This is a genomic window from Curtobacterium sp. LFS079, from assembly GCF_047977865.1.
Lineage (GTDB): Bacteria > Actinomycetota > Actinomycetes > Actinomycetales > Micrococcaceae > Arthrobacter.
In genome coordinates, this window is sequence record NZ_JBFPFO010000002.1 from 110721 (window position 1) to 166877 (window position 56157).

The 56157-nt window shown below is 66.8% G+C and carries 50 protein-coding genes and 1 tRNA gene (2 of these 51 running past the window's edge); 29 read left to right on the top strand and 22 right to left on the bottom strand.

All coding sequences use genetic code 11. The features are described from left to right. From ACNQPB_RS03875 to ACNQPB_RS03885, 3 genes are all read right to left on the bottom strand, one after another. Positions 1 to 241, bottom strand: partial view of a 5-oxoprolinase subunit B/C family protein gene (locus tag ACNQPB_RS03875; protein ID WP_498749275.1) — the 5' portion only. Its footprint begins 1388 nt before the window's first position; 241 of the gene's 1629 nt are visible here — the first part of the coding sequence; the start codon lies at positions 239 to 241; the stop codon falls past the left edge of the window. A 47-nt stretch (positions 242 to 288) separates the two neighbouring features. After that, positions 289 to 1623, bottom strand: a complete 1335-nt coding sequence (locus ACNQPB_RS03880; RefSeq protein ID WP_498749277.1) for an MFS transporter — start codon at positions 1621 to 1623, stop codon at positions 289 to 291. Positions 1624 to 1693: 70 nt separating this feature from the next. Continuing rightward, positions 1694 to 2452: a LamB/YcsF family protein gene (locus ACNQPB_RS03885; protein WP_498749279.1), complete on the bottom strand. Its 759-nt coding sequence runs from the start codon at positions 2450 to 2452 to the stop codon at positions 1694 to 1696. Positions 2453 to 2558: 106 nt separating this feature from the next. Between ACNQPB_RS03885 and ACNQPB_RS03890 the strand changes: the two genes are divergently transcribed. Both ACNQPB_RS03890 and ACNQPB_RS03895 read left to right on the top strand, forming a co-directional pair. Further along, entirely contained in the window at positions 2559 to 3227 is a 669-nt protein-coding gene (locus ACNQPB_RS03890; protein WP_498749281.1) for a GntR family transcriptional regulator, read from the top strand. Positions 3228 to 3322: 95 nt separating this feature from the next. Then, positions 3323 to 3787, top strand: a complete 465-nt coding sequence (locus ACNQPB_RS03895; protein ID WP_498749282.1) for an iron chaperone — start codon at positions 3323 to 3325, stop codon at positions 3785 to 3787. A 132-nt stretch (positions 3788 to 3919) separates the two neighbouring features. Here ACNQPB_RS03895 and ACNQPB_RS03900 read toward each other — a convergent pair whose 3' ends face one another. After that, complete coding sequence (locus ACNQPB_RS03900; RefSeq protein WP_498749284.1) at positions 3920 to 6820, bottom strand: NPCBM/NEW2 domain-containing protein; 2901 nt, start codon at positions 6818 to 6820, stop codon at positions 3920 to 3922. Between the two features lie 338 nt (positions 6821 to 7158). Here ACNQPB_RS03900 and ACNQPB_RS03905 point away from each other — a divergent pair, with 338 nt between their 5' ends. Both ACNQPB_RS03905 and ACNQPB_RS03910 read left to right on the top strand, forming a co-directional pair. Then, positions 7159 to 8847 carry a biotin carboxylase gene (locus ACNQPB_RS03905; protein ID WP_498749286.1) on the top strand — a complete coding sequence of 563 codons (1689 nt, stop codon included), beginning with the start codon at positions 7159 to 7161 and terminating at the stop codon, positions 8845 to 8847. 55 nt (positions 8848 to 8902) lie between these two features. Next, positions 8903 to 10093, top strand: a complete 1191-nt coding sequence (locus ACNQPB_RS03910) for a serine hydrolase domain-containing protein (protein ID WP_498749927.1) — start codon at positions 8903 to 8905, stop codon at positions 10091 to 10093. A 10-nt stretch (positions 10094 to 10103) separates the two neighbouring features. Here the strand turns inward: ACNQPB_RS03910 and ACNQPB_RS03915 are convergent, their stop codons facing one another. Continuing rightward, positions 10104 to 10862: a LysR family transcriptional regulator substrate-binding protein gene (locus ACNQPB_RS03915; protein ID WP_498749287.1), complete on the bottom strand. Its 759-nt coding sequence runs from the start codon at positions 10860 to 10862 to the stop codon at positions 10104 to 10106. Between the two features lie 445 nt (positions 10863 to 11307). Here ACNQPB_RS03915 and ACNQPB_RS03920 point away from each other — a divergent pair, with 445 nt between their 5' ends. Together ACNQPB_RS03920 and ACNQPB_RS03925 are read left to right on the top strand one after the other, a co-directional pair. Then, on the top strand, positions 11308 to 12807 hold the full coding sequence (locus ACNQPB_RS03920; RefSeq protein ID WP_498749289.1) for an amino acid permease: 1500 nt from the start codon (positions 11308 to 11310) through the stop codon (positions 12805 to 12807). A 145-nt stretch (positions 12808 to 12952) separates the two neighbouring features. Further along, complete coding sequence (locus ACNQPB_RS03925; RefSeq protein ID WP_498749291.1) at positions 12953 to 13804, top strand: SDR family NAD(P)-dependent oxidoreductase; 852 nt, start codon at positions 12953 to 12955, stop codon at positions 13802 to 13804. A gap of 4 nt (positions 13805 to 13808) precedes the next feature. Here the strand turns inward: ACNQPB_RS03925 and ACNQPB_RS03930 are convergent, their stop codons facing one another. The 5 genes from ACNQPB_RS03930 to ACNQPB_RS03950 are packed head-to-tail and all read right to left on the bottom strand — an operon-like array spanning position 13809 to position 20552. After that, the gene (locus ACNQPB_RS03930; protein ID WP_498749292.1) at positions 13809 to 15236 is read right to left on the bottom strand and encodes an NAD(P)/FAD-dependent oxidoreductase; all 1428 of its coding nucleotides are present in this window, start codon (positions 15234 to 15236) and stop codon (positions 13809 to 13811) included. A 46-nt stretch (positions 15237 to 15282) separates the two neighbouring features. Beyond that, positions 15283 to 16974 (bottom strand): dipeptide ABC transporter ATP-binding protein, encoded by a 1692-nt coding sequence (locus ACNQPB_RS03935; protein ID WP_498749294.1) that lies wholly within the window; start codon positions 16972 to 16974, stop codon positions 15283 to 15285. After that, the gene (locus ACNQPB_RS03940) at positions 16971 to 17828 is read right to left on the bottom strand and encodes an ABC transporter permease (RefSeq protein ID WP_498749295.1); all 858 of its coding nucleotides are present in this window, start codon (positions 17826 to 17828) and stop codon (positions 16971 to 16973) included. Before ACNQPB_RS03940 ends, ACNQPB_RS03935 begins: the two co-directional genes overlap by 4 nt. Continuing rightward, positions 17825 to 18898: an ABC transporter permease gene (locus ACNQPB_RS03945; protein ID WP_498749297.1), complete on the bottom strand. Its 1074-nt coding sequence runs from the start codon at positions 18896 to 18898 to the stop codon at positions 17825 to 17827. The genes ACNQPB_RS03940 and ACNQPB_RS03945 overlap by 4 nt, the downstream gene beginning before the upstream one ends. Before the next feature lies 1 nt (position 18899). Continuing rightward, the gene (locus ACNQPB_RS03950; RefSeq protein WP_498749299.1) at positions 18900 to 20552 is read right to left on the bottom strand and encodes an ABC transporter substrate-binding protein; all 1653 of its coding nucleotides are present in this window, start codon (positions 20550 to 20552) and stop codon (positions 18900 to 18902) included. A 251-nt stretch (positions 20553 to 20803) separates the two neighbouring features. Between ACNQPB_RS03950 and ACNQPB_RS03955 the strand changes: the two genes are divergently transcribed. The 3 genes from ACNQPB_RS03955 (at position 20804) to ACNQPB_RS03965 (ending at position 25296) form a co-directional block, all read left to right on the top strand. Continuing rightward, on the top strand, positions 20804 to 21481 hold the full coding sequence (locus ACNQPB_RS03955) for a TetR/AcrR family transcriptional regulator (RefSeq protein WP_498749301.1): 678 nt from the start codon (positions 20804 to 20806) through the stop codon (positions 21479 to 21481). A gap of 177 nt (positions 21482 to 21658) precedes the next feature. Beyond that, positions 21659 to 23362 carry an amidohydrolase gene (locus tag ACNQPB_RS03960; RefSeq protein WP_498749303.1) on the top strand — a complete coding sequence of 568 codons (1704 nt, stop codon included), beginning with the start codon at positions 21659 to 21661 and terminating at the stop codon, positions 23360 to 23362. Next, complete coding sequence (locus ACNQPB_RS03965) at positions 23359 to 25296, top strand: aminobutyraldehyde dehydrogenase (RefSeq protein WP_498749304.1); 1938 nt, start codon at positions 23359 to 23361, stop codon at positions 25294 to 25296. The genes ACNQPB_RS03960 and ACNQPB_RS03965 overlap by 4 nt, the downstream gene beginning before the upstream one ends. 286 nt (positions 25297 to 25582) lie before the next feature. Here the strand turns inward: ACNQPB_RS03965 and ACNQPB_RS03970 are convergent, their stop codons facing one another. The 4 genes from ACNQPB_RS03970 to ACNQPB_RS03985 are packed head-to-tail and all read right to left on the bottom strand — an operon-like array spanning position 25583 to position 28699. Next, positions 25583 to 26659 carry a sulfate/molybdate ABC transporter ATP-binding protein gene (locus ACNQPB_RS03970; RefSeq protein ID WP_498749305.1) on the bottom strand — a complete coding sequence of 359 codons (1077 nt, stop codon included), beginning with the start codon at positions 26657 to 26659 and terminating at the stop codon, positions 25583 to 25585. Beyond that, positions 26656 to 27462, bottom strand: a complete 807-nt coding sequence (locus ACNQPB_RS03975; RefSeq protein WP_498749929.1) for an ABC transporter permease — start codon at positions 27460 to 27462, stop codon at positions 26656 to 26658. The genes ACNQPB_RS03970 and ACNQPB_RS03975 overlap by 4 nt, the downstream gene beginning before the upstream one ends. Before the next feature lie 20 nt (positions 27463 to 27482). Continuing rightward, complete coding sequence (modA, locus tag ACNQPB_RS03980; RefSeq protein WP_498749307.1) at positions 27483 to 28292, bottom strand: molybdate ABC transporter substrate-binding protein; 810 nt, start codon at positions 28290 to 28292, stop codon at positions 27483 to 27485. After that, on the bottom strand, positions 28289 to 28699 hold the full coding sequence (locus tag ACNQPB_RS03985; RefSeq protein ID WP_498749309.1) for a TOBE domain-containing protein: 411 nt from the start codon (positions 28697 to 28699) through the stop codon (positions 28289 to 28291). The genes modA and ACNQPB_RS03985 overlap by 4 nt, the downstream gene beginning before the upstream one ends. A gap of 117 nt (positions 28700 to 28816) precedes the next feature. On the opposite strand from ACNQPB_RS03985, the gene ACNQPB_RS03990 reads away from it, so the two are divergent. Further along, positions 28817 to 29221, top strand: coding sequence for a DUF5997 family protein (locus tag ACNQPB_RS03990; protein WP_498749311.1), 405 nt, complete (start codon positions 28817 to 28819; stop codon positions 29219 to 29221). Between the two features lie 4 nt (positions 29222 to 29225). Here ACNQPB_RS03990 and ACNQPB_RS03995 read toward each other — a convergent pair whose 3' ends face one another. Continuing rightward, the gene (locus tag ACNQPB_RS03995) at positions 29226 to 30413 is read right to left on the bottom strand and encodes an ArsB/NhaD family transporter (protein ID WP_498749312.1); all 1188 of its coding nucleotides are present in this window, start codon (positions 30411 to 30413) and stop codon (positions 29226 to 29228) included. Between the two features lie 130 nt (positions 30414 to 30543). On the opposite strand from ACNQPB_RS03995, the gene ACNQPB_RS04000 reads away from it, so the two are divergent. Both ACNQPB_RS04000 and ACNQPB_RS04005 read left to right on the top strand, forming a co-directional pair. Continuing rightward, on the top strand, positions 30544 to 31125 hold the full coding sequence (locus tag ACNQPB_RS04000; protein ID WP_498749313.1) for a hypothetical protein: 582 nt from the start codon (positions 30544 to 30546) through the stop codon (positions 31123 to 31125). Between the two features lie 58 nt (positions 31126 to 31183). Next, positions 31184 to 32095 (top strand): NADP-dependent oxidoreductase, encoded by a 912-nt coding sequence (locus ACNQPB_RS04005; protein WP_498749314.1) that lies wholly within the window; start codon positions 31184 to 31186, stop codon positions 32093 to 32095. Positions 32096 to 32170: 75 nt separating this feature from the next. Here the strand turns inward: ACNQPB_RS04005 and ACNQPB_RS04010 are convergent, their stop codons facing one another. Beyond that, positions 32171 to 33487: a cytosine permease gene (locus ACNQPB_RS04010; RefSeq protein ID WP_498749315.1), complete on the bottom strand. Its 1317-nt coding sequence runs from the start codon at positions 33485 to 33487 to the stop codon at positions 32171 to 32173. Positions 33488 to 33592: 105 nt separating this feature from the next. Beyond that, positions 33593 to 34534 (bottom strand): oxamate carbamoyltransferase subunit AllH family protein, encoded by a 942-nt coding sequence (locus ACNQPB_RS04015; RefSeq protein WP_498749317.1) that lies wholly within the window; start codon positions 34532 to 34534, stop codon positions 33593 to 33595. A gap of 111 nt (positions 34535 to 34645) precedes the next feature. On the opposite strand from ACNQPB_RS04015, the gene ACNQPB_RS04020 reads away from it, so the two are divergent. Then, on the top strand, positions 34646 to 35575 hold the full coding sequence (locus ACNQPB_RS04020) for a carbamate kinase (RefSeq protein ID WP_498749319.1): 930 nt from the start codon (positions 34646 to 34648) through the stop codon (positions 35573 to 35575). A 120-nt stretch (positions 35576 to 35695) separates the two neighbouring features. Here ACNQPB_RS04020 and ACNQPB_RS04025 read toward each other — a convergent pair whose 3' ends face one another. Then, a complete protein-coding gene (locus ACNQPB_RS04025; protein WP_498749321.1) occupies positions 35696 to 37099 on the bottom strand; it encodes a flavin monoamine oxidase family protein in 1404 nt (467 codons plus the stop codon). Positions 37100 to 37262: 163 nt separating this feature from the next. On the opposite strand from ACNQPB_RS04025, the gene ACNQPB_RS04030 reads away from it, so the two are divergent. Beyond that, complete coding sequence (locus ACNQPB_RS04030) at positions 37263 to 37931, top strand: TetR/AcrR family transcriptional regulator (protein ID WP_498749322.1); 669 nt, start codon at positions 37263 to 37265, stop codon at positions 37929 to 37931. Positions 37932 to 38033: 102 nt separating this feature from the next. Here ACNQPB_RS04030 and ACNQPB_RS04035 read toward each other — a convergent pair. Continuing rightward, positions 38034 to 38116, bottom strand: a tRNA-Leu gene (locus ACNQPB_RS04035). A gap of 365 nt (positions 38117 to 38481) precedes the next feature. On the opposite strand from ACNQPB_RS04035, the gene ACNQPB_RS04040 reads away from it, so the two are divergent. The 7 genes from ACNQPB_RS04040 to pknB are packed head-to-tail and all read left to right on the top strand — an operon-like array spanning position 38482 to position 47875. Continuing rightward, positions 38482 to 39231, top strand: a complete 750-nt coding sequence (locus ACNQPB_RS04040) for an FHA domain-containing protein (RefSeq protein ID WP_498749323.1) — start codon at positions 38482 to 38484, stop codon at positions 39229 to 39231. After that, on the top strand, positions 39228 to 39707 hold the full coding sequence (locus ACNQPB_RS04045; protein WP_115788404.1) for an FHA domain-containing protein FhaB/FipA: 480 nt from the start codon (positions 39228 to 39230) through the stop codon (positions 39705 to 39707). The genes ACNQPB_RS04040 and ACNQPB_RS04045 overlap by 4 nt, the downstream gene beginning before the upstream one ends. A gap of 2 nt (positions 39708 to 39709) precedes the next feature. Then, positions 39710 to 41356: a protein phosphatase 2C domain-containing protein gene (locus tag ACNQPB_RS04050; protein ID WP_498749324.1), complete on the top strand. Its 1647-nt coding sequence runs from the start codon at positions 39710 to 39712 to the stop codon at positions 41354 to 41356. A 14-nt stretch (positions 41357 to 41370) separates the two neighbouring features. Further along, the gene (locus ACNQPB_RS04055) at positions 41371 to 42720 is read left to right on the top strand and encodes an FtsW/RodA/SpoVE family cell cycle protein (protein WP_498749930.1); all 1350 of its coding nucleotides are present in this window, start codon (positions 41371 to 41373) and stop codon (positions 42718 to 42720) included. A gap of 38 nt (positions 42721 to 42758) precedes the next feature. Then, positions 42759 to 44174 (top strand): peptidoglycan D,D-transpeptidase FtsI family protein, encoded by a 1416-nt coding sequence (locus tag ACNQPB_RS04060; protein WP_498749932.1) that lies wholly within the window; start codon positions 42759 to 42761, stop codon positions 44172 to 44174. After that, entirely contained in the window at positions 44171 to 45946 is a 1776-nt protein-coding gene (locus ACNQPB_RS04065; RefSeq protein ID WP_498749326.1) for a protein kinase domain-containing protein, read from the top strand. Before ACNQPB_RS04060 ends, ACNQPB_RS04065 begins: the two co-directional genes overlap by 4 nt. 6 nt (positions 45947 to 45952) lie before the next feature. Then, positions 45953 to 47875 carry a Stk1 family PASTA domain-containing Ser/Thr kinase gene (gene pknB / locus ACNQPB_RS04070; RefSeq protein ID WP_498749328.1) on the top strand — a complete coding sequence of 641 codons (1923 nt, stop codon included), beginning with the start codon at positions 45953 to 45955 and terminating at the stop codon, positions 47873 to 47875. A 52-nt stretch (positions 47876 to 47927) separates the two neighbouring features. On the opposite strand, the gene ACNQPB_RS04075 is transcribed toward pknB, so the two are convergent. Next, entirely contained in the window at positions 47928 to 48569 is a 642-nt protein-coding gene (locus ACNQPB_RS04075; protein ID WP_498749330.1) for an aminodeoxychorismate/anthranilate synthase component II, read from the bottom strand. Positions 48570 to 48754: 185 nt separating this feature from the next. On the opposite strand from ACNQPB_RS04075, the gene ACNQPB_RS04080 reads away from it, so the two are divergent. The 6 genes from ACNQPB_RS04080 to ACNQPB_RS04105 all read left to right on the top strand — a co-directional run bounded on the left by ACNQPB_RS04080 (position 48755) and on the right by ACNQPB_RS04105 (position 52029). Continuing rightward, positions 48755 to 49006 (top strand): cell division protein CrgA, encoded by a 252-nt coding sequence (locus tag ACNQPB_RS04080; RefSeq protein ID WP_498749332.1) that lies wholly within the window; start codon positions 48755 to 48757, stop codon positions 49004 to 49006. 55 nt (positions 49007 to 49061) lie between these two features. Beyond that, positions 49062 to 49571, top strand: a complete 510-nt coding sequence (locus tag ACNQPB_RS04085; RefSeq protein ID WP_498749333.1) for a methylated-DNA--[protein]-cysteine S-methyltransferase — start codon at positions 49062 to 49064, stop codon at positions 49569 to 49571. Further along, positions 49571 to 50074 carry an RNA polymerase sigma factor gene (locus tag ACNQPB_RS04090; RefSeq protein WP_498749335.1) on the top strand — a complete coding sequence of 168 codons (504 nt, stop codon included), beginning with the start codon at positions 49571 to 49573 and terminating at the stop codon, positions 50072 to 50074. Before ACNQPB_RS04085 ends, ACNQPB_RS04090 begins: the two co-directional genes overlap by 1 nt. After that, the gene (locus ACNQPB_RS04095) at positions 50071 to 50694 is read left to right on the top strand and encodes a methylated-DNA--[protein]-cysteine S-methyltransferase (protein WP_498749337.1); all 624 of its coding nucleotides are present in this window, start codon (positions 50071 to 50073) and stop codon (positions 50692 to 50694) included. The genes ACNQPB_RS04090 and ACNQPB_RS04095 overlap by 4 nt, the downstream gene beginning before the upstream one ends. Then, positions 50691 to 51371, top strand: a complete 681-nt coding sequence (locus tag ACNQPB_RS04100) for an alpha-ketoglutarate-dependent dioxygenase AlkB family protein (protein WP_498749339.1) — start codon at positions 50691 to 50693, stop codon at positions 51369 to 51371. Before ACNQPB_RS04095 ends, ACNQPB_RS04100 begins: the two co-directional genes overlap by 4 nt. Before the next feature lie 61 nt (positions 51372 to 51432). Continuing rightward, positions 51433 to 52029: a DNA-3-methyladenine glycosylase I gene (locus ACNQPB_RS04105; RefSeq protein ID WP_498749341.1), complete on the top strand. Its 597-nt coding sequence runs from the start codon at positions 51433 to 51435 to the stop codon at positions 52027 to 52029. Between the two features lie 862 nt (positions 52030 to 52891). Here the strand turns inward: ACNQPB_RS04105 and ACNQPB_RS04110 are convergent. Further along, complete coding sequence (locus ACNQPB_RS04110; protein WP_498749342.1) at positions 52892 to 53773, bottom strand: rhomboid family intramembrane serine protease; 882 nt, start codon at positions 53771 to 53773, stop codon at positions 52892 to 52894. Positions 53774 to 53795: 22 nt separating this feature from the next. Beyond that, complete coding sequence (locus ACNQPB_RS04115) at positions 53796 to 54338, bottom strand: peptidylprolyl isomerase (RefSeq protein ID WP_498749344.1); 543 nt, start codon at positions 54336 to 54338, stop codon at positions 53796 to 53798. Positions 54339 to 54491: 153 nt separating this feature from the next. Here ACNQPB_RS04115 and ACNQPB_RS04120 point away from each other — a divergent pair, with 153 nt between their 5' ends. Continuing rightward, entirely contained in the window at positions 54492 to 55439 is a 948-nt protein-coding gene (locus ACNQPB_RS04120) for a hypothetical protein (RefSeq protein WP_498749345.1), read from the top strand. Between the two features lie 118 nt (positions 55440 to 55557). After that, positions 55558 to 56157, top strand: the 5' portion of a protein-coding gene (locus ACNQPB_RS04125; RefSeq protein WP_498749347.1) for a glycosyltransferase family 2 protein. It continues 276 nt past the right edge of the window; 600 of the gene's 876 nt are visible here — the first part of the coding sequence; it begins with the start codon at positions 55558 to 55560; its stop codon lies off the right edge, out of view.

Here is a 56157-nt window from a genome sequence, read left to right on the forward strand (position 1 = left end):
CCCCGAGCTCCAGCTCGAGCAGCCGGGCGCCGATGGCGCGCGTGGCGGCGGCGGACTCGGCCACCACCATCACGGTCTCGGCGGCGGCCAGGACGTCCAGCTGCCCGGGCAGCGGGTTGGCGGACAGCAGCGACTGCAGCGCCAACACGTCCTGCATGTTGTCGAGCTCGGCGAGGACAGCGCGGGTCCCCAACGGCCGGACGGAGCGCACCATGTGGGCAGTCTGCATCCCGGTTTCCATCATCCGTTCCTTAATTCACTCGGCAATTCACGCGGCCCGGCAGGCCCTCAGGCCTGGGCGTCCTGCAGGAGCCGGATGTCCTCTTCCGGCTGCGGGTCGCGGCCCAGCAGCAGGCCCACGATCGTCACCACGGACGCTGCCAGCAGGTAGATCGCGATCAGCCACCAGCCGCCGGCGGCCGCACCGTAGAGCGAGGTGAAGATCAGCGGAGCGACGGCGCCGCCCACCACGCCTGCCAGGGTGTAGGCCAGGGAGCTGCCGGCGTAGCGGAGCCGGGCGGGGAACTGTTCGGTGATGTAGGCGGCCTGCGGGCCGTACATGAAGGCGTGCAGCGCCAGGCCGATCACCACGCCGATGGTCAGCATCACCACGGACTTGCCCTGGATCATCAGGAAGAACAGCGGGATGAACGCGGCCGTGGCTGCGGCCGTGATGCCGTAGACGAGGCGGCGGTTGAAGCGGTCCGTCGCGGCACCGGCCAGCGGGATGAGGAACAGCTGGAAGGCCGAGCCGATGAGGATGGCGGCCAGGACGTTTCCTGTGGTCATGCCCAGTTCCTTCGTGGCGTAGACGGCCACGAACACGGTGAAGAGTGCGTAGAGGACGTCCGGGCAGACGCGGGACAGGGCGGCGGAGATCAGGGCCTTGGGTTCAGTGGTGAAGACCTCCTTGATAGGAGCCTTGGGGCGGTCGCCGTGGGCCTGGATGGCTTTGAAGACCGGGGTTTCCTCAAGCTTCAGGCGGATCAGCAGGCCGAAGGCCACCAGAAACGCCGAGGAGAGGAAGGCCACGCGCCAGCCCCAGGAGAGGAAGTCCGCGTTGCTGAGGGTGGCGGCCAGGATCGCGAGGACGCCGTTGGCCAGCAGGTTGCCGGCGGGCGGGCCGATCTGCGCCGCGGAGGACCAGAAGCCGCGCTTGTTGGGGTCGCCGAATTCGCTGGACAGCAGCACCGCGCCGCCCCATTCGCCGCCGACGCCGATGCCCTGGGCCAGGCGCAGCAGCACCAGGATGGTGGGGGCGGCAACGCCGATCACCGAGTAGTCAGGCAGGGCGCCGATGAGGACGGTGGCCAGGCCGATGAGCACAAGGGTGAAGACCAGCACGTACTTGCGGCCGATCTTGTCACCGAGCCGGCCGAACACCACGCCGCCGATCGGGCGGGCCAGGTAGCCCACGGCGAAGGCCGAGAAGGAGAGCAGCAGGCCAGCGAACTCGTTGTTGCCGGGGAAGAAGATCTTGGGGAACACCAGGGCCGAGGCCACGGAGTAGATGGCGAAGTCGTAGTACTCGAGCGAGGTGCCGGTGAGGCTGGCGATGTACGCCTTGAGGGCGCCGGCCGGTGGCTTCCTTGTCACGGCCTTTGCCTTGCTATTGGTTGTCATTGTTTCCTCCGGGGGTGAGGGTGTTGCTGGGAGTTTGGGGGTCTGTGCGAACGGGTTCAGGCGAACGGGTTCAGGCGAAGGAGGCGATGCTGACGCCGGCGTCGCTGAGGGCGGACTTCACGGCGGTGGCCATGGCCACGGCGCCCGGTGAGTCACCATGCACGCAGATGCTTTCCGCGCGGACATTGAGGAGGGAGCCGTCGATCGCCTTGACCTTTTGCTCGGTGGCCATCCGGAGCACGTGTTCGGCGACTTCGGCGGGGTCGTGCAGCACCGCGCCCGGCCGGGTCCGGGAAACCAGGGTGCCATCCGGGTTGTAGGCGCGGTCCGCGAATGCTTCGCTCACCGCGCGCAGCCCGGCTTTTTCGGCCAGGCGCAGGACCTCCGAGCCGGGAAGTCCGAGGATCGGGAGGCTGGGGTCCACCGCCTTGACGGCGTCGACGATGGCCTGCGCCTGGGCGGTGTGCCGGACGATCGCGTTGTACAGGCCGCCGTGCGGCTTCACGTAGCGGACCCGGGCTCCGGCGGTGGCCGCCAGGGCTTGCAGCGCGCCGATCTGGTACACGACGTCGTCGGCCAGTTCCGTGGGATCGACGTCCAGGAAGCGGCGGCCGAAGCCCGCCAGGTCCCGGTAGCCGACATGCGCTCCGATGACGACGCCGGCCTGCGCCGCCTTGTGCGCGGTGGCGCGGATGACGCTGGGGTCGCCGGCGTGGAAACCGCAGGCCACGTTGGCGCTGGAGACGGACTCGAACATCGCGGAATCGTCGCCGAGGGTCCAGCGTCCGAAGGACTCCCCGACGTCGCTGTTCAGGTCGATGCTTGCCATTGTGATCCCTATCTCATTGGATGTGGTCCATCTAGGATGCACTACATCGTCGGATTGTTCAACGATTCTTCGATCCGAGTTTGCGACAATCAGGTAAATTCATGTCATGGCACCTACCCAGACCGGCAGCGCGCGCGTCCGCATCGCCGTGCCGTCCGTGGCCGAACGCGTGGCCGAGGAGCTGCGCTACCAGCTCGCCGAGGGCATGCTGCTGCCCGGAGCCCGGCTGACTGAAGCCACCATCGCGGAGGACCTGGGCGTCTCCCGGAACACGGTGCGCGAGGCCTTCGCCGAACTCGCCAGCGAACGGCTCGTGGTCCGCCAGCCCAACCGAGGGGTCTTCGTGGCCACGCTCGAAGCCGGGGACATCCACGATCTCTACACCGTGCGCAGGGCCATCGAGGTCAGTTCGATCCGCGGCGGCGGCAGCGCCGAGCGGGTAGCGGCCGTCCGTGCCGCCGTCGACGAGGGAAAGCGTGCGGCCGCCGCGGACGACAACGATGCCCTGGGCAGCGCCAACCAGCACTTCCACGGCGCCATCGTGGCCCTGGCCGAAAGCAAGCGGCTGGACACGATCATGAGGCACGTCCTGGCCGAGATGCGCCTGTACTTCCACAAGGCCACCTCGGACGCGCACTTCTACAGTGCCTGGCTTGAGGAGAACGAGGCCATCTGCGCAGCCCTCGAAGCCGGGGAGCTGGAACGGGCCGGCGAACTCCTGCTCGGCTACCTCAACCGTTCCGAAGAGCAGCAGCGCACGGTGCACGGGGAGTAGCCGCAGGGGCTTCGCGCATTCGAGCAGTTCCGGAGAAGCCGGCCGCATTACCCGGCCGTAGGGTTGGTTCATCAGCCCGCGCGAAAGGAACTGCAATGACGGAGACCAGCAAGAGCGCCAAGTCGTACGAGGGATTCACCGAAGACGAACGCGCCGCCATGAAGGAGCGCGCCCAGGAACTCAAAGCGGGCGCAAAGCGGCGCGGGTCCACCGCCAAGGCCGGCAAGGAGGACGGCGAGAGCGAGGTGCTCACCAAGATCGCAGAATTGCCGGAACCGGACCGCGCCATGGCGGAGCGCATCCACGCGATCGTGAAGGAAAGCGCCCCGGGACTCGAGCCGAAGACCTGGTACGGCATGCCCGCGTATGCCAGGGACGGCAAGGTGGTCTGCTTCTTCCAGGGCTCGGGCAAATTCAAGACCCGCTACTCGACGCTCGGTTTCAACGATCCCGCCCAGCTTGACGACGGCGAGATGTGGCCTGTCGCCTACGCCCTCGTGGAACTGAACTCCGAGGTCGAAGCCCGGATTGCGGAACTCGTGAAGAAAGCCGCCGGCTAAATAGCTCCAAGACGGGACGCTCCCTCCCGCTTGCTTTCACCTCAAGCCAGGTGGCACCGCGTGTCGGCCCGGGCTTCGGGCCAACACGCGGAAGCAAACGGGAGGGAGCGTCAACGCAACCCGGGTAAGGTCCTAACCCAGGCCCACCGGCAGGTTCCCGACGGCCACATCCATGATGTTCAGGCCTTCATCCACCAGCGCACTGCCCGCAGGGAGGGTGATGCTGGCGACCTTGAACGCGGCCGGGATGTCGATCTTCGTGGCGAACACCGAGGCCGGCTCATCGATGCGCAGCACGGTGGACGCGCCGCCGATGTACGCCTGGGTATGCCGCTGGTAATAGGCCGACTTCGCCAGCAGCATGCTCGTGTCCGTGGGCACACCGTCCTTCCAGTTCGGCAGGGTGATGGTGACCTTCTTGGACATGCCGTTGGTGAAGTGCACCGTGGCCACACCGGAGGACACCGCGCCGGTGGAGAAGCCGGTCACCAGCAGGGTGCGGCCCTGGCCCGAGATCGCCAGCTGCTGCCCGGCGGCCTTGAGTGTGTCCGGCGTCCCGACGGCGGTCCGGTGCCACACCGATTCGACGCCGAAGGCCGAGTACGGTTTTCCGCTCACCAGCCCCGCATCCGCAAGCGCCTCCTCGGAGAAAGTGCGGCGGTCCGCGGTGATGGCGCCGTTGCGCTGGTTCGCCGCGTTCGCCACCGAGGTCTGGTTCACCAGCGCTGCGAAGGGCAGGGGCGTGACGTCGACGCCGGGGCCCTGGTACGCGCCGATGTTCGGGGCTGCTGCAGCACCCGAAGCGGCGGTGGGGTTACCGAAGAAGTCCCTGCCGCCGTCGTCCGCGATCTCTGTGCCGGCGCCCAGCAGCGGCGAGCCCGAAGCAAGCTTGTACCCCGGGACGTCCAAGGTGGTCTGGCCGCTGCCGCCGGCGATCAGCTTGGGATCGCCAAGCACGGGCGAGGACTCACCGGCAGGCGGCACCAGTCCCCCGAAGTAGGCGTTGTTGGCATAGACCGCCGAGCCCGGCCGGAGCTCACCGCCCGCCGCGACGAAGATGTTGTTGCGGACTTCGCGCGGGCCCGTCATGTCGTCCAGGAAGCCGCGGGACGGGCAGTAGAAGGTGTTGTTGTAGATGTAGTGCTTGCCCGGCCCGGTGCTGGACCCGCCAATACGGCAGTCGTCCTGGGCCACGTTGTAGCGCAGCACCACGTTGGCCGCGGTGGATCCGCCGCCGCAGTTGGAGACGCAGTTGAGGTAGAAACCGCCGGCGTTCCCGTAGGAGTAGTTGTACTGGAAGAGGCAGGTGCCCACGATCTTCATGTCGCAGTCCCAGGCGGTGGAGTCGTAGACGGAAGTGGTGCTGTTGCCCACCACGTTGAACTGGAACACCGGGTTTTTCGAGTTGTACGGCCACATGCCGGCGAAGTTGCCGCCCTCATAGGGGTGGGCACCCTGGCCGAGGTTGAGGCCGCTGTTGTACTCGATGAGCGGGGCGTCGGAGTTGTGGATCACGATCGCGTCGCCGCCCACCTCGTACATCTTGTTCCGGGCCACGTACACCTTGGTGTTGTAGCGCTCCGTGGTGTCCGGTGCGGAGATCTTCACGCCGCCGCCGGCAGTGTCGTTGACCTCGTTGTCAGTGATGGTGATGCCGTCCACCGAGCCCTTGCCCCAGGTGCGCACCATGATCCCGGCGGATTGCGCAAAGCCGGCCCCGTTGGTGGCCTTGTTGCGCCAGCCGGCCACGTCTTCCACATGGTTACCGGTCACTACGATGCCCGCGGTCTGCGCCGTGCCGCTGTTTTCGAAGAGGATTCCCACGCGCCGCATCTGCGTGTCCGAGGGGTTCACCACGTGCAGGCCGCTGACGGTCCAGTGGCTGGCGTTGGTGATCTGGATGGCCGCCACTGCGCCGTTGCCGTTGATGGTGGGCTTGGCGCCTTCGCCGTAGCTGGCGAGGGTAATCGGGTGTCCCGCGACGCCGGTGCCCGCGGGTGTGAGCGCACCCGTGCAGCTGGTACCGGCACGGAAAAGGATCGATTCGCCGGCGTTGAAGGGGCCGTGGCCGTTGAGCTGGGCGATTGAGTTGAAGGGGCTCGCCTGGCTGCCGTCGCCGGGGCTCGGGGCCGAGCAGTCCACGTAGAACTTCGCGTCACTGAGCTGGACCACGAGCGAACCGAGGGCGCCGCTGGTGGCCACGTCGAACGGACCGGTGCCGCTGGCCGTCAGCTCAGCCGTGCCGCCCGCGGCTCCGGCGGGCACCACGAAGGTGATGGTCGCAACGCCGGCGGCGTCAGCAACGGCGTCGGCCACCTTTTCGCCGCGGAAGGCGAGGCTGACCGGCCCCAGCGGCTTGAGGTCGCGCACGACGACGGTGGCCGGGGTTCCGGGGACCAGCGCGTTGAGGTTCGTCCCGGCTGAGCCCTCCAGGCGCAGCGGCGCGGCGAGGTAGCTGTCCGAGCAGTTGATGCGGGCATCAGCCCAGTCGGCGTGGTCGTTGCCGTTGCCTTCGGGCCCGGCATCGACGCGCAGTTCCAGGGTGGTGGCCCCTACCAGGTCCACATTGACGGGCAGGGCGCCGTCGGTGCCCTTGCGCTCGGCGGCGAAGCGCTCGGCGCCGTCCACCAGGACCCGGAAATCGACACGGCCGCGGTCGGCCTGGGTGTCGTCGATGCCCACCTGGGACAGGAACTGCCGGCACTGGCCGCCCAGGTTGTAGCTGATGGACGACGGCGCGTGCGTGCCGAGGCCCTTCGGATAGACGGTGCCGGCGATCGTCAGGGGGCGCCGGTTCGCGTCGCCGAGGGCCTGGCCGCCGTTGCTCATGTCGAGTTCGGCCGGACCCCAGCCGTTGCTCATGCTGGCCCAGGGAACGTCGCTGGCGTACGCGACGCCGGAGGGCGGCGGGGGTATCTCGGCGGCGACCGCGGCGGGAACGGTGCCGACGCCGGCCGCAACCAGGGCGGCCGAGGCTCCGATGGCGGCCAGGTTCCTGGCAAGGGTTCGTGTTTTCTGCGTTCTTGCGGACAAGGTTGGTCTCCTCATTGAGTGCTTCCCTGCACAGCTTTTGCGAAACGCACACAAGGGGTCAACGAGGTGCACAAACTTGAACAGGAACCAACGCGAGCCATCGATACCCCGCCCCGGGCCCGCGAAACATAACGGCAAACTTCGGCGGAAAATAGCCAAATCGTTGTGGATATGCACAGCCCTGGGGAATCACACTGGCTCCTTGCACAGCGAATCGCCAGCCGTGGAAAGGTTTACTTGCACCCCCACATGTGTCCCATGCCACAGTGGGCTGACGCTGCCGCGCCCCGGCGCAGAGCAGCATCTGAGCAAGGAACTTGGACTGGAGGGAGTTCATCATGGTTGAAAATTCAGGCCGCGCAGCAGGGAAGCGCCCACCGAGGGCTGCGGCAAGGAAGACGACATCCACGGCGAAGACTCCTGCCGCCAAGGCTTCCGAACCAAGCCCGGCCGCGCCCGCAACGCAGCCCGCCGTGGACCTTCCGGAGTCCCGGGACGTGAGCATCGGAACCGATGCCGCCTACGCCGGCACTCCCCTGGAAACAGCACCACGGGCCACCACGGATACGCTGCGGAACATCTCGGAAGTGCGGCATTTCTTCCGGACCAACAGCACCCCGATCTATTTCGTGGGAGCCGCCCCGTTCAACCTCCTGGGACTGGACCGCTGGGTGCGGAACTTCTCCTACGTCTCCTACTACGACGCCTGGGACGGGGCGCACCCGCGGGTGTTCTCGCCGTCGAACAAGCCCTACCAGGAGTTCGAGAGCGGCGAGGAGATCAACAACTGGCTGCTGAACAATGCCGAAGTCAGGGCACACATGACCCGGGGTGTCCGGCAAGGCGTCCGGCCCAAAGTAGCCATGGTGTTCTTCAACGAGGAAACGGAAAACATCTGCAGGGAACTGGGTTATGACCTCATCCTGCCGCCGGCTTCCCTCCGCGAACACCTTGACTCCAAGATCGTCACCACCAAGCTCGGCAATGAGGCCGGAGTGGCCAGCGCGCCCAACATCCTCACCAAGGTTTCAAGCTTCAAGACCCTGCGCGCAGCGGCCCGCAAGGCGAAGCTGGGCGACGACCTCGTTGTGCAGACGCCCTACGGGGATTCGGGAAAGACCACGTTCTTCATCTCCTCCGAGGCGGACTGGGACAAGCACAGTGCGGACATTGTCGGCCAGGACCTCAAGGTCATGCGGCGGATCAACAATCTCCCCGTCGCGGTCGAAGCCGTCATCACCCGGTGCGGGACCGTCGTTGGGCCGTTCCTCACGGAACTGACCGGCTACAGCGAACTGACGCCCTATAAGGGCGGCTGGTGCGGCAACGAGATGCATCCCGAGGTCCTCACCCCGGAGCAACGGCACGGGGCCACGGAACTGGTCCGGAAGCTCGGTGACCGCCTGGGGCAGGAGGGTTACCGCGGCTTCTTCGAAGTGGACGTGCTGGTGGATACCGACACGGACCACGTCTATCTCGGCGAACTGAATCCGCGGATCAGCGGCGCCTCGGCCATCACGAATGTTACGGCCGGCGCCTACGCGGACGTTCCGCTGTTCCTCTTCCATCTCCTGGAGTTCATGGACGTGGATTTCGAGCTGGACGTGGACGAGATCAACGCCCGGTGGGAGAAGCTTTCCGGTGCGGATCTCTGGAGCCAGATGATCATCAAGGAAACCTCCCCGCTCGTGGAACAGCTGGTCGCGACGCCGAGCACCGGGCAGTACTACCTCGACGCCGCCGGCGCCCTCGTCTTCCGGCGGGCAGCGCTGGACTGGCACCAGTTGCAGGACGAGACGGAGGCATTCTTCCTGCGGATCTACGGCCCGGGCGATTACCGCTGGAAGGGGGCGGACCTCGGCGTCCTGGTGACGAAGGGCCGCCTGCAGACCGGGGTGAACGGTGGGACTTCGCTCACCATCCGGGCGCGGCACTTTGTCGATTCCGTGCGGGCCGGTTTCAGGGGGATACCATTGGCGGCTGAAGACGAGACGGTGCCGGCTGAAACGGTCGGTGCGAAGTCCTGAGCATGAGCAAACCGGGAGTCAGCTCCCCTGGAGGCAAGGAGGCCGCGTGAGCGGAATGGATTCAAAGGGGTACCCGGCCGGGATCGACCTGAGCAACTGGCAGTCGGCCGAAAACCTGCGTTGGACGTTCCAGCACGTGGCAGATTTCCTTCCCACGGCCAGCATTTCGCGGGGCTACGGCCCGGTGGCAGTCCTGCCATCGGTGCCGTCCACCGTGGACGCCGTTGTGGTGCCGCCCGTTGATGGCATCGGTTATGCGGCCACCGTCCGCGACGTCATTGCCACCACCGACACCGACGGCTGGCTGGTCATGCACCGCGGCGAAATCCTGGTCGAGGAGTACTTCGGGGACATGACCCCGGCGTCCTCGCATCTGCTGATGTCAGTCAGCAAGTCCCTGGTGGGAGCCGTGGCCGGCGCGTTGTGTGATGCCGGACAGCTGGATCCCGAGGCCCCGCTGAGCAGCTATGTCCCCGCCCTTGCGGAATCCGGCTATGCCGGAGCCACGGTCCGGAACCTCCTGGACATGCGCTCCGGCATCGCTTTCTCGGAGAACTACCTGGACCCTTCGGCCGAAGTCCGGCTCCTTGAAGGGGCCATCGGATGGGCGCCCCGAAGCGATCCCGGCGCCCCTGCCAGCATGTACGAATTCCTGCTCACCCTGCGGCAAAAGGGCCCCCACGGCGGACCGTTCGAATACCGCTCGTGCGAAACGGACGTGCTGGGCTTGATCTGCGAGGCGGCAGGCGGCGCCCGCATGCCCGAACTCATGTCGCGGCTGCTGTGGAGCCGGATCGGCGCCGAGGCCGACGCCACCATCGGCGTGGATCACCAGGGCACCGGAATGTTCGACGGCGGCATCAACGCCGGCCTGCGGGATCTGGCGCGCTTCGGTTCGGTGCTGCTGAACGACGGCGTCTCCCTCACGGGCGAGCGCATCCTGTCCTCCGAGTGGATGGCCAGCACGCTCAACGGCGCCTTCGATTCGCGCGACGCGTTCGCGGCAAGCCCGGGAGACAACCGGATGCCGGGGGGCATGTATCGGAACCAGCTGTGGTTCCCATACCCCGGCAACGAGGTCTTTCTCTGCCTGGGTATCCACGGCCAGATGATCTACGTCAACCGGACCGCCCAAGTGGTGGCGGTGAAGCTGTCCAGCTGGCCCTACCCGCAGGACGCCGGCAGGCTCTTCCCCACCATCCGGGCCTTCGATGCCATCAGCGCGGCCCTAAGGGTTGCCGTCTGAGCAGCGTCAGCTAGCGCTTGCCCTTCTTCCGGGAGCCTCGTCCGCGGCCCTTGTCCGGGTTCGGGGCGTAGCGCTGGGCCACCTTCTTGGCGCCGGCAGCCGCGCCGGCCTTGCCGCGGCGGTCCGGCTTGGGGGCCTTCTTCGGCTTCTCCTGCTGGGCCGAAGGCTGCCGGGAGCTGTTGGCGGTGCGGCCCCGGACCACGCCGACGAATTCCTCAATGAGCTCGTCCGTGGCCTCCTTGGGCCAGGCAAGCGCGATCCGGGTTCCTTCGCTGCCGTGGAGCCGGCGGGCCACGGTGTCCTTGACGTTGAAATGCCTGGCCATGGGCATCGGCATGATCACCAGGCCGGCACCCGATGCCACCACCTGCAGGGCCATCTCCGGTCCGCCCACTTCGGCGATGTCCAGGAAGTTCTCTTCGCCAAGGTCGGCCAGGTCCACGTCTTCGAAGACCGTGATCTCGTGGCCTTTCGGCGCCACGACGGCGGGCTGTTCCTCATAGAGCGGGATGACGTGCAGCCCCTCCTGGTCCACCGGCAGGCGGACGAAGCTGAGGTCCGCCGAACCGTCGCCCAGGACGGAAAGCTGCGCGGCGTCGTCGGTCATGAAGGCATGCAGCGGAACGTCCGGCATGCGCTCTTCCCAGCGCCGGATCCACTTGCCCGGCATCACCCCTGGCACGTAGGCGAAGCGGAGCTCGCGGGGGGCGTCTGTCTCCTCGGTCGCTGATTCGTCAGATGCGGGGGCGGGATCGTGGTCGGCTGGCACCCGTTCACAGTACCGCGTGGCGGCCAGGAAGAACCTTTGTCAGGATGCCTGAACCGGCCCATCTTCTGGGTCCCTTCTGCCATCACGCCGTGAATCTTCCGGCATGCAAGGCGCAAAAACCGGGCTAGTGCAGTCATGCTGGACTCGGCCCGGGCGAGGGGGCGGGCCAAGATAGCAGCAAACCCAAGCAATGCTTGAAACAATTCCGCCCCAGCATCAGCCAAGCTGTTGCTCAGCAGGCCAAGCCGAAGCCCATCGGTGACGATCCTTTGCCAATGTGCCTGAGCTCTCATGGGCCGTCCCGGGCGGTGTTAGCTTGATCACCGAAATGGTCCGTACGGGTGCTCCCCCCATACCCTGAAGACCAGACCCCCGCAGATTCCGGCGTTGTCCGGCTCTTTCTGCGCGCCCGACTTTGCCTAGGCAATAACCCAACGGAGGATCCATGAGCGCTGCTCCGCTCCAAGAACCCGACACACAGGGAACCCCGGCAGAACCGGCCAAGGCCGGCCTCAGGCGGTCTATGGAAGCCCGCCACCTGGTGATGATCGGCCTCGGCGGCGTGATCGGTTCCGGACTGTTCGTCAGCTCCGGGTACACGATCTCCCAGGCCGGACCGCTCGGTGCCGTCATCGCCTACCTGATCGGCGCCGTCGTCGTTTACCTGGTGATGGCCTGCCTCAGCGAACTGGCCATCGCGTACCCGGTGTCCGGCGCGTTCCACATCTACGCCGCCCGTTCGATCGGCCCCGCCACCGGCTTCACCACGGCCTGGCTCTACTGGCTGACCTGGGCCGTGGCGATCGGCTCCGAGTTCACGGCCGCCGGCGTGCTCATGCAGCGCTGGTTCCCCGAGGTCCCGGTGTGGATCTGGTGTCTGGTCTTCGCCGCCATCCTGTTCTCCATGAACGCCATCTCCTCGCGCGTCTTCGGCGAGAGCGAATTCTGGTTCGCCATGATCAAGGTCGCCGCCGTCGTCGGCCTGATCATCCTCGGCGGTGCCGCGCTCCTGGGCTTCCACCCGATGGCCGGCGGCCACTTCCCGCACCTCTTTGAGAACTTCTCGACGGCGGGCGGCCTGTTCCCGAACGGCTTCACCGGCGTGCTGGTCACCGTGCTGGCCGTGTTCTTCGCCTTCTCCGGCTCGGAACTGATCGGCGTCGCCGCCGGCGAAACAGCCGACCCCGCCCGGAGCATCCCCCGGGCCATGCGCACCACGGTCCTGCGCCTGGTGATCTTCTTCATCGGCGCCATCACGGTCATCGCAGCCACCATCCCGTACGACAAGGCCGGCCTCGACGAGAGCCCCTTCGTCACGGTCTTCTCCACGATCGGGATCCCCTACGCAGCGGACATCATGAACTTCGTGGTCATCACCGCGCTGCTCTCCGCCGGCAACAGCGGCCTTTACTCCTGCGCCCGGATGCTATTCTCCCTGGCCGACGAAGGGCACGCCCCCAAGGCATTCGCCAAGCTGACCAAGCGGGGCATCCCGCTGACCGCCTTGCTGGTGAGCCTGCTGGGCGGCCTGGCCTCCCTGGTCAGCAGCATCGTGGCTCCGACCACGGTGTACCTGGTGCTCATCTCGATCGCCGGTTTCGCCACCGTGGCCGTGTGGATGTCCATCGCGGCCTCGCACTACTTCCACCGCCGGGCATTCGTCCGCAACGGTGGGGACGTGTCCACCTTGTCCTACAAGGCGCCGCTCTTCCCGCTGGTGCCGATCCTGGCCTTCGTGGCCTGCCTGGGGTCCATCATCGGCATCGCCTTCGACCCCTCGCAGGTGGCGGCACTGTACTTCGGCGTCCCGTTCACGGTTGCCTGCTACGTGTTCTTCCACTTCCGCTACGCCAAGCGGAAGGCGATCCCGGCGGCGCTTGCAGAAGAGCTGCTTGAGGCAGAGGACGACGCCGACGCGAAGGTTCCGGCCGACGCAACGGTTTAGTTCCGGCTGACACAGCATTTGCCGCCCCGGTCTGTTTACGGACCGGGGCGGCTTTTTGCTTCCGGGTCCCGGTGGCTTCGAGGAGAATGAGCGCAGGACTGCACGGCAAGCCGCCGGGCAGAACAAGGCCCAGGAGGCGGAGACGATGGCTTCCATGAACGGCACCGTGGCGCTGGTGACGGGCGCGGCGAGCGGGTTGGGACAAGCCGTGGCAAGCGGCCTTGCGCGGGAAGGCGCCTTGGTGGTGGTGCTCGGCCGCTCCGCCGCCCGGGCGGAAGAGGCGGCCAAGGCCATCAAGCAACTCGTCCCTGGCGCCCGGCTTGAGCCGTTGGCCTGCGACCTCTCGGTCCAGTCCTCGATCCGTGCGGCGGCCTCCGGGTTCCTGTCCCGCCACGGGAAGCTCGATGTGCTCGTCAACGCTGCGGGGGTGTTCCGCAAGGAACGCGAGGTGACGCACGAAGGGCTCGAACTGACCTTCGCCACCAACGTGATGGCCTACTTCCTGCTGACCACGCTCCTGTTGGACCCGCTCAAAGCGGCCGCGGCAGGCGGCAACGCCCGCATCGTGAATATTGCCTCCAGATACGGCAATACCAGGATCAACTTCGAGGACCTGCAGACCGCCGAGGGCAAGTACAGCTACCTGCGCTCGACGCCGCCCACCATGCTTGCCCGGATCCTCCTCACCCAGGAGTTCGCCGAACGGCTTTCCGGCTCGGGCGTGGTGGCGAACGCCGTCCACCCGGGACTGGTCAAGGACACGACGCTGCTGCGCGACGTCGGCGGTCCCTTCCGCTGGGTCACCAACACCTTCGGAGCGCCTGCGGACAAAGCGGCAGACACTCCGCTCTGGCTCGCCACGTCAGCAGAAACAGCCGCGGTCTCCGGAAAGCTCTGGGCCAAGCGCAAGCAGCTTCCGACGCCCGGCATGGGATCGGACCCCGAAGCCCGCAAGCGCCTGTGGAACGCGTGCTCGCAGCTGGCCGGGATGGCCTGAGGGCTCAGGAGTCGAAACCCAGCCCGACGGCGTCGAGCGCTTTGAGGATCAGGTTCCGTTTGCCCTGGTTGTGGTCCGCGCGGTCCATGGACCAGCGGGTCATGTTGACGCCCATCGAGGCCAGCGGTTCCGGCGGGAACGGCAGCGGCCGCCGTCGGACCATTTCCACCTGGGTGCGTTCGGTCTCCAGGCCGCCGAGCAGGTCGAGCAGCACGTCCGCCGCGAAGGCCGTGGCCCCGACGCCGAGCCCCGTGAAGCCGGCAGCGTAGGCCACCCGGTTCCTGCGCGCCGTGCCGAAGAACGCACAGAACTGGGTGCTGGAATCGATGGGACCGGACCATTTGTGGGTAAATTTCAGGCCCGCCAGCTGCGGGAACGTCGTGAAGAAATGCGAGGCCAGCTTCTCCCAGGTCTCCGGGTGGTACTCGTGCCGGGTGTCCACGCGGCGGCCCCAGAAATAGAGGGCGTCGTAGCCGCCGAAGAGGATCCGGTTGTCCCGGGTGATCCGGTAGTAGTGGAACTGGTTGGCCAGGTCGCTCAGCCCCTGCCGGTTGCTCCAGCCGATGGCGTCCAGCTGTTCTTCGCTGAGGGGCTCCGTCATGAGCGCGTAGTCGTAGACGGGCACGGTCATGAGCTTGTTCCGTTTGAGCAGCGAGGGGAACGCGTTGGTGCCCAGCACCACCTGTTCGGAGCGGACGCTGCCGCGTTCGGTCACGACCGTGACGCCGCCGTCGTCGTCCTTCAGCTCCCGCACGCGGGTCCCTTCGTGGATGACGACGCCCAACCCGGTGACCACGCGGGCGAGCTCAAGGCCCAGCTTGTAGGGGTGGACCATCGCCGCTGAATCCTTGTGCCAGCGGCCGGCCAGGTAGGTGTCCGAGTTGAGCTCCGCCCGCACGGCGTCCCGGTCCAAGAAGTCACTGTCCAGGAAGTCACCGTTGCCTTCCGCGCGCAGCCACTCCACCTGGTGGGGCTCGACGGCGACGTTCAGGGTGCCGGTGCGTTCCCAATCGCAGTCCATTCCGTATTTCTGTACGGCTTCCTGCATGCGGTCCAGGTTCTCAAGGCCGAGCCGTTCCAGGGTGGCAAGCTCCTTCGGCCAGCGGTTCTTTCCGTTCTCGTAGCCGTGCGTCAGGCTTGCCTCGCAGAAGCCGCCGTTGCGTCCCGAGGCCGCCCAGGCGATCCGCTCGGCTTCGAGCAGGATGACGTGGCGTTCCGGGTCGCGTTCCTTGGCGCGCAGGGCCGTCCACAGGCCGGTGTACCCTCCGCCGACAATGACGAGGGCTGCGCTTGCATCGCCTTCCAGCTGGGGGTAGCGCCGGATTTCCGGGCCGAGGTCGTCGATCCAGAAGGGCCGGTGTGCCACGCCTTCCAGGGCGTTGGCCACGACGGCGGCTTGCGGGACGTTCCGTTCGAAAACGGTGGTGTGCACGGGACTTCTCCTGTTCGGGGACTTTCGGGGGACTTAGGTAGCTTGCTCAGACCGCGACGGCCTGCGGACCTGCGTTGCCGGCGTCGCTGCCGGCGTCGCTGATGCCGGGGGCGTCGGCGTCCCACAGGGCACGGGGCCGGGAGCCGATCAGCATGCGGGTGTATTCGTGGTCCGGGGCGGAGAGGATGCGCGCGGTGGCGCCCTGCTCCACGATCCGGCCCTGCTGCATGACCAGGAGCTCGGAACAGAGCCTGGACACCACGGCAAGGTCGTGGGTGACAAAGAGGATGGTCAGGCCGAGCTGCTCACGGAGTTCCTCCACCAGCTCCAGCACCTGCGCCTGCACGGACACGTCCAGGGCGCTCGTGGCCTCGTCCAGGACCAGCAGCCTGGGGCGGGCGGCCAGGGCCTTGGCCAGGGCGACGCGCTGCCGCTGCCCGCCGGACAGGGCCCGCGGTTTTGCCTCGAAGCGGGCGGACGTGATGCCGACCCGTTCGAGCAGGTCCCGGGAACTTTGCAGGGCCTCGCGCCGCCCCTGCTTCTGGTGGAGCCGGAAGACATCGGCCACGGCGCGGCCCACCGGAATGCGCGGGTCCAGGGACAGGTACGGGTCCTGGAACACGATCTGGACGTCCTTGGCGAGCAGCTTCCGCTCCCCCGCCTTCAGCAGGCGCTTCGGGCGGACGGCGCCGCCGAGCGTCAGTTCGCCGTCGCTAGCCGTCTCCAGTGCCACCACCAGGCGTGCGAGGGTGGACTTCCCGGATCCGGATTCGCCGACGACGCCGAGGGAGCCTCCCGCGCGCAGGCGGAAGTCCGCGCCGTCCAAGGCGGTGAGGACCTCGCCGCTGCGCAGCTCGTACCGTTTGCTGAGGCCCGCGGCCTCCAGCAGCGGGACGTCGGCGCCAGGGCCGCCGTCGAGGTTTCCGCCGTCGACGTTTCCGCTGTCATCAGGGCCGCCGGCGGTCTCGATCGATGGAGTGGCCGCGAGCAATTGCCGGGTGTAGTCCTGCTGCGGTGCGAGGAAGACGGAACGCGTGGCGCCGCTTTCCACCACCTCCCCGTGGTGGAGGACGTAGACCCGGTCGCACAGGGATGCGGCAAGGTTCAGGTCGTGGGTGATGAAGAGCATCCCCATGCCGCGGGCCAGTTGTTCGTCGCGCAGCAGGCGGACAATGCCGGCCTGCGTGGTGACGTCCAGGGCGGTGGTGGGTTCGTCGCACAGCAGGAGTTCGGGGGAATCAAGCAGGGCCGCGGCGATCATGACCCGCTGCAGCATCCCGCCGGAAAGCTGGTGCGGGTACTGCTCCATCAGTTCCCTGGCACGGCCCAGGCCCACCTGTTCCAGCTGCTTCACGGCACGTTCCCGGGCTTCGGGTCCGGCCAGCCCTTTCCAGCGCACCAGGGTTTCGGTCAGGAAGTCGCCCACGGTCCGCACCGGGTTGATGCCGGCGCGGGGGTCCTGGAAGATCATCGACGCGCGCTGGCGGCGCAGTCCCAGCAGCTGCTGCCCGCTTGCGGTCACGGTGTCCAGGCCCCGCACGGAAACGGTGCCGGAGAGGCGCGAACGCCCGGGGAAGAGGCCCAGGGCGGCGCGGGTAGTGAGGGACTTGCCGGAGCCGGACTCGCCCACCAGCGCAACGGCCTCGCCGTCGTCGACATGGAGGGAGATGCCCTTCAGCAGCGGCCCGGGTCCCGGGAGGTCCAGTGTGAGGTCCTTGATCTGCAAAAGCCCGGTCATGACAGCTTGCCTCCAATTCGGTCCGAGAGTTCTTCGCCGATGACGTTGACCGCCACCACCACCAGGACCACCACGAGCGCCGGCCAGAACGCGGGCAGTACATAGCCGCCCAGCAGAGCGCCGCGGGATTCCTCGATCATGGCGCCCCAGTCGCTGGTGGGCGGCTGGACGCCCAGGCCGATGAAGGACAGCGCCGCCAAGTCGGCCAGGACGTATCCGAAGTTCAGCGCCGACTGGGCACCCACGGTGGGGATCAGGTTGGGCATGACCCGGCCCAGGACCACCCACGGCGTCCGGAACCCCAGCACCCGGTAGGCCTGGACGTAGGGGCGGGTGCGTTCGGCCACTACCAGGCCCTGAGTCAGCCGGGCCACGTAGGGCACGTAGGCGATCGACATGGCCAGGATCGGCGCGAAGAGTCCCTTGCCGAAGAGTGCGATCGACAACATGGCCAACAGCAGCGCCGGGAAGGAGAACAGCAGGTCGAACACACGGCCCAGCACCTTGCCGGTCCAGCCGTCGGACCAGCCCGCCGCGAGGCCGAGGAGCAGGCCCGCCGCGGTCGAGCCGAGCACCACGATGGTGGGGCCGAGCAGTGCCGTCCGGCCGCCGTGCATGATCCGGCTCAGGAGGTCCCGGCCCAGGGCGTCGGTTCCCAGGAGGTGCTGGGCGTTGGGGCCGGCCAGGACGTTGTTGAGGTCCACGTAGTCCGGGTCGTAGGGTGCCAGTGCGGGGGCCAAGACCGCTGCCAGCACGACGGCGGCTGTCACCAGGAGTGCCGCCCACGCCAGCGGTGAGAGGAGGCTGCCGTAGCGGCGGATGCCTGCCTGGGGCAGCTGGAGGGTGAGGGTCATCGGGTCTCCGTTCCCGCCGCGATGCGCGGGTCGATGAGGGGCTGGATGAGGTCGACCATCGTGTTGACCAGCACGAACGCGGTCACCACCACCATGACGATGGCCTGGACGACGGCGAAGTCGAGGCGGTCGATGGACTGGACCAGGAGCTGGCCGATCCCGGCCAGGCCGAAGGTCTGCTCGATGATGGAGCTGGAGACCAGCAGGCCGGCCACGAGGACGCCGCTCACCGTGAGGATGGGCCCAACGGCGTTGCGGAGGACGTGCCGGCGGACCACCGAGGCGCGGGTCAGGCCCCGGCTGGTGGCCACTTCCACGTGCTCGCGCAGCAGCTGCTCGTTCATGGAGGAGCGGGTCACCCGGGCCACCATAGCGATGTAGGTGATGCCAAGCGCCAGCGCCGGGAGGGTGAGGTGGCGCAGGCGTTCCCAGCCGCCGTCGCCGCTGCCGAAGGAGGGGAACCAGCCCAGGCCCACCGAGAAAAGGGCCACGAGGGCGATGGCCGCCACGAAGGGAGGCACGGCGCCCGCCGCGGTCAGCGTGACCAGGATGAAACGGTCCCCGAAGCCCTTGTTCAGGCTGGCCACGATGCCGGCGAACAGGCCGAGCAGCGTGATGAACACGGCGGCCAGGGCCACGAGCTGCAGGGTGGTGGGCAGGCGGCCCAGGAGCACGTCGGAGACGTCCTGGCGGTAAGTCAGGGAGCGTCCCCAGTCGCCGTGCAGGATGCCGCCGGCCCAGTTCAGGTATTGCTCCCACGGCGCCTTGTCCAGGCCGAACTGGCGGGTGATTTCGGCCAGGGCCTCGGGCTTGGGGCTGCGGCCGCGCAGCAGGAAGCGGGCCGGGTCACCGGGGACCAGGAAGCGTGAGAAGAAGACGGCCAGCGAGGCGGCGAACAGGGTCACGGCCAGGACCAGGAGCTTCTTCAGGACGAAGACGGCGGCGCGGGAGCCGCTTCCGCGTACGCCGGTCCGGGCAGGGCGTCCGCCTGGTGCGCCCGGGACGGCGGTGCCGCCCGGGACGGCGGTGCCGTCCGGCGCGGCGGTCGCCGCGGGGTGGGTGGTGGTCATGTCAGCGGCCTCCGATCTTGGCAGCCCAGGGGAAGTACATGTAGTTGATGGAGGGGTCGGCGCCGGTGATGCGCTTGCCGAGCCACATGGTGGTCACGGTCTCGTAGAGCGGGGCCCAGACAACTTCCTCGCTGGCGATCTTCGCGGCCTCGCCGGTGAGCCTGGCCCGGAGGTCCGGATCCTTGGTCCCGAAGGCCTGGTTGACCAGGGCGTCGTAGCGGGCGTTGCTCCAGCCGCCGTAGTTGCTGAAGTCGCCGGTGCGCAGCACGCTGTACATCTCCAGGGGTTCGGCGCTGGAGAGGTACCAGGACGTGACGAACATGTCCACGCCCTTGCGGGCCTCCGGGTCGGAGAACAGGGTGGTGTATTTGTCGTTGGACATGGTCTGGATTTCCGGCACCAGGCCGATCTCCTTGGCCGCGGACGCGATGGCACGGACCCCGATGTCGAAGGCGGCGCTGAGTGAGGCGGAGGCGAAGACGAACTTCTTGCCTTCCGCGCCGGCCTCCTTCACGAGTTTCTTCGCTTCCTCGAGGTTGTAGTCCAGGTGCGCCAGGCCCTTGAACGCCGCATTGACGGTGGCGGGTTTCGCGGCGCCCCAGACGTTGCGCGTGGTCAGCGCGTCCGTCCCCGCGGCGTAGCCCTGTTCGGCAGCCTTGATGAGGGCGGGCCGGTTGACCGCCATCATGAGGGCCTTGCGGACGCGCACATCCTTGAAGGTCCCGGCGAGGTCGCTGAACACCACGCTCTGGACCGAGGTGTCGTTGCCGAAGTAGAGGTTCCCGGCGTCGGGGTTGGCTTTGAGGATGTCCACTGCGTTGGACGGGATCATGAAACCGCCGTCCAGCTCACCGGTCTGGAAGGCGTTGATGCGGGCGGTCGCGTCCGGCAGGATCTTGAAGGTTACCTGTGCGGACTTCGCCTTGAGCGCCGGGTCCCAGTAGCCGTCGAAGCGCTTGAGGACCACGCTCTCCCCGGCATCCCAGTGGTCGAAGCTGAAGGGGCCTGTGCAGTTCACGCCGGTGCGGGCGTTTCCGTAATCCTTGCCGTCCTTGGCCAGGGTCTTGGCGGACTCCACCACGCCCGGCGCCCCCACCAGGGAGGAGTTGAAAACGTAGTCCGGCCTGGTGGTGGTGACGGTGACCTCGTAGGCGCCCGTCTTCTCGATGGACGACACGTTCTGGAAGGAGGAGGCCCAGAACGACCCCACCTCTTCGTCAAGGTGCCTCCTGAGCGAAGCGACCACGTCGTCCGCCGTCATGGTGCTGCCGTCGTGGAACTTCACGCCCTGCCTGATCGTGTAGACCCAGGTCAGCGGGTCCGGGTTCGCCACCTTCGTGGCCAGGCCCGGGGAGACGGTGAGGTCCCTGTTCCAGCGGAAGAGCGACTCGCACACGTTCGAGAGCACGGTGTTGTCCGGGTAGTCGAAGGCGTACGCGTAATCGAGCGAGAACGGCTCGGCATACAGCGCCCAGTTGAAGTTATCGATTCCGCTGCCCGGCGCCGTCGTGCCCTGTTGCAGGGTGAACCTGGCACCTTCCGGAGAACCGCCGACGCCGGCCGGCAGGCCGCCGCAGCCGCTCACCGCCAGCGCCAGCACGGCAGCCCCAAGCAGCGCCGAGGCGCTGCGGGCGCGTTTCGTTGCGAAGGTCATTTGTCTCCTTCTGTTTCCAGCGTGGGTAAGGGCCTGCGTTGGCTGGGATGCGGGCGGCCTGACTCCCCAAAAGCTGCTCACCCGCATCTCCGGGGACGACACTATGGCGCAGCTCACACTTAAGTCAATGGCGATGACATTCTTATTGACATCGCCTCGGCATGGCATTGCCCGGCGTCATGGCAGCGCCCCGCCCGCATCGTGTACCGTGAGGAAACCGGAGCACAGGACCACGGAAAGCGGAGAACAGTATGGCCAAGGCAGTGCAGCCAGCAGAACGCCGGGCACGCCTTGATCCCGCCACCATCGTGGACGCCGTGCTCAAGATCGCCAGCGAGGAACCCGGCGAGCGGCTGACCTTCCGCCGGCTGGGCGAGGAGCTCGGGACCGACGCAACCGCCGTCTACCGGCATTTCAAGAACCGCGAAGCCATTGTGCGGGCCGCCCTGGACCGCCTGTTCACGGTCACGGTCACGCGCACAGCAGAGGTGTCCGCAGGGGAACCGTGGCGCACCCGCCTGGAAAACTACCTGCAGGAACTCATGCAGACCTTCATCAGGTATCCGTCGCTCGGCAGCGAGGCCTTCGCCACAGACACCTACGGGCCAGGCGAGCTGCAGGCGATCGAGTTCGTCCTGCAATGCCTGGGCGATGCCGGCCTCAGCGATGAGCAGGTGGTGCACTACTACGCGGCGCTGGAAAGCTACACCCTTGCACTCGGGGCCGGGATCGCGCTGGAAGTCATGCGCCTGCCGGATTCCCAGGGCCATGATCCCTGGCTCAGCGCGATGGTCTTCAGCCGCGTACAGGACCACCCGCTCGTCGAGAAGCACCACGCTGCGCTGCGGAAGCTCGATTCCCTCAGCACGTTCCAGGCCGGCCTTGCCGCGATCCTGGACAGCGCCGAGCGCGACGGGCGCGGCACATAGGGGTTCAGCCCCGCCTTCAGGGCAAGCACTACCACGCATGTTCACCTACCCTGGCTAAGGCCAGCCAAAAGTAAACGCCGTTGACAAAGTGTTTGACATGGAGTTGCATGGGTCACACTCCCCCACACTTTGCGGCCCGGCGGACGGGCCTGAGCACCGCGAAAGGCAAGGCATCACGTGAATGCTGATTGGGTTTTCCATTCCGGACGGATCTTCGACGGGCAGCGCCTGCACCCCACCGCAACGGCGGTTGCGGTCAAGGACGGCCGGATCGCCGCCGTCGGAAGCGAACAGGAAGTGCGCGCCGCCGTCGGAAGCACGGCAGAGAGCGTGGACCTTGCCGGCCGCCTGCTGACGCCCGGACTGACGGATGCCCACATCCATGCCGTGCACGCCGGCGTGGAGCGGCTGGGGTGCGACCTTTCCGAACTCAGCGGGGTCGGCGCTGTCCTGGCCCAGGTCCGCGAATACGCCGCGGCCACGGACCGGGAATGGATCGTGGGCGCGGGCTGGAACATGGCCGACTTCCCCGGCGGAACCCCCGGGAAGGAACTCCTGGACGCCGTGGTACCCGACCGCCCGGTGTACCTGGTCAACCGTGACCACCACGGCGCCTGGGTGAACACCCGCGCACTCGAGCTCGCCGGAATCGACGCGAATACCCCGGATCCCGCCGACGGCCGCCTGGAACGCGACCAGCAGGGAAACCCCACCGGCACCCTCCACGAAGGCGCCATGGACCTGGTGGGACGCCTCCTGCCGGAACCCACTGCCGCGGAACTGCGCGAAGGGCTGCTGGAGGCCCAGCGCTACCTCCATGGATTCGGCATCACGGGCTGGCAGGAAGCAATCCTCGGCGAGTACGCGGGCTTCCCGGACGCCAGTTCCGCCTACCGGAACCTGGCCGCGGAGGGCCTCCTGACCGCCCGGGCGGCCGGCGCCCTCTGGGTTCCACGCAGCACCACGCTGGACAACATCGGGGAGCTGGTGGCCGGCTTCAAGGAACGACGCCGGGAGAACGCCGCCGCCGGATTCCGCACCACGAGTGCCAAGATCATGGTGGACGGCGTGGCCGAAAACCAGACGGCCGCGATGTTGGAGCCCTACCTGCGCCCCTGCTCCTGCGATACCGGTGCGGCCGACGACGAATTCGGCCTCAGCTACCTGCCGCGCGAAGTCCTGGCCGCCGTCGCCGCCGCCCTGGACGCCGCCGCGTTCGACCTGCACTTGCACGTGATCGGCGACCGGGCCGTGCGGGACGGACTCGACGCCGTCGAACACGCCCTCCGCACCAACGCCGGCGAGCCGGGCAACGCGGGCAGCCGCGGATGGCAGGGCCGGCACCACATGGCCCACCTGCAGGTGATCCACCCCCAGGACGTGGCCCGCTTCGCCGCGCTCGGTGTCACGGCCAACGCGCAGGCGCTCTGGGCGTGCAACGACGAGCAGATGCTCGGGCTGACCGTCCCCGTCCTTGGCCCGGAACGCAGCGGCTGGCAGTACCCCTTCCACTCCCTGTGGTCCGCCGGCGCGGAACTGGCCATGGGCTCGGACTGGCCGGTCTCCACGCCCGACCCGTGGCAGGCGATCCACATGGCGGTGAACCGGAACGCCCCGGACACCCCGGACCTGCCGCCGCTGAATCCCGGCGAGGCACTCCCCCTGGAAACCGCCCTCGCCGCCTACACCTTCGGCTCCGCGCGGCTCAACCGGCTGGACGACGGCGGCATCATCGCGGCCGGGAAACTCGCCGACCTCGTGGTGCTGGACCGCAACCCCTTTGAGCTGGCGCCGGAGGAATTGCACACCGTCTCCACCGAGCTCACGCTGGTGGGCGGGCAGGCCGTGCACGTCCGGGAGAAGCACCCGATACGGGGATGAGCAGTACGGGCATGAACAGCCTGGTTCCGGGCATCCCCGTGGAGGTCAACGGGCTGGCCCTGCGCCACAGCCCGGTCCCCGCCGAGCAGCTCGCCGGAGGACACCCCGGCACCGCCGTCCAGGAGCTGGGCAGCTTTTCAGGCGTGGAGCTGGGTGTCTGGGAAATGTCGGCGGGCGCCATGCACGACGTCGAAGCCGAGGAAGTCTTCCTGGTCACCGCCGGGCGGGCAACGGTGGAGATCCACGGCGGGGGCGCCCCGCGAACAATGGCGCTCTCCCCCGGCTCCCTGCTGCGCCTGAGCGAAGGCATGCGCACCACCTGGACCGTGCATGAAACCCTCCGCAAGGTCTACCTGGGCATCCCGGAGCCGGACGGCGCAGCCCGGCTCCCGGAGCCACTTCCCTTTTCGAAACCAACAAAGGACACCACCATGCCCAGCAGCACCACAGGCGGACGCCACCAGTTCATCGACGGCAGCTACCGCGACGGCAGCGGCGAGGAAGCCGTGCGCATCAATCCGGCCACCGGCGAAGCCGCGGAAACCATCCGCTATGCCGGAACGGACGACGTCGACTCCGCCGTCGCCGCTGCCAAGCGCGCCTTCCCGGCGTGGTCGAAAGCGACGCCCGCCGAACGCTCCTCGTCCATCCTCAAACTGGCAGCCGAACTGGAGCGGCGCGCCGAGGAACTGGCCGCCGTCGAGACCGCACAGACCGGCAAGTCCCTGGGGATGTCGCGCAACTTCGACGTCCCCGGGACCGTGGACAATGCTGCCTTCTTCGCCGGCGCTGCCCGGCACCTGCAGGGGCTCGCGGCCGGCGAGTATGGCGCCGGCGGCACCTCCATGATCCGGCGCGAGGCGATCGGCGTGGTTGGCTCCATCTCGCCCTGGAACTACCCGCTCCAGATGGCCGCCTGGAAAATCCTTCCCGCCATCGCCGCGGGAAACACAATTGTGCTCAAGCCTTCGGAACTGACCCCGGGCACTTCCCTGCTCTTCGCCGAGGCCGCCAAGGCGGCGGGCATCCCGGACGGTGTGGTGAACATCGTCACCGGCACGGGCCGGGGCATCGGCGAGCACCTCGTCACGCATCGGGACGTGGCCATGAGCTCCTTCACCGGTTCCACCGCCGTCGGGCGCAGGATCATGGAGCTTGCCTCCCGCAGCGGCAAGCGCGTCCACCTGGAGCTGGGCGGCAAGGCGCCCTTTCTGGTGTTCGACGACGCCGATCTGGAAGCCGCCGCCCACGGAGCCGTGGCCGGGGCCATCATCAACGGCGGCCAGGACTGCACCGCTGCCACCCGGGCCTACATCCAGGCCCCGATGTTCGAGGCCTTCACGGCCAGGGTGGCCGAGCTCATGGATCAGGTGCGGGTGGGGGACCCGCTGGATCCGGATACCGATCTCGGATCGCTGATCAGCCAAGCGCACCGGGACCGGGTGGCCGGCTTCGTGGAGCGTGCCCGCGGCTATGGCGCGAAGGTCCTGGCCGGAGGCTTTGCGCCCGACGGCGGCCTGGCCGGCGGAGCGTTCTACCGCCCCACCCTCGTCAGCAACGTCGCGCAGGATTCGGAAATCGTGCAGGAGGAGATCTTCGGCCCGGTGCTGGCGGCGCTGCCCTTCGAATCCGACGAGGAAGGCCTGGCCCTGGCCAACGACACCGCCTACGGCCTCGCCGCCTCCGCCTGGACCCGCGACCTGCAGCGCTCCCTGCGCGCGGCCGAGGAACTGCGGGCCGGCTGCGTCTGGGTCAACGAACACATCCCGATCGTCTCCGAAATGCCGCACGGCGGATACAAGGCCTCGGGCTTCGGAAAGGACATGTCCGCCTACTCCTTCGAGGAGTACACCAACATCAAGCACGTGATGCTGGGCCGGGACAGCAGCGCGCACAAGGAATGGCAGGACACCGTGTTCACCTGGCCGCGCTGACGGCACGGTACGGCGCGTTGACGGCGGCGCCGGGCGTGAGGCTTAGCCACCGGTTCGGCCATGTCGCCGACCTCGCAGGTAACGCACCAAGCCGGCGGGTTCGAACCTGCCAGCTGGAATCCAATGCGCGAGTCCGGGATGCGAACACCAGTTCTGCTACGCCGGATTCCTTGGAAGGGCCTTGGACGCCGAACCACGCTGGCAACGAATCGAGTATGCCCCCGACGGCGGACGGATCCTGCAGGTTTTCGATCTGCAGTACGACCATCGGCTCAGTAGACCACGGCTAGGCCCCGTACACCTGCACCTCGGCGGACTTCACCACGAAGAACACCCGCATTCCCGGCTCCAGCCCCAGCTCGGCCGATGCCGCCGGAGTGATGTCCGCGGACAACTCCCCTGCCCGCACCCGGACCCGGCCCGCGTGCGGTTCGAGCTCCGTGATCGCCACCGGCATGCAGTTGCGGGGGCTGCCGTGCGGCAGCTCCAGGAAGATGGAGACGGCCGACGGCGGGAAGGCAGCGACGCCGGGCTCCCCCGGAGCCGCGTCACCGTCGGACGTCCCCGAAAGCGACGTCCCGGAGACTGCCAGCCCCGCGGCGGCACCGCTTCCTGAAACCAGCAGCCCCTCCGCCGTGACCGTGCCGGCCAGCAGGTTCAGCCCGGCGAGCCCGGCGGCGAAGGCGCTGCGCGGGCGCCCGAGCACCTCGCGAACCGGCCCTTCCTCGACGATCCGGCCGTCCTCCAGCACCAGTGCCCGGTCCGCGAGCATGAGGGCGTCCAGCACGTCGTGGGTGACGATCACGGCGCTGCGCCCGGCCAGCACCCGTTTCAGGAGCCGGCGCAGGTGCGGCGCGGCATGGATGTCCAGGGCGGCCATCGGTTCGTCCAGGAGCAGGAGTTCCGGTTCCGCAGCCAACGCACGGGCCACGGCAACGCGCTGCGCCTGACCGCCGGACAGTTGCCCGGGCCTCCGCCCGGCCAGGTCCAGGGCATCCACCTCGGCCAGCCAGCGCCGCGCCGTGTCCCGGGACTTCGCCCGCGACTGCCCCGCGCTGCGCGGCGCGAACGCCACATTGTCCAGCACGCTCAGGTGCGGGAACAGCAGCGCCTCCTGGGCCAGCAAGGCCACCCCGCGCAGATGCGGCGGCACCCAAGCGTGCTTGCCGCCGTCGCGCTCAAACAAGACCCTGTCCCCCAATCGGGCGGACCCGGCGTCGGGCTTCAAAAGCCCCGCAGCCGCGGCGAGCAGGGTGGACTTCCCGGCACCGTTCGGCCCGAGCACCGCCACGGTCTCGCCGGGCGCCACGGTGAATGCCGCATCCAGGCGCCCGAGCACCCGGGCTGCCATCCGGAACGTCATGCGGTCACCTGCCTGCCGGGCTTCCGGAAGGACAGCCCGACGACGGCCACCGCCACCGCGACCAGCAGCAGGGACAGCGCGACGGCGGCATCAGCGTCGGATTCGCGCTGCAGGTAGATTTCCAACGGCAGGGTCCGGGTGACGCCTTGCAGGCTGCCGGCGAAGGTGAGGGTGGCGCCGAATTCGCCGAGGCTGCGGGCGAAGGACAGCACGGCGCCGGAGGCCAGCCCCGGCATCACGAGCGGCAGGGTCACCCGGCGCAGCGCGGTGGTGGGGCCGGCACCGAGGGTAGCGGCCACGGCTTCAAAGCGTTTGCCAGCGGTGCGCAGCGCCCCTTCGAGGCTGACCACCAGGAACGGCAGGGCCACGAAGGCCTGGGCAAGTACAACGGCGGTGGTGGAAAAGGCGATCTGGACGCCCGCAAGTTCAAGCGATTTCCCCAGCAGGCCCTGGCGTCCGAAGGTGTAGAGCAGCGCGATGCCGCCCACCACCGGCGGAAGCACCAGGGGCAGCAGGACGAAGGCACGCAACAGGCGCTGCCCGCGGAACGGCCGGCGTGCCAGCACCATGGCCAGCGGCACGCCGAAGACAAGGCACACAACGGTGCTCGCGGAGGAGGTCCGCAGGCTCAGGCCGAGTGCGTCCAGGGAAGCGCCCGATGTCACCAACGGGATGAACTGGGCCCAATTGACCTTCGCCAGCATCGCGACGAACGGCAGCAGGACGAACAGGGCCCCGACGGCGGCCGGGAGGTACAGCCAGCGCGGAATGCCGCTGTAGCCGTGGCCGCCGTCGTCGTTCATGGAGGGGCTCAGGGAAGGGGTCACGGCGCGCCGAATCCGGCGTCAGCCAGGACCTTCCTGCCCTCGCTGCCGGTGACCAGTTCGATGAACGCCTGCGCCAGTTCCTTGTTCTTGCTGGAGCCGACAGTGCCGATCGGGTAGGTGTTCACGGCCTGGCCCGACTCAGCGAACGGGATGCCCTTGACCTTGCTGCCGGCGGTCTTCACGTCGGTGACGTAGACCAGGCCGGCGTCGGCTTCCCCGGAGGTGACCTTGCCGAGGACATCGGTGACCGAGGATTCCTCGCTCACGGGCTTCAGCGCGGTTCCCGTAGCCTTCTCCACCTTTTCGGTGGCGGCGCCGCAGGGCACCTGGGGAGCACAGACCACCACTTTCACCCCCGGCTTGGCGAGGTCCGCGAAGGAAGAGACCGACGCCGGATTGGCCGGCGGGACGGCGATCTCCAGGACGTTCGTAGCGAAGTTCTTCGCTTCGCCGTCCAGCAGGGAGGCGTCCGAGAGCTTGGCCATGTTCTTGGTGTCCGCCGAGGCAAAGACGTCGGCCGGGGCGCCCTGGGTGATCTGGGTGACCAGGTCCGAGGAGCCGGCAAAATTCAGCGTGACCTTGACTCCGGGGTGGGCGGCTTCGAATTCGGTGGCCAGTGCGGTGAAGGTCTTCTTCAGGGATGCCGCGGCATAGACCGTCACGGTGCCGGACAGACCCGGGGCCACAGTTGCAATGTTTCCGGCCGGGCTGCTTGCGGGGCCGGCGTTACCTGCGCAACCGGCAATGCCGGCGGTCAGGGCCCCGGCGGCCAGCAATGCGGTGACGGTCCTGCGGGTGATCCTCATACGATGCTCTTTCCCTGCGGTGTTTCGATGATGACGGTGGTTGCTTTGACGACGGCGGTGGCCACGGAGCCCAGCTCCAGCCCGAGTTCGCGGACGGCTTCACTGCTCATCAGCGACACCACGCGGAAGGGCCCGCATTGCAGTTCCACCTGCGCCATGACCTTGTCCGCCGTGATTCCGGTGACCAGCCCCACGAAGCGGTTCCGCGCGGAGCTTCCCGCGCGGGCGGGATCCTCCGGCAGCGCGGCCTGTTCGCGGGCCAGATGCGCGAGCTCCAGCCCGTCCACTACCACGCGCCCGGACTCGTCCTTCTTCCCGGTCAAGGCGCCGTTGTCGATCCAGCGGCGCACAGTGTCATCGCTCACGCCCAGGAAGCGGGCGGCCTCGGAAACTCGTATCTGCGGCATGCATTCATCATAGGTACGCATTTGCGGTGCAAACCAATGGATTTCACCGTAAACACGTATGTGACCCGCAAAGCGTCTTCCGCGCGTTGCGCTTGCCCGCAGGGATACCCTTGAACCATGAAATCCCCAAGCTCCCAGGCCATGAAACCGGCAACTGCTGCCAAGAAACTCGGCATCTACTTGCCCGCGACTCCCCAGGAGTTCCAGGACTCAGCCTTCACCCACGCGGAATTCGCCGAACTGCAGGCCAACCCGCCGGAGTGGCTCGCTGAGCTGCGCCGCAACGGACCGCACCCGCGCCCCGTCGTCGCGCAGAAGCTCAACATCTCCATCGGCGGCCTGGCCCGCGGCGGCATCACCGAGCCGTTGACGACGGCGGAAATCACCGCCCTGCTGGCGGCACCTCCGCAGTGGCTCGTCGTCGAACGCGCCACCCACGCCGCCGTGCGCTCAGAAGAGAAGCGCGTCAAGGACGCGAAGAAGGCCGCGGACAAGGACAAAGACAAGAAGGCCAAGGCCTAAGCCGTCAGGGCATTCCGGAAGAAACCCACAGGAGAAGGACGGCGGCCGGAAGAACCAGCACGGCAGTTACCAGACCGGCCAGGGCAAACCCGCTCCAGCGGACGCTGACGTTGAGGGCTTGGAGGCGTTCGTGCCACAGGAGGGTGGCCAGCGAGGCCCACGGAGAAATGAGCGGGCCCAGGTTCACTCCGATAAGGAGCGCGGCCACCCGGACAGGAGACCCGGCCACAGGTTCCAAGGCGAGGTAGGCCGGCAGATTGTTCGCTGCGTTGGCGGCCAGGGCACCGATCCCCGCAAGTTGCAGCAGCGCGGGCAGGCTTGCACCCTCGCCCGCCACATGGGCCAGCAGTCCTGCCAGGCCGTTCTCGTGCAGGGCCTCCACCACCATGAAAAGGCCCACCGTCAACATCAGTGGCCGCCAAGGAATCATCGACCATCTCAGTATGGACGGCCGCTTCCACGCGAAAGCGATGAGCAGGACGATGGCCGCAGCGAGGGCCGGGATCTGGACGGGAACTCCGGATACCAGGGCAGGCAGCAGGAGCACCAGGACCGCGCCGGATGTCAGCAACAATGGACGGTCCGAAACCTGGTGCCGGGATTGCGGTCCGTAGCGCCCCCGCAATTGTTTGCGGAAGGCCATGCCGATAATCACCAGGGGCACAACCAGGCCGGCGAGCGACGGGGCCCAGACCAGCTTTGCGAAGTCCAAAGGAGACAGCGCCAGCCGGTTCTGGGCCAGGAGGTTGGTCAGGTTGGACACAGGCAATATCAAGGACGCGGTGTTGGCCAGCCACACAGTGGTGAGAGCGAAAGGCAGCGCCGGGATCTTGGCGTGTACGGCCAGCAACACCACGAGCGGAGTCACCAACACCGCGGTGGTGTCCAAGGAGAGGAAGACGGTCGACGCCGTGGCAAGTGCGACGATCAAGAGCCATAGCAGCAACACCCGCCCACGGCCCAAGATGGCGATCCGGTCCGTCACCACCTGGAAAAGGCCGGCCTCAGCGACCAACTCGGTCACGACCGTCATGGCCACCACGAACAACAAGATCGGAATGGTCCGAAGCGCCAGGGCCTCGAACCCCGCTCCCGATAGCAAGCCGCCGGCCAGGCAAACGATACCTGCCAGGAGTATCCCCGCCGGAAGGACATAACTGCGAACTTTCGCCAACCACGTCCTGAACCTCACTGCCCAATCGTAAGCGTCAACCCGTCATGGATTTCCCACACGCGCCGCGCCCCTGAACCCCACTCGCCACCGCCCCGGCACCGGCGCATACTGGAGGAAAGGCGGTCCTGCAGCGTGCGGAGGTGTCCAGATGTCCGCCATATCCGGAGTCCAGCTGAGCCCTTGGCAGACCGTCTTCTGGGCGGTGCTGCTCATCGCAGCCGTCGCGGCAACCGTCCTCTCGCTCCGGAAGAAACAGGAGCCGGACGCCTTCTTCTGGAACGCATTCGCCGGGTTTGTGGTGATCATTCCGGCACTGCTCGTTCCCGCGCTGCTGTCCCCCGCCGTCGGGCTCGTGCTGCTCTGCCTCGCGGCCGCCACCGCGTTCGCCGCCCTGTTCGGCGAACGCAGGGTGGGTGAACTGCGCCGGCAGCAAAGCCTGCACGCGGCCACCGCGGCGCGGCACCGGGACATCCTGCGGCGCTGGCAGCTCTACGAGCTTGATCCCGGCCGGCAGATCGACTACCCCGCCATGAGCGACGCGCGGGTGCCGTCCACTGCTGAGCTCTTCCGCGCCATGCGGCTGGCGGAGTCCTCCCGGTTGACCGCCGACGGCGGCTACCCGGCCGCCGTCGAGCAGCTCGCCAGGGCTCTGGAGGACGCCGAAAACGCGGCCGGTGCCGCACCGTCACCGGGCGTCACGCTCCTTCATGCTTCGAAACCTTCGGAATAGCCTGCCGCCGGCGTTGCTTGCACCGTGCACAGGCAAGCAACGAACCGAGGAGGACGGCATGGCACGCGCAGTACGGTACGAACAGTTCGGTGGACCCGAGGTCCTGAAGGTTGTGGAAGTCGAGGAACCGCATGCGGCCCCGGGCGAGGTCCGCGTCCGGGTTTCGGCCGCCGGGCTGAATCCCGTGGACTACAAGATCTTCCACGGCGGCCCTGTCGCCGAAGCGTTCGGCGGTGCGCCCGGTTCCGGTGTGGGCAACGACTTCGCGGGAGTGGTCGATGAAGTCGGCGAGGGCGTCACCGAATTTTCCGTCGGCGACCGTGTCTACGGCGGCAAACGCCACGAGGCCATCGCGGACTTCGTGGTGACCACGCCCTTGGCCCTGTACCGCACGCCGGACGGCGTCACGGACGAACTGGCCGCAGGGCTCTCCATCGCCGGGCGGACGGCCGCGGCGGCAATCGACCAGTTGGAACTGGACGAGTCTGACACGGTCCTGATCGGCGGCGCTGCCGGCGGCGTCGGCGTGCTGGCTACCCAGCTGGCCGCCCGGACCGGCGCTACCGTAATCGCCACCGCGTCTGAACGGAACCACGACTTCCTGCGCGGGCTGGACGCCATTCCGGTCAGCTACGGGGACGGCCTGGCGGACCGGGTGAAGGACCTCGGAACGCCGACGGCGGCGGCGGACCTCAACGGCGTCGAGGTCATTGAGACGGCGAAGGAATTCGGCGTTCCGGCCGGGCGCATCACGGCTATCGCGGCCCACGGCCACGAGGGTGGCGGTTTCGTGGCGACCGGCGGCGTGGATGCGGCGGCCGACGCCCTGCCGCGGATCGCGGAGGGGCTGGCAGACGGCTCGCTCGTCCTGCCGCTCGAGGCAAGCTACCCGCTGGAGCAGGTGTCCGACGCATACCGGCGGCTCGAACAGGGCCATCTGCGCGGCAAGATCATCATCACCCTGAACTGAGACAGCTGGACAAAGGAAGGAGCCTGTACCGACCAAGGCGGTACAGGCTCCTTCCTTATTAACTGCGGTGCCGGATTACTGCCGGGCCGCGGCCGTCTTGCTGCCCAGCGACTCGATCGCAAGGTAGGCCACGAGGCCGACGATCAGCCCGGCCACCGCGTCCGAAAGCATCGGCGCGCCGAAGTGGACCACGACGGCGGCCACGGCACCGATCGCCCAGGCGATGAACGCCGTCGGGCGGATCTTCGACTCGGCGCGACCCGCGAGGCGCTTGCGCAGGATGATCTGGTCGGCGATGAGCACGGCGCCGAGGGGCGGAACAATCACCCCGAGGAACGCGAGCCAGTTCACGAAGAGGCTCCAGACGCCCAGCAGCGCAACGGCCACGCCGATCACGCCCAGCACCAGTGTGAGCAAGCGCATCTTCGAGCGGGTCAGGTGGGACCAGCCCAAAGCGCCGTTGTACAGGCAGTGCGTGCACACGGAGCCGAGGTTGATGACCACGAAGACCACCACCAGGGCGTTCAGCAGCGGATTGCCCACGCCGGTGAGGATCGGGGTGAAATCGCCGCCGGCGGTCTGAGCCGAGGCGATCGCCCCGGCTGCCACCAGCAGGCCGCCGCTGAGCTGGGCGATGAGGCTCGCGAACGGGAACGCGGTAGCGGTGGCCAGGACTGCTTCGCGGCCGTTCTTCGACCAGCGGGTGAAGTCCGCCGTCATGGTTCCGGAGTCGGCGAAGGTGGCCATGATCGAGGTGACGGCCACGCCGAAGGTCATGGCGCCGCCGCCCACGCCATGGAAGTTCACGATCTGGCCGAGGTCGTGGCTTTGCCCCGCAATGGCGATGGCGATGATCACCGCGACGATGAACAGTGGAGCGGCGATGGCACCCAGCCATGACAGTGCCTTGATGCCGAGGTAGGTCACCGCAATGAACGCGACGCCGGCGATCGCTACCACCAGGGTCTCGTTCCAGCCGAAGGCCTTGTTCAAGCTGGCTCCGGTGGCTCCGGTGTTGAAGGCGAACCAGCCCACCACGACGGTGGCCAGGAAGCCGGAGGCAATGGCGTAACCGGCGGTGCCGAACGTTTCCGTGGCCTGTAGAGCGAAGCTCTTGCCCGTCTTGCCGGCACGATAGCTGAGCAGGCTGACGTAGATGAACATGATGAGGTTTGCCACGACAATCGCGGCGAGACCCTGCCAGAAGCCGAGCAAGGCGACCACGAGGCCACCGGGCACGGCATTGGTCAGGATCATCGGGAATCCGAACCAGACGGCCGAAACCGTCAGCAGGGATTTCCTGTGGGACTCCGGGACCGGGGTGTGCTCGAATTCGGATTCGAGCCCGGCCTCGACGGCGGTGCTTTCAACAGTTCCTGGCGGAGTGGTCATCTCCACGACTGCTTTCTCTTAAGGGTCGGCTCAGGCGAGCTTGCCCGCGGGGAGGATTGCCTTCCCTGCGGACGTCGACCGGTGGGTGGGTAGTGCCGGCGCCGATCAGGCCGGTGCCGGGCCTCTCAGTTCCGCTTCGAGCCGAAGCCCGGCCAGCAGGCCGGACAGGATGTCCGTCCCGGAGGTATGGCCGATGCCGAGGACACGGTCAAGCGGGACGCGAAGGTGCCGGGCAAGCCCGGCGGGATCTTCCGCTTTGCTGCGGAAAAGCCGGCTAAGCAGCTCCAGCATGGATTCCCGGGCCCGTCCCCTGAGGGTCTCCTGGAGAGTTGTCCAGCTAAGTTCGGTGGTGCGCTGTGCGTTGGGAAGGACGACGTCGGCAAGGACTCTGCGGGCAGCGGCGAGCCGGCTGCCGGGCTGGGATGCGAGCACCGCGAATCCGCACAGGAAATCGTCGCCGGCGGGCGTGAGGCCCGGGCCCAGCCCAAGCAACTGCAACGCTGCCTCGGCGGTGCGGACGGCGTCGTCCGAGCGGACTGCCTTCATGAAGGATTCCCGGCCGGTACGCAGCCCGGCTGCAATGCCCTCCTCGAAATCATTGCGTTCCCCGGCGCCTTCCAGGATTCCGCCGCGGACACCGCGGACTTCAAGCACGGATTCCAGCGCGTCGGCACGGAATTGGAAGTCCGCTGCGGCCAATCCGTCCAGGGCCGTCTTCTTGGCGAACCACTCGCGGGCGCCGGCCACCAGCACCGCAGGGTTGCCTTCTTTGCCGAAGGAGAGCTGCCGGGAGTCCATGATCACCGGATCGCCGGCGCGGACTTCCAGGCGGTTCCAGTCGCCTGCATCAGCCCGAATGGTCCACGGGGCATCGTCAAGGTGCCTGGCCGCCAGGGAAACCAGCCCGCCCCAGGGCGCCATGATGTTGATGACCTTGTCGAAGACCGAGTGCACTTCGCCGCAGCCGGGGCGTTCGTGGAGGGTTGCCAGCAATGCCGCATCCATGGAAAGGCTCGGTATACAGTTCGTGCGGGTTGCGGTTCCCATGGCGCTCCTTCAGCCGCTCCTGCCGCATGAATTCTGGATGACGGCAGTCCTTATCACACAAGATGGTATACCATGTGGCTTCACATGGTAGTTCCATTCAGGAGGATTTAGATGCGAGTTGTAGTCGCACTGGGCGGCAACGCCCTCGCCAAGCGCGGTGAGCCAATGACGGCCGACCGTCTGCGGGCAAACGTCAAGGAAAGCTGCCAGGCCCTTGCCAAGCTGGCACGCGAGCATGAAATGGTCATCACGCACGGCAACGGACCCCAGGTGGGCCTGCTTGCCCTGCAGAACCTGGCCTACCAGGACGTCGCCGCGTACCCGCTGGACATCCTCGGCGCCGAAACCCAGGGCATGATCGGCTACGTCATCCAGCAGGAACTCTCCAACGCCCTCGCGGGCGAGCGCGAGGTTGCCGCCATTGTCACCACCACCGTGGTGGATGAGAACGACCCCGCCTTCCACCGCCCCACGAAGCTCATCGGCCCGACGTACTCCGCGCAGGATGCCGCCGAGGCCGCGTCCGAGTACCGATGGACCATTGCCAAGGACGGCAATGCATTCCGCCGCGTGGTCCCCTCCCCGGAGCCCGTCAGCATCGTCCAGTCCCCGCTCGTCCGCACCCTTTTGGACAACGGCACCCTGGTGGTCTGCGTCGGCGGCGGCGGCGTTCCGGTCAAGCTCGACGGCAGGGGCCACCAGATCGGCATGCAGGCCGTCGTCGACAAGGACGCGGCAAGCGCCACCCTCGCGGAAGAACTTGAGGCAGACACCCTGATCATGCTCACCGACGGCGACTTCGTCAGCGAAAACTGGGGCACCCCGGAGCAGCGCGACATCCTGACCGCCTCCCCGGAGGCCATCGGGGAGCTCAAATTCGCCGAGGGCTCCATGAAGCCGAAGGTGGATGCCGCAATCCGCGTCGCAAAGGCCGGCGGCCGCGTCCTTATCGGCCCGCTGGACCGCCTGGACGACCTGCTGGCGCGCAAGGTCGGAACCGAAATCCGCCCGGACGTCCCGGAAGGCATCGTCTTCGTCTGAGCCAAGGCTCCGGACTCCGCAAACAAGCCTCACGCAACAAAAAAGCATCCCGGTCCTTGGAACCCCAAGGACCGGGATGCTTCTTGCTGCTTCAGCGGCTGCCCTAGCTGACGGGCTGCACTAGCCGACCGGCTGCGCGATGCGATCGTTCGCGGCGATGATGCGTGCCGCGGTCTTCTTGCCCATGCGTACGGCGCCGTCCACGTGCTGGTAGCCCTCGGCCGCCAGGTCGGAGGAGGACCAGTAGATCGGGCCGACAGCGGCGTGCTGATCCTTGCCGTAGCGGGACAAGCCCCCGAGGTCGTAGCTGGCCGCGTAGGCGCCGCGGGTCCATTCCTCGGAGCCCCAGTCGGAGAGGTAGAAGACAGAGGGGTTCCTGGCCTCTTCGCCCAGGTATTCGGCGATGGAGTCCAGGATGGCCGCCTTGCGGTCCTCTTCGCTCAGTTCGAACATGGCGTCTGCCTTTTCGTCGGAGACAAAGCCCACCAGAGTGCCGCGGGCGTCGCCGTGGTTGGTGTTGTCGTAGACCTCCTGGACCACGGAGCCGGCGCCGAAGCAGGTGCCGGAGAGGCCGTTTTCACGCCAGAACGGGGTCTCGTAGACGGCGTGCACCTTGATGACCAGACCCAGGGACTGGTGCTGGTGCATCTGGTGCTGACGGCGCGGCAGCGGCGGGTTGAAGGACACCCGGCTGTAGAGGTTCGGCGGGACCGCCATGATGACGAAGCGGGCGTTCACGGTCGCACGGTCGGATTCGACCGAAACGCGGTGGCCGGAAGTTTCGTCGCCGGGCACGGCGGCCTCCCAGTTGATGGTCCGCACCGGGGAGTCGAGGACGACGTCGTCCCCCAGTTCTGCGGCGATCCGCAGGGATACCTGCTGCATGCCGCCGACGACGCGCTTGTCCAGGATGAAGTCCTCGTCCGTGAGGTTGGTGAAGGAGCCGGCAGAGGCTGCCATCAGCACCGCCTGCAGGGCGGAGAACGCGTGGGCGGGCTTGGTCAGCATGCCGCCGGCGATGAACAGGCCGATGTTGTTGCAGGCTTCTTCGTCCGGGGAGTTCTGGCGCAGCCAGTGGTGGAAGGAGATGGTATCCAGCTCGCGCGCCTTGGGGTGGGCCCAGGGCTCCTCCGCACCGATCTCGGCGGCCAGGCCGTCCAGGATGGCGGTGAGCTTGTCCATCTCGACGGCGGTGCTTTCGCTGACCGGGAAGGACGCGCCGGTGTAGCGGGTGTGCTTGCCGTCCGCGCCGATATAGACGGACTCGCCCTCGCGGTAGCGGGAGTACATTTCCAGGCCGAGTTCCTCAAGGGTGTCCATGAGCACGGTCTGGTCCGGGGAAACCCACTGACCGCCGATTTCGAGCATGGCGCCGTCGATGGTGTCGGTCCAGGTGCGTCCGCCGACCCGGTCCCGGGCTTCGAGGACGGCGACGGTGAGGCCGGCCTTCTTCAGTTCGCGTGCAGCGGTCAGGCCGGACGGACCAGCGCCAACGATGACGACGTCGCGGTCAAGATTCAACATGATGTCCTTTCCTGGCCGCCCTCCCTTGGCCGGCCCGTAACGAAAACTCGCAGTCCTTCATAAATGAATGCCATTCATTTATGACTACTGTACCCGTGACTTAGGTAACTGGGAAGCCCCCGATGGAATAATGCTGGAAACGCCGTTTCCAGAAAGGTCACTGATGCCCGAGCCCTCCCCCTCTCCGGCCGAAACAAAGCCGCGCCGGAGGGCCGGCCGGCCTGTGGGATCGGTCCTGGACCAGGCCGGAATCACCGCGGCCGCCTTGGCCCTCGTCAGCAGGAAGGGTTACGACGGCCTCACCATGGCGGCCCTGGCAAAGTCGCTGGGCGTGGCCCCCTCGGCCCTCTATAACCACGTGGGATCCAAGGATGACGTCCTCAGGCTCGTGGAAGAAGACCTGATGTCCCAGGTGGACTCAAGCGTCTTCCGCACCCTGCCCTGGGAGGAAGCCGTAAAGGCGTGGGCCTACTCCTACCGAGACATCTTCTCCGCGCACACCCCGCTTATTTCGGTCATCGCGGTCCTGCCGGTGACCGACGCTCCGCAGACGCTGGCCATGTACGAGGCCGTCACGGAAGGCTTCCTGCGCGCAGGCTTCCCCGAGGACCGGATCATCCCCTGCATCGTGGCGCTGGAGGCGTACATTTTCGGGGCTGCCTTCGACGCGACGGCTCCGGCGGACATCTTCGACTCCGGAAAGCTCGCCGAATCCACGCCGCACTTCACGGCCGCGATGCGGAGCCTCGGCCCCGTGAACTACCCCTCGGACCTCGCCTTCCGCATGGGCCTGGACGCACTGGTAGCCGGCTTCGGGGCGCTGCGGGCATAGAGCCGACGTTGAACCCCGTCGCGGCCCAGCCGCGGCGGGGTTCAACCAGGATCCCGGGCAAACAAAAACACCCCGGTCCGAAGACCGGGGTGTTTGAATGCGTGCGCGAGGGGGGATTTGAACCCCCACGCCCTTTCGGACACTGGCACCTGAAGCCAGCGCGTCTGCCGTTCCGCCACTCGCGCGCAACTTCTCCTGCACGGACAATCCACGGGTTTCCCCTGCTTTGTGTCCTGCAAAAGCAGCGAGATCAAGCATAACGGAACTTGCAGGGAAAACACCAATCGAGCCGCTGCAGGGGTTCCCGGCCCCGGAATTCCGCGGATTTCGGCCCTTGTACCTCAGCGTTTCCAGGCTGCCGGGGCGAACTTTTCCGCGGGTCCGGCCGTTGCGGAATAAGGCCATTCACAGCCATGCCCAGTAGTATCGGGAAAGGAATGGCCCGCACAAGGCCATGCCATCACGGACTCCAGGGGTCCATGCCTGATGCGGGGGTCGATGCCTCCGCACAGGTGCTTTGCCGGGTCAATGGAACGGAAGGAGGAGGACCATGGGATTGCTCGACAGGGTTGAGCGCGGCATCGAAAAAGCCGTCCGCGGCGTCTTCTCCACCGGCTCCCGCGCCAAGGTGGAACCCGTGGAAATCGCCAGCAAACTCCGCCGCGAACTGGACAACAAGTCCCTCACCATCGCAGCCGGACGGACCCTGGCCCCAAACGTCTTCGATGTCCTCCTCAGCGTGGAGGACTTCGCCCGCGCCCAGGAGTGGGGGACCCCGCTGGCGGAAGAACTTTGCGACGTCGTCATCCAGCACGTGCGCAGCCAGGGGTACACGCTGCAGGGCCCCGTGCGGATCTCGTTCCGCCAGGATGACGCCCAGCGCGAAGGCCACTTCGAAATCACCTCACGCACGGAGAAATCCGGCGGCCCTGCCGCGCCGCGCAGCAACGTTCCTGCCGCACCTTCGCGGGAACCGTCCAGGCTCCAGCCCGTCCTTGACATCGCCGGCCAGCGCTACTCGCTCAACGCTCCTTCGGTGATCCTGGGCCGTTCCTCCGAAGCGGACATCCTCGTGGAGGACACCGGAGTCTCGCGCAAACACCTGGAAATCCGAACCGAGGGCGGCTTTGTCCGCGCCGTGGACCTGGGCTCCACCAACGGCAGCTACGTCAACGGGCACAAACTCGACGGCAGCACGGAACTTGTCGATGGTTCCACGATCACGATGGGACGTACCAAGATCATCTTCAGGCTTCTCACTGTGCCACCCGGCAACGCCAACCCCGGGGGCCGCGCGTGAGCGAACTGACCATCACGGCCCTGCGCTTCGGCTTCCTATTGCTCCTGTGGGTATTGATCTTCAGCATCGTCTCGGCCATGCGCCGGGACCTCATGATCGGCCGCAAAGCCGCCACGGGTGCCCCCACGGCACGGGAAGTACGCAAGCACCCCGAACTCGCGCCCCCGACGCCTGCCCCGAAGCAGCAGGCCCGGCAGCTCGTCGTCGTCGAAGGACCCCTCAAGGGCACCACGCTGCCGCTGGCTGCAAGCCCCATCCTGCTCGGCCGCGCCCAGGAAGCCACCCTGGTCCTCGAAGACGACTACGCCTCGGGACGGCATGCGCGCTTGTTCCCGCAGGGCAGCCGCTGGTTCATTGAAGATCTTGGCTCCACCAACGGCACCTATCTGGCCGATCAGCAACTGACCCGGGCCCTGCCGGTTGAGCTTGGCGTCCCCGTGAGGATCGGCAAGACGGTCATTGAATTGAGGCCGTAGCCATGGCTTCACCCGAGACTTCCGAGGGCAAGCCCACGCCCGGAGCCCGCCCGTGGATCATGCGGTACGCGGCGCGATCCGACGTCGGCCGCCTCCGTTCCAAGAACGACGATTCGGCCTACGCGGGCCGCCATCTCGCCGTGGTCGCCGACGGCATGGGCGGGCACGCGGGCGGCGACGTGGCCTCGGCATCCACTGTCCTGGACATGATCCACCTGGACCACGATGACTACCCCGAAGGCGCCGACACCGTCCTCGCCGATGAGATCCAGACGGCTAATTCGCTGCTCTCCGAGCTGGTCCACATGGATCCGAAGCTCGCCGGCATGGGCACCACGGTCACCGCGCTCCTGCTGGAGGGCAGGAAGCTGCATTTCGCCCATATCGGCGATTCACGCGCCTACCGGCTGCGCGGCACCACCTTCGAGCAGATCAGCATCGACCACACCTTCGTGCAGCGGCTCATCGACGAGGGCCGGCTCCGCCCTGAGGAAGCCGAAACCCACCCCCACAAGAATGTCCTCATGCGGGTGCTCGGCGACGTCGATGCCAGCCCTGAACTGGACCTCGCTGCACTGGATGTCCAAGCCGGAGAGCGCTGGCTGCTCTGCTCGGACGGCCTGAACTACGTGCCTGGCGCGGTGGTGGAGCAGGTGGTCCGGGAGACCCGGGACCTCGCCGAATGCGCCGAACTGCTTGTCCAGCTGACGCTGGCGAACGGTGCCCCGGACAACGTCACCGTGGTGATGCTCGAGATCGCCGAAGAGACCGACGACGACGTCAACACGGCTTCGGTGGACATCGTCGCTCCCGCTGAAACCGCCCCGGGGGAAGCCAAGGAAAGCGGAACCAACAAAGCAGCATCCGCCGAAACGGCGGCCGGGGAAACGCCGGCTGCTGCGGCCACGGAAGGCGCCGAGCCCTCCGGTGAGCCCCCGGCTGTGACCGACCCGCACCTCGGCGAACACCTTTCCGCGGAAGTGCTCCGCGAGGAACTCGCTTCCCGCCCGCACGAGCTCGTGGGCGCCGCGGCCACCGCCGCCGAAACCGGCTCCATCCCCACCGTGGCCGGACGCAGCGTCGCGCGCCGGGCCGCCACCATGCTCACCCACAGGGCCGAACAGGACCGCGAAGAAGTCCTCGTTCTGCCCGTCAGGCGCCGCCGTTGGCTCACCATCCTCGCGGCCGCCATCCTGGCTGTTTTCATGGTCGCCGGACTGTGGCTCGGCTATGCCTGGACACAAACCCGCTTCTACGTGGGTGAATACGACAGCCGGGTAGCCATCTACAACGGAATCTCGCAGCGCCTGGGACCCATCCAGCTCTCGAAACTGGAAGACGTGAAGGAACTCCGGGTGGATTCCCTTCCCGAGTTCCAGCAACAAAGGGTCCGCCAGACCATCCCGGCGGACAGCCTGGAGGCCGCCCAGCGCATCGTGGACAACCTCGAAGAGCCGGACGGCACCACGCCGACGCCGTGTACGTCGCCGAGCGCGAAGCCGACGCCGACCCCCACCGCGAAGCCGACGCCGACCCCCACCGCGAAAGCGACGCCGTCCGCCAAGCCAACGCCTTCTTCCGCCGCTACTCCGACCGAATCGCCCGCAGCCGGGCCAAGCCAAGCACCGTGCGAGGAGGTGTCCCCGTGATCCAGCCCGACGCCGTGCCGAAGCCGCGCCGCAACGTAGAGCTTGCCCTGCTGGTGCTGGCACTTGCTGTGGGGATCGGCGCCAGCGCCATGGTGGACCTCAACTCCGAGGTCCCTTTCGACAAGGACTTCTGGTTCCAGTCGAGCCTGCTGGCCGTTGCCGCCTTTGCCTTCCACGTCGTGCTCCGCCTGCGCGCCAAATATGCCGATCCGGTAATACTTCCGATAGTGGTGGCCCTGAACGGCCTTGGGCTGGCCCTCATCCACCGGATGGACGGCCCCGGCGAAGACACCGGCAACAACCAGTTGCGCTGGACCCTCATCGCGGTCGCCGTGGCGATCACGGTGATCTGGGTCCTTAAGGACCACCGCATCCTGCGCCGCTTCACATTCATTTCGCTGGCCGCCAGCGCAGTCCTGCTGGTCCTGCCCCTGGTTCCCGGCATCTCGGCCGGGGACGTGTTGGGAGCCAGTGTCTGGATCCGACTTGGTCCGCTGACCTTCCAGCCCGGCGAAATCGCCAAGATCACGCTGGCCATATTCTTTGCGGGGTATCTTTCGTCCAACCGGGACCTGATCCTGCTTGCAGGGCGTAAGATCGGGCCTCTCCAGTTCCCGCGGTTCAAGGACATGGGTCCCATGATTACCGCGTGGTTGGTAAGCATCGGCGTGCTGGTCTTCCAGCGCGACCTCGGTTCTTCCGTGCTCTTCTTCGGCCTGTTCATCGTGATGATCTACGTCGCCACCAGCCGCATCAGCTGGGTGGTCATCGGCCTGGCCCTGATCCTCGGCGGCGGCTTCGTGGCTTCCAAGGTCTTCGCGCATGTGGGTTTCCGCCTGGACAGCTGGTGGAACGCGTTCACCCCCGAGGTGTACGACCGCTTCCCCGGCGGCAGCCGCCAGATCGTCCAGGGCCTGTTCGGAATGGCCGACGGCGGACTGGTCGGCACCGGCATCGGCCAGGGCCGCCCGGACCTGGTTCCCTTCGCCAACAGTGACATGATCATCGCCCTGATCGGCGAGGAACTCGGCCTGATCGGGCTCTTTGCCGTGGTCCTGCTGTACCTGCTGCTTTTCACCCGCGGCTTCCGCGCAGCCCTTGGCACCAGGGACTCCTTCGGCAAGCTGCTTGCATGCGGCCTGTCCTTCGCTATCGCGCTGCAGTGCTTTGTGGTGATCGGAGGCGTGACCCGCCTGATCCCGCTGACAGGCCTCACCACTCCGTTCCTTGCCGCCGGCGGCTCGTCGCTGCTTGCGAACTGGATCATCGTGGGCCTGCTGCTGATGATTTCGCACACAGCCCGCAGCCCCATCGACACGACACCAATGACCGAGACCCCCAGTGAGGCGGTGAAGCAGCCGTGAATCAGTCCGTCCGCAGCGCATGGCTCGCCGCCGTCGCCATGTTTGCCCTGATCTTCGGAGCGATCAGCTACGTGCAGGTCGTCGGGGCCGACGAGCTCAATGACAACCCCTGGAACCAGCGGGCCGTCCTGGCCGACTACTGCAAGGACCGCGGCGCCATCATCGTCGCCGGCAAACCGATCGCCGAATCGGTGGCGGGGGATGAAACCTGCAGCTTCCAGCGAAAGTATGCCCAACCGGAACTTTATGCCGGCATCACCGGGTACTTCTCCCGGACCTACGGCGCCAGCGGCTTGGAGCAAGAGCTCCGCGACGAGCTCGCCGGCAGCTCGGACCAGCTGTTCCTCGACAGGATCAGCCAGGTGTTCCTGGGCCGGCAAGCGAAGGGGGCATCCGTCGAGCTGACGCTTGACCCGAAAATCCAGAAGCTCGCCTATGACCTGATCCCGGACGGTCAGCGGGGCTCGATCGTCGTGACCAACCCGAAGACCGGTGCCATCATCGCCATGGTCTCCAAGCCTTCCTACGACCCGAACCTGATCGCCACCCACGATGTCACCAAGGAGCAAGCCAGCTTCGAGGAGCTCAACAAGATCCCGGGCATCAACCTGAACCAGTCCGTCAGCGGCCCCACCGGGGCGCTCTTGGCCCCCGGTTCGGTCTTCAAGCTGGTCGACACTGCTGCCGCCCTGAACTCCGGCAAATACAACAAGGACAGCGAACTGCCCAACCCGGCAAGCATGCAGCTGCCTGGCTCTTCGGCCTCCCTTCCGAACTATGCCGGCGGCAATTGCTACACCCGGACCACGGCGGACTTCGCCTTCGCGCTGGAACAGTCCTGCAACACTCCCTTTGCCCGCATTGCCCTCGACCTCGGTCAGGGCGCCATCGCGGAGCAGGCCCGGAAGTTCGGCTTCGGCCAGGACTTCGGCGACCAGCTCAAGCTCCAGTCCGCGGTCAGCGTCTTCCCCTCGGACCTGGACGAGGCCGCCCTGGCCCAGTCCGCCGTCGGGCAGCGGGACGTCAAGGCGACGCCGCTGCAGATCGCTATGATGACCGCCGCGATCGCCAACGGCGGCGTACAGATGAAACCGAACCTCATCAAGACCGTGCGAGCCCCGGACCTCCGGGTCATCAGCGAACCGGCCCCCGAGGTCCTGCGCAACTCGACGAGCCCCGCGATCGCGCGCCAGATCACCGAATGGATGACCGGCGTCGTGTCCAAGGGCATCGCCGGCGGCGCCGCGGTCCCGGGGGTACAGGTGGCCGGCAAGACCGGCACCGCGCAGCTGGGGGACAGCGGTTTGAACAATTCATGGTTTACCGGGTTCGCCCCGGCCAATGACCCGCAGGTGGCCGTCACCATCGTGATCCAAGGTGTCGATGTGACCACCGGCGCACAGCTAACCAGTCCGAATGCGAAGAAGATTTTTGAGGCGGTGTTGAACAAGTGAGACCTACGTCAGGAATCACCCTCGGCGGCAGGTTCCAGCTGACCAGCCGGATTGCGATCGGCGGCATGGGAGAGGTCTGGAAAGCCAAGGACCAGGTCCTGGGCCGCATTGTCGCCATCAAGGTCCTCAAAGAGGAATACACGGGCGATCCGGGCTTCCTGCAGCGTTTCCGTGCCGAGGCCCGCCACACGGCCCTCCTGAACCACGTGGGCATCGCCAACGTCTTCGACTACGGCGAGGAAGAGGGGTCCGCCTACCTCGTCATGGAACTGGTGCCCGGCCAGCCGCTGAGCACCATCCTTGAACGGGAGCGGGTTCTTTCGCCGGACCGGACCATGTCAATCATTTCGCAGACCGCCCGGGCCCTGGCCGTTGCGCACGCCCAGGGACTGGTACACCGCGACGTGAAGCCGGGCAACCTCCTCATCACCCCGGACAGCCGGGTCAAGGTGACGGACTTCGGCATCGCGCGCCTTGCGGACCAGGTTCCGCTGACGCAGACCGGCCAGGTCATGGGAACCGCGCAGTACCTTGCCCCTGAGCAGGCCACAGGGCAGACCGCGACCGGTTCGTCCGACATATATTCCCTGGGTGTTATCGGTTATGAAAGCCTCAGCGGACATCGCCCGTTTTCAGGCGAATCGCAGATCGCCATCGCCCTGGCCCAGGTCAATGACGCGCCTCCGCCGCTGCCGGAAACCCTACCTGTTCCGGTCCGCGCGCTGCTGATGTCCATGCTGGCCAAGGACCCCCGGAACCGCCCGGCGGACGCCATCAAGCTTGCCGAGGCCGCCGAAGCAATCCGTGCAGGGAATGTTTCCGCAGCCCATGCTGCGGTTCCGGGCATGCTGCTGTTCGAAGGCGCCACCGGGCCCGTCACCGCACCGACCGGCGTCGCGACGGCGCCCACCGGCGTTGTCGGCGCTGCGCACGGCAGGGAATCGCACACGACGGCGACTTCCGCACTTCCGGTACTCGGCGCCGCTGCGGGTGCAGGAGCTGCCGCGGGCCTTTCGCGGGCCGACGCCCTCGCAGCCGAGCGGAGCTTCGACCCGGACGAGTCTTCTGTCCTTTACGAGGAAGAGGAAGAGGACAACTACGAGCCGCAGCCGGCACGCCGGAAGCGCAGCCCGTGGACCTGGCCGCTGGTCGCCTTGCTGCTCCTTCTGCTCTTTGCGGGCCTCGGTTTCCTGCTGACCCAGATGGGGCTGTTCAACCCGAAGTCTCCGGCGCCCTCGTCCAGCAGTCCCGTTTCGAGCAGTGCCCCGCCGAGCTCCGCCTCGCCTAGTCCTTCCGAAACCTCGGAGTCTCCTTCGCCGAGCGAATCGACTCCGGGCACCGTGGATCTGATCCCGACGCAGTATGTAGGCCGCCCTTACGAAACCGTCCGGAACGAACTCATCGGGCTTGGCTTTGTCGTCAAGGGAACCCCGGTCTTCGATCCGTCGAGCCCCGGAACTGTCACCAACCTGGAACCGTCCGGACCAGTCGCCAAGGGCGAGACAATCGAGGTTTCCTACTCGAAGGGCCTTGAAAAGATTGCCGTTCCCACCATCGCTCCCGGCGCCACTGAGGCCCAGGTCCGGGCCGCCATTGAAGGTGCGGGCCTGCGCTGGGTGAAGGGCGACGCCGTCGACGGTGCAGTCGGGCAGGCACCGGACACCTTCGTCAACACGGACCCGGCCGCCGGCACGGAAGTCAACTCAGGCGCCACGGTCGTCTACCATCTGTCCAAGGCCACCGCGTCGCCGTCACCTTCGTCGAGCAAATAGGAAACCATGGATACCCGACGCTCAGCACCTGCACACAGAGAGGACAGCATTCCGGTGACAGACCAACGCGTCCTCAACGGGCGGTATGAACTGGGCGAACTGCTGGGCCGTGGCGGCATGGCGGATGTCCACCGCGGCACGGACACGCTGCTCGGCCGCACCGTAGCCGTGAAGCTGCTCCGCGCGGACCTGGCCCGCGACCCCCAGTTCCAGGCCAGGTTCAAGCGTGAGGCACACGCTGTGGCGTCGTTGAACCATCCCTCGATCGTGGCAATCTACGACACCGGCGAGTACACAGTGGACGGCGGCCACGGTGAGACAGTCCGGGTGCCCTACATCGTCATGGAATACGTGTCCGGCAAGACGCTGCGGGAGCTCATCCGCAGCAAGGAACTGGACATCGACCGCTCGGTGGAACTCTGCCTGGGCGTGCTGTCGGCGCTTGAGTACAGCCACAAGGCCGGGATCGTGCACCGCGACATCAAGCCGGGCAACGTCATGGTCTGCGAAGACAATTCCGTGAAGGTGATGGATTTCGGCATTGCCCGGGCCATGGCCGATTCCGCCGCCACCATGACCCAGACGCAGGCAGTTGTGGGCACCGCGCAGTACCTTTCCCCTGAACAGGCCCGCGGCGAGGCTGTGGACGCCCGGAGCGACCTCTATTCAGCGGCCTGCCTGCTTTTCGAGATGCTGACCTCCCGTCCGCCGTTCACCGGGGACAGCCCCGTCTCGCTGGCGTACCAGCACGTCCGGGAAGAACCCCCTGCGCCCAGCGCTTTCAATCCCGAGGTTTCCGAGGCACTGGACAGTGTCCTCGCGAAAGGCCTGCAGAAGGAACGGGCGGACCGGTTCCAGGACGCCGCTGCCTTCCGCCGCGCCCTGCGCGCCGCCCAAAACGGCATCGCCGTCCCCGCGGTTCCGATGACGGAGGAAGGTAACGGATCAGAAGACCTCGCAACGGAAGCCGGGCAGGTAGCCGCACCGGAGACGCTGGTCGGCTTTACCGGCATCGGGTTCCTTGACGGCCAGGCGCCTGGCCGCGGAAGAACCGCGGAAGAACCGCTGCCGGCGCAGTACAACGAAGACTTCGACGACGACGCGATGCCGCTTGGCTTCCCGCCCGAACGGGAACGCACCCGCCGGCAGAAGTCCCGGCGCCGGGCCTGGGCCGCCGTCGTCGTGCTCTTCACGCTGCTGGTCCTGGCAGGCGGCGGGCTCTGGCTCTACAACACCATGAACCAGAGGCCGGAACCGCCGGCCAAGGTCCAGATTCCGGCGGTCGCGAACCTGAGCGAGGGTGACGCCATCACCAAGCTCTACGAGGCCCAGCTCGTCCCCGACACCGAGCGGGTGAAGGATGACAACGTTCCGAAAGGAACAGCCGTCGGCACGGATCCCTCGGCGGGCACCCAGATCACCAAGGGAAGCCATGTCACCCTGAAGATCTCCGACGGCCCCAGCGCGGTCACCGTGCCAAAGAACCTGGTCGGGCAGACCGAAGCAGCCGCGCGGGACATGCTGCGCCAACTGGGCCTCACCGGCAAGACCACTATCGCCAACAGCCCCACGGTGCCGGCGGGCTCCGTCATCAGCAGCAATCCCGTCCCGGGAGCCGTGGTGGCACCGGGTGGCACTGTCGAGCTGGTGGTATCCAGCGGCAAGGTAAAGATGCCGTACCTTATCGGGAGCAACAGGGCCGAGGCCGAGAAAGCCCTGCAGGACCTCGGCCTGACAGTTGAAGTGGTGGAAGAGACCAACGAGATACAGCCTCCGGGGACCGTCACGGCCCAGAGCGTCCAAAAAGATACTCTCGTCAATCAGGGCAGCACCATCACAGTGACGGTTGCCAAGGCCCCGGCGCCCAAGCCCACGGAATCACCGTCGCCAACACCGACCCCGAGCACTGGCGGCGGCAAGAAGGGTTAGCAGGCCCAGCGGGCCGTCGGGTGCCAACCGTCCGCCGGCACCCTCGCGGCCGCTAGCGCTGGATCAGCGGGCTGAGCGTCGCAGCCTTCGCGGCGGCGCCGGCCATGCCCAACGATTCAAGCCAGTTGCCGAGCATCTGGTAGCCGCCCTCGGTAAGCACCGATTCCGGGTGGAACTGCACCCCGCACAGGGGTGCCGTTTTGTGCTGCAGGCCCATGATCACGCCGTTCGCCGTTTCCGCCGTGATCTCCAGGATGTCGGGGATGGTCTCGCGGACGGCCGCCAGCGAGTGGTACCGGGTGGCCGTGACGGGAGAGGGCAGGCCCGCGAAGACGCTCTTGCCTTCGTGCTGAACCGGAGAGGTCTTGCCGTGCATGAGCTCCGGGGCATGGGTGACCGTGCCGCCGTAGGCCTCGGCAAGCGCCTGGTGGCCCAGGCAGACCCCGAACATGGGCTTGTTGTTGTCCCCGCACCACTTGATGAGCTCGATGCAGACCCCGGCTTCGGCCGGCGTTCCCGGGCCGGGGGAGACCAGGACGCCGTCGCGGGCGTCGGCGAGTTCGATCGCTTCTGCCAGGGTGACGTCGTCGTTGCGGACCACGGTGGTCTCCGCCCCGAGCTCCTGGAGGTAGCCCACCAGGGTGTAGACGAAGCTGTCGTAGTTGTCGACGACGAGGATCTTAGTTGTGCTCATGGCTGCTGTACTGAACCAATCGTTGAGGTGCGCCGGCGGCACGGAGCGCCTCCGAAGTCCGGCTAGACTTGGCAGCTAGAGACGAACCTGGAAGTACCGCGAACGCGCTGGACCGCTGGAAATTTCCTTCCTGCAGGATACCAAGCCGGCACGCGGCCCTTCATTCAGAGGCCAAAGGAGGAACCGTGCCCGAGTCCAAGCCCCGCAAGCGGCCCGCCCGCACCGTTGAAACCGGCACCAAGGCGCAGTACCAGCCGAACCCGGTCTGGTTCAAGCCTGTGATGTTCAGCCTCATGATCATCGGGCTGCTGTGGATCATCACCTTCTACATCACCAGCGGCCAGTTCCCGGTGTCGGCATGGGGATCCTGGAACATCGTGGCCGGTTTCGGCGTTGCCATCGCGGGCTTCCTGATGACCACCCGCTGGCGTTCCTGAACAATATTTTCCAGGACCGGCCTCACATTCCGTCCGCCTGCGGCGTCTACCTGATATGAGCAACAGGCACACCATCATCGAGTCCCCGCTCGGAGCGCTGACGTTGACCTCCCGGGACGGGGTACTTAGCGGCGTCTTTTACGAGGGACACCGGCACATGCCGGCCGAGGCATTCTTCGGCGACCGCGTGGCGCCCGGGGATCCGGTCTTTACCCCGGCGGTGGCGCAGCTCCGGGAGTACCTGCGCGGGGATCGGACCGCCTTCGGGCTGGAGTACCAGGTCAGTGGCAATACCTTCCAGGAACGCGTCTGGGCACGGCTTGAAGATATTCCCTACGGGGAAACCGTCAGCTACGGCACCCTCGCCGCCGAGCTCGGGGACCCGAACCTTGCCCAGGCCGTGGGATCGGCGGTGGGCCGGAATCCGCTGAGCATCATCATTCCCTGCCACCGCGTCGTCGGCAGCGACGGGCGCCTCACCGGCTACGCCGGAGGCCTTGCGAACAAACGCTTCCTGCTGGAACTCGAGGAACCAGCCGCCGTGAAGGAAAGCAAACTTTTCTGATGGGCAAGCCGCCCTTCGAGAAGGTCGTCAGCCTCCACGGAGCCGTGGTGCTGCGGGTCTGCCGCGCCGTGGTCGGCGCCCACGATGCAGAAGATGCCTGGTCCGAGACCTTCATGTCCGCGCTCAAGGCGTACCCGGAGCTGCCGGAGGACGCCCAGGTGCAGGCCTGGCTCGTCACCATCGCCCACCGCAAGGCCATCGACATCCTCCGCACCCGGCAACGGCAGGCCCTGCCCATGGAAGATCTCCCGCCCCGTGAATCCCCGCTCGGCATTCCCGGCGGGGGATACCCGGAAGTGCTCGACGCCGTCGGGCAGCTTCCGGAGAAACAGCGCCAGGCAGTGGCGTACCACTATCTCGCCGGCCTGCCGTACAAAGATGTAGCCGCGCTGCTGGGCGGCACCCCCGAGGCCGCCCGGCGTGCCGGCGCCGACGGCGTCAAGGCCCTCAGGAGCGCTCTGGCCGGCACCCGCACCCCGGCTTCGAAAGGAACAAGCCGATGAACAGCTACCAGAACAACGAAACCCTGCCCGAGGGGGTCCTCGCCGGCTTGGAAGAGCTTGGCCCGGGCACCCTCGAGCGCCTGCACGCCCGCCTCTCCATGGCCGCGGCCGACCAGCACCTCGTCGATGTTTCCTACCGCACCGTCGATTCACCACTCGGCCGGCTCCTCCTGGCGGCCACGGAGCGTGGCCTGGTGCGGGTCGCTTTCGCACTGGAAAACCATGACGCCGTGCTCCAGGCACTCGCAGACAAGCTGAGCCCGCGGATCCTGGAGGTCCCGTCCCGCCTGGACATCGTGGCACGCCAGCTCGAGGAGTACTTCGCCGGCGCCCGCCGCAGTTTCGAAGTGCCGCTGGATTTCAGCCTGAGCCGCGGTTTCCGGCTGAGCGTGCTGGAGCACCTTCCGCACATCGCTTATGGCAGCACCGAAAGCTATGCCGACGTGGCGAAGGCGGCGGGAAGCCCGAAAGCCGTCCGCGCCGTAGGCTCCGCTTGCGCGAGCAACCCGCTGCCCGTCGTCGTGCCGTGCCACCGGGTGGTCCGTTCGGATGGTTCCTTTGGCGGTTACCTCGGCGGACCGGAGGCCAAGCGGACCCTGCTGGAGCTGGAGGCCGCATGACCGAGCCGTTGTTCCCGGCAGAGCTGCTCGTGCCCGACGCCGGACCCCGCCGGATCGCCGAAGGCGGCGTCCATGTGCCGGGCTGGTTGACCCTTGAGCAGCAGCGCTGGATCGCGGACCGTTTCCGTGAATGGACGACGGGTCCGGTGCCGCCGAGGGCGGCGGTGCTGCCGGGCGGGCATCAGATGTCCGTACAGACGGTCTGCCTCGGCTGGCACTGGCAGCCCTACCGGTACACGCGAGAGGCATTCGACGTGAACGGCCGCCGCGTGCTGGACTTCCCGGACTGGATGGTCAGGCTGGGTCGCAAGGCATTGGCCGCAGCCGGCTCGGCGCCTGAAACGGCGGCCGCCTACACCCCGGACACCGCCCTGGTGAACTTCTACGACGACGACGCCAGGATGGGCATGCACCAGGACAAGGACGAGCGCTCCGCGGCTCCGGTGGTGTCCTTGAGCATCGGGAACAGCTGCATGTTCCGCTTCGGCAACACTGAAGGCCGCGGGAAGCCCTACACGGATGTGCTCCTCCGTTCCGGGGACCTCTTTGTCTTCGGCGGGCCATCCCGTTTCGCCTACCACGGCGTGCTCAAGGTGCAGCCGGAAACCGCCCCGCCGGGCTGCGGGCTGGAGCACGGCCGGATCAACATCACCATGCGCGTCACAGGAATGTCGTAGCAATGTCGCAGCCTGGGCGCACAATGTCCACAACAGCCCTGAACATCCCCTGGAGGCACCCATGACACCCGCCGGCACCATCCTTGGCGAAGACGGCCTGGCGCGCCCGCCGTGGGCTGCTACCGATCCGCTGCTGCGGGAGTACTACGACACTGAATGGGGCATGCCGGTCCGGGATGAGCACGGCCTGTACGAACGCATCAGCCTCGAGGGCTTCCAGGCCGGGCTGTCCTGGGCAACCATCCTGCGCAAGCGTGAGGCCTTCCGTGCTGCCTTTCTGGACTTCGATCCGGAGAAGGTGGCGCGCTTCGGCGAGGCCGACGTCGAGCGGCTCATGCTGGATGCCGGGATCGTGCGGAACCGCCTGAAGATCCGCGCGGCGATCACGAACGCCAACGCCACCCTCGCACTGCGGGCCGATGGCGGGCTGGTGGACTTTGTGTGGTCCTTCCAGCCGGAAGCGACGCCGGCGCCTTCGACCGTGGGGGACCTCGCCACCCAATCACCGGAGTCACTCGCCTTGTCCAAGGCGCTGCGGAAGCGGGGGTTCGCTTTCGTCGGCCCCACCACCATGTACGCGCTGATGGAGGCGATCGGCATGATCGACACCCATCTTGTGGACAGCCACCGCCGCGGAAGCTCGGGTATCTGGGGCTGAAATCTCCCTTCCCGGCTGTCCACAAAAGTGGGCAACTTTTTCCACAGCTGTGGAAACCCGGTGTGGAAAGCGATCGTTTGGCGGTGAAAACCCTTGTTTTCCGGGGTTTTTGAAGGACCGCTCTCGATTCTGCGGTTTTCCCCATGTGAACAACCCTGTGGATCGTAGCCCGGTCTTCACCAAGTGTTCATGGTCCCGGGATGGAGAACTTCACCTCCGCGGCCGGGAGAGGGCTCCCAGGGCCGGGCATTGGTCCCTGCCGAAGTTACCCACTTAACAACAGTCCGCTTCCCACAAGTTATCCACAGCTGGGGAAAAGCTGTGGTTACCGTCCTCGGAAACCCGTGGATTCAAGGGGATTCCGGTGCGGTTTAAGGGGGAGAACTACAACGATGTGAGTTATTAACAATGTTGAAAAGCCTGTTGATATCGCGCCGTACAGGCTGCCCGTTCCGCTTATCCCGGACTTTTTCCACAACCTCCCAGCCGCGGGACGATTTGTTCCACATAACCACAGGGCGAGTTGGCCAGGTTATCCACAGCTGTGGACCAGTCTGGGAATTCTGGCGGGACTGCGTCCGGAAAGGGCGCGAACACGGGAACCAGGCGATGAACTACACAGTTGTAAGTTACGCACAGTGTGGATAACGGCTGTGGAAAAGCCTCTGTCGGGTTATGCCGGAACGCATGACGTCACTCAGCGGGACGCTCGCCACGGCGCGCGATGGCATCGATGATTTCCAGCTTTGAGAGGCCGCGCTGCGGCATCTTGCCAGTTTGCTCCATGCCGATTCGAAGGGCATCAACTCCACCGCGCTAGGCGGCGCGGCATTCGCTCCCAAAGGGGATGCCGCCCGCAGGCTTAGACGGAGGCCGTGCGGAACGCTGTCAGCAGCACGAGGAGGAGCGCGACGGCGGCGAATCCGCCGGCCTGGACGAGGGCGCGGCGTGGTCCGCGCGGCGCGTAGGCCACCGCAGCGGCGCCGAGGGCCCCGGTAATGAATCCGCCGAGGTGTGCCTGCCAGGCAATACCGGCCACCATGAAGCCGATGACCCCGTTGATGGCGATGAGCACCCACAGTTGCCTGGTATCGCCGCCGCGGTGCCGCTGGATCACCAGCAGGGCCCCGAACAGGCCGAAGATTGCGCCGGAGGCACCCGCCACTGAAGTGGTCGGTTGCCCGGGAACGTAAAGGGGCGTCAGCAGGAGGTAGCCGACTGAACCGCCAATGGCGGAAAGCAGGTAGATGGCCAGGAAGCGGATCCGGCCCAGCAAGGGTTCCAGGGTCTGGCCGAAGATCCACAGCATGTACATGTTGAGCACGATGTGGGGAACGAAGGTCTGTGAATGCAGAAAAGCTGAGGTCAGCATCCGCCACGGTTCGAAGTGGCCAAACTCTGGCTGGACATAGCCGGCAGCGAAGGCGAAGTCCATGATCATCGCGTTCCGGGGAACGATCCACTGCAGGACATAGACCAGGACGCAGGCGGCGATCAGCCCCAGAGTCGCCACGGGGCGGCCGGCCGCAGCGGTGCCGCCGTAGACGGAACGTACTGCCGGCGTCGAACGCTTCTGTTCGTTGACGCAGTCAACGCATTGGAACCCGACGGCGGCCGCCCGCTGGCATTCCGGGCACGCCGGGCGGCCGCAACGCTGGCACCGCACATAGGAGGGCCGGTCGGGGTGCCGGGGGCACACCGGAACGCCTGCTGACGGCTCGGCCGCCGGGTATCCAAAGCTCATGTGTTGTTCAGGCTCCGCAGAATCAGAGCTGGACGACGTCGATGCTGTTGATGACGACGTCTTCGACGGGGCGGTCGCCCATGCCGGTGCGGACGGCTTCGATGGAGTCGACGACCTTCTTGGACTCGTCGTCGGCGACTTCACCGAAGATGGAGTGCTTGCCGAACAGCCAGTCCGTGTTGACGGTGGTGATGAAGAACTGGGAACCGTTGGTGCCCTTGCCCATCTGGACGCCGGCGTTGGCCATGGCCAGCTTGTACGGGGCGTTGAAGTTCAGTTCCGGGTGGATCTCGTCGTCGAACTTGTAGCCCGGGCCGCCGATGCCGCGGCCCAGCGGGTCGCCGCCCTGGATCATGAAGTCCTTGATGATGCGGTGGAAGATGGTGCCGTCGTACAGCGGCGTGCCGGTCTTGTCTTCGCCGGTTTCCGGGTGCGTCCAGGACTTCTCACCGGTGGCGAGGCCGACGAAGTTTGCCACGGTCTTGGGAGCGTGGTTGCCGAAGAGGTTAACCACGATGTCGCCGAGGCTGGTGTGGATGGTTGCTTTTGCGGTTGCGATCGTCATGGGCCCATTCTTTCATGCAGGGTCAACGCGGCAGGGGCCCGGAAGCCGGTTCCGCGCTCGGTGAAATCTCCCGCGATTGCGCCGGATGAATAGCCGGTGCCGGTCAGGCGACGTAGGCTAACAACAAACGAGCATGTGTATCGGGAGGTAGTTGTGAAGAAATCAGACCGGATTGCCCGCGACCTTGAGCACTCTGTGGCAGCAGGAGTAGATACCGCCAAAGACTGGGCTGCACCACGCGTCGAAGCTGCCGTGAACTGGGCAGTTCCCCGCATCCAGCATGGAATCGATACCGCCTCGCCGAAGATCCAGGAAGGTCTCAAGTCGGCCGCAACCAACCTGGCCGACGGCGTCGCAACCGTTACCCCGAAACTCCAGGAAGGCCTGGCGAACCTCGCACCGAAGATCCACGACGCCGTCGAGGACGCCTCGCCGAAGATCCAGGAAGCCCTGAACAAGGCAACTCCCGCCCTCGGCGTCGCCCGCGACAAGGTGGTGGACGAATACCTGCCCAAGTTGTCCGAACAGCTTGGCCAGGCGTCCATCACCGTGCACCACATCCTCGAAAACGCGCCCGCCCAGGTTGACGCCGTGGCCCAGAAACTGGTTGATTCCGGTGTCGTCCACACCCTCCAGGACCAGGCACAGGCCGCCGGAGCCCAGTTCAAGTCAGTTGCCGAGGAAACCGGCAAGGCCGTTGCAGCGGGGCTCGGACGCAAGGAGAAGCCCAAGAAGCGGGGGCTCCTGATTGTCACGGTGATTGCCGCGGCCGTCGCTGCAGGCGTTGCTGCGTGGAAGGCTTCCAAGCCGGTTGAGGATCCGTGGAAGACCCCCGTGCCGGTGACGCCGACGCCGGAACCGGCTCCGATCCCGTTCCCGACGCCGGAGGCGGTCAAGGAAGAGGGCTCGAAGCCCGCGGAATCGATCGCCGAAACCGTTAAGGAGGCCGCCTCCGAGGCCGCCGACAAGGCGGCCGAGGTTGCAGAAGATGCCAAGGAAGCCGCCGCCAAGGTGGCCACCGATGCCAAGACCGCGGTGAAGAACATCGCCGCAAGCCTGCACAAGGATGAGGACAAGGACAGCAGCAAGAACGAGGGCTGATCCGGATCTTCAGGCATTCCTTTGAGGGGACTCCGCTTGGCGGGGTCCCCTCAATGTTTATCCACACGTCACCTGACGCTCCCTCGCGGGCGCGAAGGCTGGTGTTAGATTTATCTGGATGTCAGCCGATAGATCGCCCGAAGAACTCGCCCCTTCTGACGCACCCAGGCCGGAAGTCTCCATCGTCATCCCGGCGTACAACGAGGAAAGCGTCATCAGGCAATGCCTCATCGCCGCCATTTACCAGTCTGTGCCGGCCGCGGAGATCATCGTGGTGGACAACATGTCTACGGACCGCACCGCCCTGATCGTGGGCCAGATGCAGCTGGAATATCCGGAAAGCCCCATCCTCCTGCTGAGCCAGGACCAGGCGCAGGGCCTGATTCCCACCCGCAACTTCGGGCTCAACCATGCCACGGGAGACGTCCTGGGGCGCATCGACGCTGACTCCGTGCTGGAACCCGACTGGGTGGAACAGGTCCAGGAAGCCTTCATGGATCCGGAGGTCCAGGCAGCCACCGGTCCGGTGGTCTACTACGACATGCCGATGCGGCGCTTCGGCCTCAAAGCCGACGACAAGATGCGCCAGCTCATGTTGCGCCTGGCCAAGCACCAGTACCACTTCCTGTTCGGATCCAACATGGCGTTGCGCCGCACGGCGTGGGAAACCATTCGCGACGAAGCATGCCTCGACGAGAAGGACGAGATGCACGAGGAC

Excerpts from the sequence above, each read along its gene's own strand:
- ACNQPB_RS03880 (WP_498749277.1), bottom strand. The coding sequence starts at position 1,623 with ATGACAACCAATAGCAAGGCAAAGGCCGTGACAAGGAAGCCACCGGCC.
- ACNQPB_RS03885 (WP_498749279.1), bottom strand. The coding sequence starts at position 2,452 with ATGGCAAGCATCGACCTGAACAGCGACGTCGGGGAGTCCTTCGGACGC.
- ACNQPB_RS03890 (WP_498749281.1), top strand. The coding sequence starts at position 2,559 with ATGGCACCTACCCAGACCGGCAGCGCGCGCGTCCGCATCGCCGTGCCG.
- ACNQPB_RS03895 (WP_498749282.1), top strand. The coding sequence starts at position 3,323 with ATGACGGAGACCAGCAAGAGCGCCAAGTCGTACGAGGGATTCACCGAA.
- ACNQPB_RS03905 (WP_498749286.1), top strand. The coding sequence starts at position 7,159 with ATGGTTGAAAATTCAGGCCGCGCAGCAGGGAAGCGCCCACCGAGGGCT.
- ACNQPB_RS03910 (WP_498749927.1), top strand. The coding sequence starts at position 8,903 with ATGGATTCAAAGGGGTACCCGGCCGGGATCGACCTGAGCAACTGGCAG.
- ACNQPB_RS03920 (WP_498749289.1), top strand. The coding sequence starts at position 11,308 with ATGAGCGCTGCTCCGCTCCAAGAACCCGACACACAGGGAACCCCGGCA.
- ACNQPB_RS03925 (WP_498749291.1), top strand. The coding sequence starts at position 12,953 with ATGGCTTCCATGAACGGCACCGTGGCGCTGGTGACGGGCGCGGCGAGC.
- ACNQPB_RS03935 (WP_498749294.1), bottom strand. The coding sequence starts at position 16,974 with ATGACCGGGCTTTTGCAGATCAAGGACCTCACACTGGACCTCCCGGGA.
- ACNQPB_RS03940 (WP_498749295.1), bottom strand. The coding sequence starts at position 17,828 with ATGACCCTCACCCTCCAGCTGCCCCAGGCAGGCATCCGCCGCTACGGC.
- ACNQPB_RS03945 (WP_498749297.1), bottom strand. The coding sequence starts at position 18,898 with ATGACCACCACCCACCCCGCGGCGACCGCCGCGCCGGACGGCACCGCC.
- ACNQPB_RS03950 (WP_498749299.1), bottom strand. The coding sequence starts at position 20,552 with ATGACCTTCGCAACGAAACGCGCCCGCAGCGCCTCGGCGCTGCTTGGG.
- ACNQPB_RS03955 (WP_498749301.1), top strand. The coding sequence starts at position 20,804 with ATGGCCAAGGCAGTGCAGCCAGCAGAACGCCGGGCACGCCTTGATCCC.
- ACNQPB_RS03965 (WP_498749304.1), top strand. The coding sequence starts at position 23,359 with ATGAGCAGTACGGGCATGAACAGCCTGGTTCCGGGCATCCCCGTGGAG.
- ACNQPB_RS03970 (WP_498749305.1), bottom strand. The coding sequence starts at position 26,659 with ATGACGTTCCGGATGGCAGCCCGGGTGCTCGGGCGCCTGGATGCGGCA.
- ACNQPB_RS03975 (WP_498749929.1), bottom strand. The coding sequence starts at position 27,462 with ATGAACGACGACGGCGGCCACGGCTACAGCGGCATTCCGCGCTGGCTG.
- modA (WP_498749307.1), bottom strand. The coding sequence starts at position 28,292 with ATGAGGATCACCCGCAGGACCGTCACCGCATTGCTGGCCGCCGGGGCC.
- ACNQPB_RS03985 (WP_498749309.1), bottom strand. The coding sequence starts at position 28,699 with ATGCCGCAGATACGAGTTTCCGAGGCCGCCCGCTTCCTGGGCGTGAGC.
- ACNQPB_RS03990 (WP_498749311.1), top strand. The coding sequence starts at position 28,817 with ATGAAATCCCCAAGCTCCCAGGCCATGAAACCGGCAACTGCTGCCAAG.
- ACNQPB_RS04000 (WP_498749313.1), top strand. The coding sequence starts at position 30,544 with ATGTCCGCCATATCCGGAGTCCAGCTGAGCCCTTGGCAGACCGTCTTC.
- ACNQPB_RS04005 (WP_498749314.1), top strand. The coding sequence starts at position 31,184 with ATGGCACGCGCAGTACGGTACGAACAGTTCGGTGGACCCGAGGTCCTG.
- ACNQPB_RS04010 (WP_498749315.1), bottom strand. The coding sequence starts at position 33,487 with ATGACCACTCCGCCAGGAACTGTTGAAAGCACCGCCGTCGAGGCCGGG.
- ACNQPB_RS04015 (WP_498749317.1), bottom strand. The coding sequence starts at position 34,534 with ATGGGAACCGCAACCCGCACGAACTGTATACCGAGCCTTTCCATGGAT.
- ACNQPB_RS04020 (WP_498749319.1), top strand. The coding sequence starts at position 34,646 with ATGCGAGTTGTAGTCGCACTGGGCGGCAACGCCCTCGCCAAGCGCGGT.
- ACNQPB_RS04025 (WP_498749321.1), bottom strand. The coding sequence starts at position 37,099 with ATGTTGAATCTTGACCGCGACGTCGTCATCGTTGGCGCTGGTCCGTCC.
- ACNQPB_RS04030 (WP_498749322.1), top strand. The coding sequence starts at position 37,263 with ATGCCCGAGCCCTCCCCCTCTCCGGCCGAAACAAAGCCGCGCCGGAGG.
- ACNQPB_RS04040 (WP_498749323.1), top strand. The coding sequence starts at position 38,482 with ATGGGATTGCTCGACAGGGTTGAGCGCGGCATCGAAAAAGCCGTCCGC.
- ACNQPB_RS04050 (WP_498749324.1), top strand. The coding sequence starts at position 39,710 with ATGGCTTCACCCGAGACTTCCGAGGGCAAGCCCACGCCCGGAGCCCGC.
- ACNQPB_RS04060 (WP_498749932.1), top strand. The coding sequence starts at position 42,759 with ATGTTTGCCCTGATCTTCGGAGCGATCAGCTACGTGCAGGTCGTCGGG.
- pknB (WP_498749328.1), top strand. The coding sequence starts at position 45,953 with ATGGATACCCGACGCTCAGCACCTGCACACAGAGAGGACAGCATTCCG.
- ACNQPB_RS04075 (WP_498749330.1), bottom strand. The coding sequence starts at position 48,569 with ATGAGCACAACTAAGATCCTCGTCGTCGACAACTACGACAGCTTCGTC.
- ACNQPB_RS04085 (WP_498749333.1), top strand. The coding sequence starts at position 49,062 with ATGAGCAACAGGCACACCATCATCGAGTCCCCGCTCGGAGCGCTGACG.
- ACNQPB_RS04090 (WP_498749335.1), top strand. The coding sequence starts at position 49,571 with ATGGGCAAGCCGCCCTTCGAGAAGGTCGTCAGCCTCCACGGAGCCGTG.
- ACNQPB_RS04095 (WP_498749337.1), top strand. The coding sequence starts at position 50,071 with ATGAACAGCTACCAGAACAACGAAACCCTGCCCGAGGGGGTCCTCGCC.
- ACNQPB_RS04100 (WP_498749339.1), top strand. The coding sequence starts at position 50,691 with ATGACCGAGCCGTTGTTCCCGGCAGAGCTGCTCGTGCCCGACGCCGGA.
- ACNQPB_RS04105 (WP_498749341.1), top strand. The coding sequence starts at position 51,433 with ATGACACCCGCCGGCACCATCCTTGGCGAAGACGGCCTGGCGCGCCCG.
- ACNQPB_RS04110 (WP_498749342.1), bottom strand. The coding sequence starts at position 53,773 with ATGAGCTTTGGATACCCGGCGGCCGAGCCGTCAGCAGGCGTTCCGGTG.
- ACNQPB_RS04115 (WP_498749344.1), bottom strand. The coding sequence starts at position 54,338 with ATGACGATCGCAACCGCAAAAGCAACCATCCACACCAGCCTCGGCGAC.